At 71.0% G+C, this 56,475-nt stretch carries 57 protein-coding genes and 1 pseudogene (2 of these 58 running past the window's edge); 40 read left to right on the forward strand and 18 right to left on the reverse strand.

Annotated elements, in window-relative coordinates; all coding sequences use genetic code 11:
* The 9 genes from ACFY3C_RS20960 to ACFY3C_RS21000 form a co-directional block, all read left to right on the forward strand.
* A protein-coding gene (locus ACFY3C_RS20960) for a hypothetical protein (protein WP_390771828.1) crosses the window boundary here: on the forward strand, positions 1-495 show its 3' end. 807 nt of this gene lie to the left of the window's left edge; the window shows 495 of its 1,302 coding nt (coding positions 808-1,302); the start codon falls outside the window, past its left edge; it ends in the stop codon at positions 493-495.
* Between the two features lie 115 nt (positions 496-610).
* A complete protein-coding gene (locus tag ACFY3C_RS20965; protein WP_390771829.1) occupies positions 611-1,201 on the forward strand; it encodes a TlpA family protein disulfide reductase in 591 nt (196 codons plus the stop codon).
* Between the two features lies 1 nt (position 1,202).
* The gene (locus tag ACFY3C_RS20970) at positions 1,203-1,967 is read left to right on the forward strand and encodes a cytochrome c biogenesis CcdA family protein (RefSeq protein WP_386577057.1); all 765 of its coding nucleotides are present in this window, start codon (positions 1,203-1,205) and stop codon (positions 1,965-1,967) included.
* Positions 1,968-1,970: 3 nt separating this feature from the next.
* A complete protein-coding gene (locus ACFY3C_RS20975) occupies positions 1,971-3,662 on the forward strand; it encodes a cytochrome c biogenesis protein ResB (RefSeq protein WP_390771830.1) in 1,692 nt (563 codons plus the stop codon).
* Positions 3,659-4,741 carry a c-type cytochrome biogenesis protein CcsB gene (gene ccsB, locus ACFY3C_RS20980; RefSeq protein ID WP_386577059.1) on the forward strand — a complete coding sequence of 361 codons (1,083 nt, stop codon included), beginning with the start codon at positions 3,659-3,661 and terminating at the stop codon, positions 4,739-4,741. The genes ACFY3C_RS20975 and ccsB overlap by 4 nt, the downstream gene beginning before the upstream one ends.
* Before the next feature lie 75 nt (positions 4,742-4,816).
* Positions 4,817-5,458: an RNA polymerase sigma factor gene (locus ACFY3C_RS20985; protein ID WP_390771831.1), complete on the forward strand. Its 642-nt coding sequence runs from the start codon at positions 4,817-4,819 to the stop codon at positions 5,456-5,458.
* On the forward strand, positions 5,455-6,072 hold the full coding sequence (locus tag ACFY3C_RS20990) for a hypothetical protein (protein ID WP_390771832.1): 618 nt from the start codon (positions 5,455-5,457) through the stop codon (positions 6,070-6,072). The genes ACFY3C_RS20985 and ACFY3C_RS20990 overlap by 4 nt, the downstream gene beginning before the upstream one ends.
* Positions 5,988-6,383, forward strand: a complete 396-nt coding sequence (locus ACFY3C_RS20995; protein WP_390771833.1) for a CU044_5270 family protein — start codon at positions 5,988-5,990, stop codon at positions 6,381-6,383. Before ACFY3C_RS20990 ends, ACFY3C_RS20995 begins: the two co-directional genes overlap by 85 nt.
* A 38-nt stretch (positions 6,384-6,421) precedes the next feature.
* Complete coding sequence (locus tag ACFY3C_RS21000) at positions 6,422-6,826, forward strand: hypothetical protein (protein ID WP_390771834.1); 405 nt, start codon at positions 6,422-6,424, stop codon at positions 6,824-6,826.
* 493 nt (positions 6,827-7,319) lie between these two features.
* Here the strand turns inward: ACFY3C_RS21000 and ACFY3C_RS21005 are convergent, their stop codons facing one another.
* From ACFY3C_RS21005 to ACFY3C_RS21020, 4 genes are all read right to left on the reverse strand, one after another.
* Complete coding sequence (locus ACFY3C_RS21005; RefSeq protein WP_390771835.1) at positions 7,320-8,867, reverse strand: hypothetical protein; 1,548 nt, start codon at positions 8,865-8,867, stop codon at positions 7,320-7,322.
* A complete protein-coding gene (locus ACFY3C_RS21010; protein ID WP_390771836.1) occupies positions 8,867-10,963 on the reverse strand; it encodes a hypothetical protein in 2,097 nt (698 codons plus the stop codon). The genes ACFY3C_RS21005 and ACFY3C_RS21010 overlap by 1 nt, the downstream gene beginning before the upstream one ends.
* Before the next feature lie 71 nt (positions 10,964-11,034).
* On the reverse strand, positions 11,035-12,438 hold the full coding sequence (locus tag ACFY3C_RS21015) for a condensation domain-containing protein (protein ID WP_390771837.1): 1,404 nt from the start codon (positions 12,436-12,438) through the stop codon (positions 11,035-11,037).
* A gap of 154 nt (positions 12,439-12,592) precedes the next feature.
* Positions 12,593-13,387 carry an RNA-guided endonuclease InsQ/TnpB family protein gene (locus tag ACFY3C_RS21020; RefSeq protein WP_390771992.1) on the reverse strand — a complete coding sequence of 265 codons (795 nt, stop codon included), beginning with the start codon at positions 13,385-13,387 and terminating at the stop codon, positions 12,593-12,595.
* Positions 13,388-13,635: 248 nt separating this feature from the next.
* Here ACFY3C_RS21020 and ACFY3C_RS21025 point away from each other — a divergent pair, with 248 nt between their 5' ends.
* The 5 genes from ACFY3C_RS21025 (at position 13,636) to ACFY3C_RS21045 (ending at position 18,650) form a co-directional block, all read left to right on the forward strand.
* The gene (locus tag ACFY3C_RS21025) at positions 13,636-14,085 is read left to right on the forward strand and encodes a nucleoside deaminase (RefSeq protein ID WP_390771838.1); all 450 of its coding nucleotides are present in this window, start codon (positions 13,636-13,638) and stop codon (positions 14,083-14,085) included.
* Positions 14,078-15,043, forward strand: a complete 966-nt coding sequence (locus ACFY3C_RS21030) for an isopenicillin N synthase family dioxygenase (RefSeq protein ID WP_386577066.1) — start codon at positions 14,078-14,080, stop codon at positions 15,041-15,043. Before ACFY3C_RS21025 ends, ACFY3C_RS21030 begins: the two co-directional genes overlap by 8 nt.
* 93 nt (positions 15,044-15,136) lie before the next feature.
* Positions 15,137-15,904, forward strand: a complete 768-nt coding sequence (locus tag ACFY3C_RS21035) for a CDP-alcohol phosphatidyltransferase family protein (protein WP_386577067.1) — start codon at positions 15,137-15,139, stop codon at positions 15,902-15,904.
* A gap of 185 nt (positions 15,905-16,089) precedes the next feature.
* Positions 16,090-16,536 (forward strand): RICIN domain-containing protein, encoded by a 447-nt coding sequence (locus tag ACFY3C_RS21040; RefSeq protein WP_386577068.1) that lies wholly within the window; start codon positions 16,090-16,092, stop codon positions 16,534-16,536.
* A gap of 263 nt (positions 16,537-16,799) precedes the next feature.
* Complete coding sequence (locus ACFY3C_RS21045; protein ID WP_390771839.1) at positions 16,800-18,650, forward strand: protein kinase; 1,851 nt, start codon at positions 16,800-16,802, stop codon at positions 18,648-18,650.
* 10 nt (positions 18,651-18,660) lie between these two features.
* Here the strand turns inward: ACFY3C_RS21045 and ACFY3C_RS21050 are convergent, their stop codons facing one another.
* Entirely contained in the window at positions 18,661-19,635 is a 975-nt protein-coding gene (locus tag ACFY3C_RS21050; protein WP_390771840.1) for a zinc-binding alcohol dehydrogenase family protein, read from the reverse strand.
* Positions 19,636-19,742: 107 nt separating this feature from the next.
* On the opposite strand from ACFY3C_RS21050, the gene ACFY3C_RS21055 reads away from it, so the two are divergent.
* Positions 19,743-20,066 carry an ArsR/SmtB family transcription factor gene (locus tag ACFY3C_RS21055; protein ID WP_390771841.1) on the forward strand — a complete coding sequence of 108 codons (324 nt, stop codon included), beginning with the start codon at positions 19,743-19,745 and terminating at the stop codon, positions 20,064-20,066.
* Between the two features lie 60 nt (positions 20,067-20,126).
* On the opposite strand, the gene ACFY3C_RS21060 is transcribed toward ACFY3C_RS21055, so the two are convergent.
* Both ACFY3C_RS21060 and ACFY3C_RS21065 read right to left on the reverse strand, forming a co-directional pair.
* On the reverse strand, positions 20,127-21,239 hold the full coding sequence (locus tag ACFY3C_RS21060; protein ID WP_386577072.1) for a helix-turn-helix domain-containing protein: 1,113 nt from the start codon (positions 21,237-21,239) through the stop codon (positions 20,127-20,129).
* Positions 21,240-21,611: 372 nt separating this feature from the next.
* A complete protein-coding gene (locus ACFY3C_RS21065; protein ID WP_386577073.1) occupies positions 21,612-21,842 on the reverse strand; it encodes a hypothetical protein in 231 nt (76 codons plus the stop codon).
* Positions 21,843-22,303: 461 nt separating this feature from the next.
* Here ACFY3C_RS21065 and ACFY3C_RS21070 point away from each other — a divergent pair, with 461 nt between their 5' ends.
* Positions 22,304-23,251 (forward strand): DMT family transporter, encoded by a 948-nt coding sequence (locus ACFY3C_RS21070; protein ID WP_390771842.1) that lies wholly within the window; start codon positions 22,304-22,306, stop codon positions 23,249-23,251.
* Here ACFY3C_RS21070 and ACFY3C_RS21075 read toward each other — a convergent pair.
* Positions 23,148-24,029 carry a LysR family transcriptional regulator gene (locus ACFY3C_RS21075; RefSeq protein WP_390771843.1) on the reverse strand — a complete coding sequence of 294 codons (882 nt, stop codon included), beginning with the start codon at positions 24,027-24,029 and terminating at the stop codon, positions 23,148-23,150. The genes ACFY3C_RS21070 and ACFY3C_RS21075 overlap by 104 nt on opposite strands.
* Positions 24,030-24,035: 6 nt before the next feature.
* Positions 24,036-24,341: pseudogene (locus ACFY3C_RS21080) on the reverse strand (PLD nuclease N-terminal domain-containing protein); the annotation flags it as partial.
* Positions 24,342-24,417: 76 nt separating this feature from the next.
* On the opposite strand from ACFY3C_RS21080, the gene ACFY3C_RS21085 reads away from it, so the two are divergent.
* From ACFY3C_RS21085 to ACFY3C_RS21125, 9 genes are all read left to right on the forward strand, one after another.
* Positions 24,418-25,869, forward strand: a complete 1,452-nt coding sequence (locus ACFY3C_RS21085; protein WP_389187312.1) for a menaquinone biosynthesis decarboxylase — start codon at positions 24,418-24,420, stop codon at positions 25,867-25,869.
* Complete coding sequence (mqnP, locus tag ACFY3C_RS21090; RefSeq protein WP_390771844.1) at positions 25,866-26,768, forward strand: menaquinone biosynthesis prenyltransferase MqnP; 903 nt, start codon at positions 25,866-25,868, stop codon at positions 26,766-26,768. The genes ACFY3C_RS21085 and mqnP overlap by 4 nt, the downstream gene beginning before the upstream one ends.
* A gap of 44 nt (positions 26,769-26,812) precedes the next feature.
* Positions 26,813-27,385, forward strand: coding sequence for a Uma2 family endonuclease (locus ACFY3C_RS21095; protein WP_390771845.1), 573 nt, complete (start codon positions 26,813-26,815; stop codon positions 27,383-27,385).
* A 31-nt stretch (positions 27,386-27,416) separates the two neighbouring features.
* Positions 27,417-28,091 carry a UbiX family flavin prenyltransferase gene (locus ACFY3C_RS21100; RefSeq protein WP_390771846.1) on the forward strand — a complete coding sequence of 225 codons (675 nt, stop codon included), beginning with the start codon at positions 27,417-27,419 and terminating at the stop codon, positions 28,089-28,091.
* A 70-nt stretch (positions 28,092-28,161) separates the two neighbouring features.
* Positions 28,162-28,617, forward strand: a complete 456-nt coding sequence (locus tag ACFY3C_RS21105) for an Lrp/AsnC family transcriptional regulator (protein ID WP_097253023.1) — start codon at positions 28,162-28,164, stop codon at positions 28,615-28,617.
* Between the two features lie 84 nt (positions 28,618-28,701).
* The gene (mqnE, locus tag ACFY3C_RS21110) at positions 28,702-29,865 is read left to right on the forward strand and encodes an aminofutalosine synthase MqnE (protein WP_390771847.1); all 1,164 of its coding nucleotides are present in this window, start codon (positions 28,702-28,704) and stop codon (positions 29,863-29,865) included.
* Positions 29,866-29,869: 4 nt separating this feature from the next.
* Positions 29,870-30,394, forward strand: a complete 525-nt coding sequence (locus ACFY3C_RS21115) for a GNAT family N-acetyltransferase (protein WP_386577082.1) — start codon at positions 29,870-29,872, stop codon at positions 30,392-30,394.
* A 75-nt stretch (positions 30,395-30,469) separates the two neighbouring features.
* Positions 30,470-30,778, forward strand: a complete 309-nt coding sequence (locus tag ACFY3C_RS21120) for a DUF4229 domain-containing protein (protein ID WP_386577083.1) — start codon at positions 30,470-30,472, stop codon at positions 30,776-30,778.
* 9 nt (positions 30,779-30,787) lie between these two features.
* The gene (locus ACFY3C_RS21125) at positions 30,788-31,432 is read left to right on the forward strand and encodes a TetR/AcrR family transcriptional regulator (RefSeq protein ID WP_386577086.1); all 645 of its coding nucleotides are present in this window, start codon (positions 30,788-30,790) and stop codon (positions 31,430-31,432) included.
* A 234-nt stretch (positions 31,433-31,666) separates the two neighbouring features.
* Here the strand turns inward: ACFY3C_RS21125 and ACFY3C_RS21130 are convergent, their stop codons facing one another.
* Entirely contained in the window at positions 31,667-32,527 is an 861-nt protein-coding gene (locus tag ACFY3C_RS21130; protein ID WP_386577087.1) for a MaoC family dehydratase, read from the reverse strand.
* 293 nt (positions 32,528-32,820) lie between these two features.
* On the opposite strand from ACFY3C_RS21130, the gene ACFY3C_RS21135 reads away from it, so the two are divergent.
* From ACFY3C_RS21135 to ACFY3C_RS21155, 5 genes are all read left to right on the forward strand, one after another.
* A complete protein-coding gene (locus ACFY3C_RS21135; RefSeq protein ID WP_386577088.1) occupies positions 32,821-34,806 on the forward strand; it encodes an AMP-dependent synthetase/ligase in 1,986 nt (661 codons plus the stop codon).
* A gap of 169 nt (positions 34,807-34,975) precedes the next feature.
* Positions 34,976-35,920: a LysR family transcriptional regulator gene (locus tag ACFY3C_RS21140; RefSeq protein ID WP_390771848.1), complete on the forward strand. Its 945-nt coding sequence runs from the start codon at positions 34,976-34,978 to the stop codon at positions 35,918-35,920.
* Positions 35,921-36,126: 206 nt separating this feature from the next.
* Complete coding sequence (locus tag ACFY3C_RS21145; protein ID WP_390771849.1) at positions 36,127-36,945, forward strand: hypothetical protein; 819 nt, start codon at positions 36,127-36,129, stop codon at positions 36,943-36,945.
* Positions 36,946-37,057: 112 nt separating this feature from the next.
* Positions 37,058-37,852, forward strand: coding sequence for a BTAD domain-containing putative transcriptional regulator (locus tag ACFY3C_RS21150; RefSeq protein ID WP_386577091.1), 795 nt, complete (start codon positions 37,058-37,060; stop codon positions 37,850-37,852).
* 168 nt (positions 37,853-38,020) lie between these two features.
* Complete coding sequence (locus ACFY3C_RS21155; RefSeq protein WP_390771850.1) at positions 38,021-41,038, forward strand: BTAD domain-containing putative transcriptional regulator; 3,018 nt, start codon at positions 38,021-38,023, stop codon at positions 41,036-41,038.
* Positions 41,039-41,154: 116 nt separating this feature from the next.
* Here the strand turns inward: ACFY3C_RS21155 and ACFY3C_RS21160 are convergent, their stop codons facing one another.
* From ACFY3C_RS21160 to ACFY3C_RS21175, 4 genes are all read right to left on the reverse strand, one after another.
* Positions 41,155-41,358, reverse strand: coding sequence for a hypothetical protein (locus ACFY3C_RS21160; RefSeq protein WP_386577093.1), 204 nt, complete (start codon positions 41,356-41,358; stop codon positions 41,155-41,157).
* 141 nt (positions 41,359-41,499) lie between these two features.
* Complete coding sequence (locus ACFY3C_RS21165) at positions 41,500-42,171, reverse strand: class I SAM-dependent DNA methyltransferase (protein WP_390771851.1); 672 nt, start codon at positions 42,169-42,171, stop codon at positions 41,500-41,502.
* A 54-nt stretch (positions 42,172-42,225) separates the two neighbouring features.
* A complete protein-coding gene (locus ACFY3C_RS21170; protein ID WP_390771852.1) occupies positions 42,226-42,540 on the reverse strand; it encodes an AzlD domain-containing protein in 315 nt (104 codons plus the stop codon).
* On the reverse strand, positions 42,537-43,283 hold the full coding sequence (locus ACFY3C_RS21175) for an AzlC family ABC transporter permease (protein ID WP_390771853.1): 747 nt from the start codon (positions 43,281-43,283) through the stop codon (positions 42,537-42,539). The genes ACFY3C_RS21170 and ACFY3C_RS21175 overlap by 4 nt, the downstream gene beginning before the upstream one ends.
* Positions 43,284-43,351: 68 nt before the next feature.
* Between ACFY3C_RS21175 and ACFY3C_RS21180 the strand changes: the two genes are divergently transcribed.
* Positions 43,352-43,927 carry a helix-turn-helix domain-containing protein gene (locus tag ACFY3C_RS21180; protein WP_386577097.1) on the forward strand — a complete coding sequence of 192 codons (576 nt, stop codon included), beginning with the start codon at positions 43,352-43,354 and terminating at the stop codon, positions 43,925-43,927.
* Between the two features lie 91 nt (positions 43,928-44,018).
* Here ACFY3C_RS21180 and ACFY3C_RS21185 read toward each other — a convergent pair whose 3' ends face one another.
* Positions 44,019-44,222, reverse strand: a complete 204-nt coding sequence (locus tag ACFY3C_RS21185) for a cold-shock protein (RefSeq protein WP_003992177.1) — start codon at positions 44,220-44,222, stop codon at positions 44,019-44,021.
* A 286-nt stretch (positions 44,223-44,508) separates the two neighbouring features.
* Between ACFY3C_RS21185 and ACFY3C_RS21190 the strand changes: the two genes are divergently transcribed.
* From ACFY3C_RS21190 to ACFY3C_RS21220, 7 genes are all read left to right on the forward strand, one after another.
* Positions 44,509-45,357 (forward strand): menaquinone biosynthetic enzyme MqnA/MqnD family protein, encoded by an 849-nt coding sequence (locus ACFY3C_RS21190; protein WP_386577098.1) that lies wholly within the window; start codon positions 44,509-44,511, stop codon positions 45,355-45,357.
* A gap of 77 nt (positions 45,358-45,434) precedes the next feature.
* Positions 45,435-47,147 (forward strand): protein kinase, encoded by a 1,713-nt coding sequence (locus ACFY3C_RS21195; RefSeq protein WP_390771854.1) that lies wholly within the window; start codon positions 45,435-45,437, stop codon positions 47,145-47,147.
* 174 nt (positions 47,148-47,321) lie between these two features.
* Positions 47,322-49,676: a PQQ-binding-like beta-propeller repeat protein gene (locus tag ACFY3C_RS21200; RefSeq protein ID WP_386577100.1), complete on the forward strand. Its 2,355-nt coding sequence runs from the start codon at positions 47,322-47,324 to the stop codon at positions 49,674-49,676.
* 41 nt (positions 49,677-49,717) lie between these two features.
* Positions 49,718-50,443, forward strand: coding sequence for a prepilin peptidase (locus ACFY3C_RS21205; protein ID WP_386577101.1), 726 nt, complete (start codon positions 49,718-49,720; stop codon positions 50,441-50,443).
* A 71-nt stretch (positions 50,444-50,514) separates the two neighbouring features.
* Complete coding sequence (gene mqnC / locus ACFY3C_RS21210; RefSeq protein WP_386577102.1) at positions 50,515-51,714, forward strand: cyclic dehypoxanthinyl futalosine synthase; 1,200 nt, start codon at positions 50,515-50,517, stop codon at positions 51,712-51,714.
* A 27-nt stretch (positions 51,715-51,741) separates the two neighbouring features.
* Positions 51,742-52,341, forward strand: a complete 600-nt coding sequence (locus ACFY3C_RS21215) for a hypothetical protein (protein WP_389187375.1) — start codon at positions 51,742-51,744, stop codon at positions 52,339-52,341.
* 55 nt (positions 52,342-52,396) lie between these two features.
* Positions 52,397-53,092 (forward strand): demethylmenaquinone methyltransferase, encoded by a 696-nt coding sequence (locus ACFY3C_RS21220; protein ID WP_386577104.1) that lies wholly within the window; start codon positions 52,397-52,399, stop codon positions 53,090-53,092.
* Between the two features lie 24 nt (positions 53,093-53,116).
* On the opposite strand, the gene ACFY3C_RS21225 is transcribed toward ACFY3C_RS21220, so the two are convergent.
* Both ACFY3C_RS21225 and ACFY3C_RS21230 read right to left on the reverse strand, forming a co-directional pair.
* Positions 53,117-53,425, reverse strand: a complete 309-nt coding sequence (locus ACFY3C_RS21225) for a PASTA domain-containing protein (protein ID WP_386577105.1) — start codon at positions 53,423-53,425, stop codon at positions 53,117-53,119.
* A 119-nt stretch (positions 53,426-53,544) separates the two neighbouring features.
* Positions 53,545-54,051, reverse strand: coding sequence for a GNAT family N-acetyltransferase (locus ACFY3C_RS21230; protein WP_390771855.1), 507 nt, complete (start codon positions 54,049-54,051; stop codon positions 53,545-53,547).
* A 98-nt stretch (positions 54,052-54,149) separates the two neighbouring features.
* Between ACFY3C_RS21230 and ACFY3C_RS21235 the strand changes: the two genes are divergently transcribed.
* Positions 54,150-55,433: a geranylgeranyl reductase family protein gene (locus tag ACFY3C_RS21235; RefSeq protein ID WP_390771856.1), complete on the forward strand. Its 1,284-nt coding sequence runs from the start codon at positions 54,150-54,152 to the stop codon at positions 55,431-55,433.
* Here ACFY3C_RS21235 and def read toward each other — a convergent pair whose 3' ends face one another.
* Positions 55,434-56,057 (reverse strand): peptide deformylase, encoded by a 624-nt coding sequence (def, locus tag ACFY3C_RS21240; protein ID WP_390771857.1) that lies wholly within the window; start codon positions 56,055-56,057, stop codon positions 55,434-55,436. It abuts the gene before it with no gap.
* 199 nt (positions 56,058-56,256) lie between these two features.
* Here def and ACFY3C_RS21245 point away from each other — a divergent pair, with 199 nt between their 5' ends.
* On the forward strand, positions 56,257-56,475 hold the 5' portion of the coding sequence (locus ACFY3C_RS21245) for a hypothetical protein (protein WP_390771858.1). Its footprint extends 156 nt past the window's final position; 219 of the gene's 375 nt are visible here — the first part of the coding sequence; it begins with the start codon at positions 56,257-56,259; its stop codon lies off the right edge, out of view.

Genomic DNA, 56,475 nt, shown 5'->3' on the forward strand with positions numbered 1-56,475 from the left:
GTGTGGCCGGGGAAGAAGCTGGGGATCTGGGACCTGCCGTTGCAGCAGATACCTTTCCCGGGGCGTTCCTTCGAGGTCCTGTCCATGGACTACAACATGCTCGCCAACCAGTCGGTCAACACGACCAAGGCGCCCGCCTACAACTACCCGGGCTGGCGCAAGCAGTCCGCCGGGGCGTACATCGCGGGCTTCGAGCGGGCATACAAGACAAACCGGGCGCCGCTCTTCATCGGCAACCACTTCGAGCAGTGGAACGGCGGCATCTACATGGACTCCGTCGAGGAGGCCTTCAAGCACATCGCGCGCGAGAAGGAGAAGGGTGCGGACGTGCGCCTGGTCTCCTTCCGGCAGTTCGTGGACTGGATGGACGTCCAGAAGCCCGAGGTGCTCGCCAAGCTGCGCACGCTGGAGGTCGGGCAGCAGCCGGCCGGGGGCTGGAAGGGCTTCCTGCGGGACGCCGGGGGTGCCAAGTCGGCCTCCTCGGACGCCACCTGAGAGACTGCCCGGCATTGCGCCTGAAATGTCCGGAGTAAATACCTCCTGAAATGCGGTTTTCTGCCCGCCGGGGGGGTGCGCGAAATCCCCGGAACAGGCATGCGAAACTTTTCACATGAGTACCCGTAGCCGCGCCGCCCTCCTTGGCGCCATGGCCGCCGCGGCGGCCCTGACCCTGTCCGCGTGCGGCAACGGCGGCACCTCCGGCGGGGGCGGCAACACCGGCTTCGTCACCGGCAACAACGGCATCAGCACCGTCCCGCAGGGCAAGCGGGCCACCGCGCCCGACCTGTCCGGCAAGACCATCGACGGCAAGACCCTGGACGTCGCCGACTACAAGGGCAAGGTCGTCGTGATCAACGTCTGGGGCTCCTGGTGCGGACCGTGCCGGGAGGAGGCCAAGTACTTCTCCAAGGTCTCCCAGGCGTACGAGGGCAAGGGCCTCCAGTTCGTCGGCATCAACACCCGGGACACCAGCACCACCCCCGCGGTCGCCTTCGAGAAGGAGCACGGGATCAGCTACCCGAGCCTGTACGACCCCACGGGCAAGCTGATGCTCCGCTTCAAGAAGGGCACGCTCAACCCGCAGCTGATCCCGTCCACGCTCGTCATCGACAAGGACGGGAAGGTCGCCGCGCGGGCGCTGGAGGCGCTCGACGAGACCACCCTGCTGAAGATGGTCAAGCCGGTCCTCGCGGAGAAGTGACGTGAGCGCACTCGTCACACTGGCCGCGCAGAACCAGACCGTCCTCCACGGGGCCCTGCTGGTCGCCCTGCCGATCGCCCTGCTCGGCGGCCTCGTCTCCTTCTTCTCGCCCTGCGTGCTCCCGCTCGTCCCCGGGTACCTCTCCTACGTCACCGGGGTCGCCGGCACCGACCTGGCCGAGGCCAGACGCGGGCGCATGGTCGCCGGAGCCTCCCTGTTCGTCCTCGGGTTCAGCGCCGTGTTCATCTCCGGCGGGGCGCTGTTCGGCTCCTTCGGCTGGACCCTCCAGGAGCACAAGGCCGTGCTGGCCAAGGTGCTCGGCGTGCTCATGATCCTCATGGGCGTGTTCTTCATGGGGCTGATGCCCTGGTTCACCCAGCGCGAGTTCCGCTTCCACCGCCGGCCCACGACCGGTCTGGTGGGCGCACCGCTGCTCGGCGCACTGTTCGGCATCGGCTGGACCCCCTGTCTGGGTCCGACCCTGTCGTCCGTGAACCTCCTCGCCATGGAACAGTCGAGCGCCGGGCGCGGAGCACTACTGATGGTCGCCTACTGCCTGGGCCTCGGCGTGCCCTTCGTGCTCGCCGCGGTCGGCTTCCGCAAGGCGCTCGGTGCCTTCGGCTGGGTCAAGCGCCACTATGTCTGGGTGATGCGCATCGGCGGCACGATGATGATCGTGACCGGTGTGCTGCTGCTGACCGGGGCCTGGGACCGCCTGGTGCAGGAGATGCAGACCTGGTCCGACGGCTTCACTGTGGGGATCTGATCGATGAGCAAGACTGAAACCGCGGGCGGCCAGGAGCAGGAGGACCTGGGGGCGGCCGGCTCCCAGCTGTCCACCGCCCCGCAGGAGGAGACCGCCGCCGTACCGGGCCTCGGCGTCATCGGCTGGACCCGCTGGTTCTGGCGGCAGCTCACCTCCATGCGGGTCGCGCTGCTGCTGCTCCTGCTGCTGTCGCTCGGCGCGATCCCCGGCTCGCTGATCCCGCAGACCGGCGCCGACGCCTCCAAGGTCGAGGACTTCCGCCAGGCGCACAAGACGCTCGCGCCGGTCTACGACAAGCTCGGCCTGTTCCACGTCTACAGCTCGGTGTGGTTCTCCGCGATCTACATCCTGCTGTTCGTCTCCCTCATCGGCTGCATCGTCCCGCGCACCTGGCAGTTCGTCGGCCAGCTGCGCGGCCGCCCGCCGGGCGCCCCCAAGCGGCTGGACCGGCTGCCCGCCTACACCACCTGGCGCACCACCGCCGAGCCGGAGCAGGTCCGCGAGGCCGCGCTCGCGCTGCTGAAGAAGCGCCGCTTCCGTGCCCACCTCGCCGGTGACGCCGTCGCCGCCGAGAAGGGGTACGCCCGGGAGCTGGGCAACCTGGTCTTCCACGTCGCGCTGATCGTGCTGCTGACCGCGTTCGCCTCGGGCCAGATGTTCAAGTCGGACGGCACCAAGCTGATGGTGGAGGGCGACGGCTTCTCCAACGCGCTGCCGATGTACGACGACTTCAAGTCCGGCAGCCTGTTCAGCACCGACGAACTGGTGCCGTTCAGCTTCGACCTGAAGGACTTCGAGGGCACCTACGAGCTGACCGGCCCCAACCGCGGCACCCCGCGCACCTTCCAGGCGAAGATCGCCTACAGCGAGGGCGCGTACGGCAAGGAGAAGCCGGCCACCGTCAAGGTCAACCAGCCGCTGGAGATCGGCGACTCCAAGGTCTACCTGGTCAGCCACGGCTACGCGCCCGTGATCACCGTCCGCGACGGCAAGGGCAAGGTCGTCTACCAGGACGCCGTACCGCTGCTGCCGCTCGACGGGAACGTCACCTCGCAGGGCGTCATCAAGGTCATGGACGGCTACCGCAACGCCCAGGGGCAGAAGGAGCAGCTCGGCGTCCGGGCCTTCTTCCTGCCGACCTACGGCGGCGGCGCCTCGGTGCTCTCGCAGTTCCCCGCGCTGCTGAACCCGGTGCTGAACCTGGAGCCGTACCACGGCGACCTCGGTGTCGACTCGGGCCTTCCGCAGAGCGTGTACCAGCTCGACAAGAGCCACATGAAGGGGTTCAAGGACGCCAAGGGCCTGCAGCTGCGCGGGAACCTCAAGCCCGGGCAGACCCTGAAGCTGCCGAACGGCGCCGGCTCGATCACCCTTGAGAAGGACATCAAGGAGTGGGCCGGCTTCGAGATCGTCCAGGAGCCGGGCAGCGGCTGGGCGCTCGGCGGTGCCCTCGCCGCGATCTTCGGTCTGGCCGCGTCCCTGTTCATCCAGCGCCGCCGCGTGTGGGTGCGGGCGGTGCGCGGCGCCGACGGCGTGACGGTCGTCGAGATGGCCGGGCTCGGCCGCAGCGAGTCGGCCAAGGTGCCCGAGGAGCTGGGCGATCTCGCCGGAACCCTCTATGACCAGGCGCCGGGGGCACCCGACCGCGACTCCAACGAATCCGACGTCGTACCTGCCGAAGGGGCTGAGCAGTGACTCTCGCCGCCGCCACCAACGAACACCTGGCCGGCATCAGCAACACGCTGATCTACTCGTCCATGGCCGTCTACACCCTGGCTTTCTTCGCGCACATCGCCGAGTGGCTCTTCGGCAGCCGCAGCAAGGTGGCCCGTACGGCCGCGGCGCTGACCGCCGCCGGCGAGCAGAAGGCGAGCGGGCCCGCCGTCACCGTCAAGCAGGCCGGGGGTACCGCCGTACTGGAGCGGCCCAAGGTCGTCGTGCGCTCCGCGTCCGGCGCGCGGGACGTGCCGGACGGGCCCGGTGCGCACGGCGGGGACGAGCAGGGCGACCTCTACGGGCGGATCGCCATCTCCCTCACCGTGCTCGCGTTCCTGGTGGAGCTGGGCGGGGTCGTCGCCCGTGCGGCCTCCGTGGAGCGGGCGCCGTGGGGCAACATGTACGAGTTCAACATCACCTTCTCCACGGTCGCGGTCGGGGTGTACCTCGGGCTGCTGGCGCTGAAGAAGAACGTGCGCTGGCTCGGCCTGTTCCTGGTCACCACGGTCCTGCTCGACCTCGGTCTGGCCGTCACGGTCCTGTACACCGCGAGCGACCAGCTCGTCCCGGCCCTGCACTCGTACTGGCTGTACATCCACGTCTCCACCGCGATCTTCTGCGGTGCGGTGTTCTACGTCGGCGCGGTCGCCACGATCCTGTACCTGTTCAAGGACTCGTACGAGAACAAGCTGCAGACCGGCGGCGAGCCCGGCAGGTTCGCGACCTCGGTGCTGGAGCGGCTGCCCGCCTCCGCCTCGCTCGACAAGTTCGCCTACCGGGTCAACGCGGCGGTCTTCCCGCTCTGGACCTTCACGATCATCGCGGGCGCGATCTGGGCGGGCGACGCCTGGGGCCGCTACTGGAACTGGGACCCCAAGGAGACCTGGTCCTTCATCACCTGGATCGCCTACGCCTGCTACCTGCACGCCCGGGCCACGGCCGGCTGGAAGGGCCGCAAAGCCGCCTACCTGGCGATGATCGCCTTCGCCTGCTGGCTGTTCAACTACTACGGCGTCAACATCTTCGTGAGCGGCAAGCACTCCTACGCGGGCGTGTAGACCTCCTGACACGAAGGCCGGTTCCCGTGACGTGGATCACGGGAACCGGCCTTCGTCGTACGACAGGCAAGTGTCGTGGACACGAATCTGCGAAGGCGCATCCGCGCGGGGGACCACGGAGCCTTCGGCGACCTCTTCGACGCGTACGCACGCGCCGTCTACAACCATGCCTACCGGCTGACGGGGGAGTGGGCGACCGCCGAGGACGTCGTCTCGCTGACCTTCCTGGAGGCGTGGCGGCTGCGCGCGCGGCTCGACGAGGAGGGCGGGTCCCTGCGGCCCTGGGTGCTCGGCATCGCCACCAACGTCAACCTCCCCCACTCTCGGCTTCGCTCGAGCGGGGGCACCCCCATCACCCGCCGCGCGGCGCGAAGACACGCGGCCGCGGTCGCCAGGCTGCCCCGCGACGAGGCGGTGCGGGACTTCGCCGACGAGGTCGCCGGGCGCCTGGACGACGCCGGCCGGCTGGCGCTCGTGCGCACCGCACTGGCGCAGCTGCGGCGGCCCGAGCGCGAGGTGCTGGCGCTGTGCGTGTGGTCCGGCCTCGACTACACGGCCGCCGCCGAGGCGCTCGGCGTGCCCGTGGGCACCGTGCGCTCACGGCTCTCCCGCGCCCGGAAAAAACTCGCGAAACATATGGAACTCCCCCGAACCCGCGAACAGATGAGAGGTGACCGCACCACCGCGGTCGGGCCCCTGAGGGAGGGAAACCGATGAGCACGCTGCCCGAGAGAGACCTTCCGCCGGCCCGTCACCGACTCCTCAAGGAGCATCTGTTGACCGAGATCCGGCGTGAACCGCAGAAGTCCGCACGCACCAGGTGGCTGCGGCCCGCGCTCGCCGCGGCCGCCGTGGCGACGGCCGCCGCCGTCACCGTCGTACTCCTGCCGTCGTCGCACGGCGGCACGACCGTCGCGCGGCCCCCGGCCACCGCCACGGCCCTGCTGGAGGACATCGCGCTGGCGGCCGAGCACGCGGACACCTACGGCGACATCAAGGACGGCCAGTACGTGTACGTGGACAGCAAGGTTTCCGACGCGTCGCAGGAGGAGGGCAAGCCGATCGACATCCCGCCGCCGCACCGCCGGGAGCAGTGGACCCCGGTGGACGGCAGCCGCAAGGGGCTGATCCGTGAGGCGGGCCGGGGCCAGTGGACGACCGACCCCGACCCGAAGCAGGGAGCGGAGGGGTACGAGGTCTCCACCAACTACCGGCACCTGTCCACCTGCCCACCGACCCGGACAAGATGTACGACTGGCTGCGCGAGACCGCCCCGAAGTACAGCGGACAGGAGCCGAATCAGGCCATGTTCGTGCTGGTCGGCGACCTGATCCGGGACGCGATGGTGCCGCCCGGGCAGAGCGCGGCGCTCTACCGGGCGGTCGCCCGGATCCCCGGCGTGCGGGTCGTGAAGAACGCGGTGGACGGCGCCGGGCGGCACGGGGTCGGGATCGCGCGCCAGGACCCCGGCAACCCCACCATGGAGGAGTGGATCTTCGACGCGAAGACCCACGCGTTCCTGGGCGAGCGCGAGGTGGCCACGGGGGACCTGCCGAAGGCCGGGATCAAGAAGGGCATGGTCCTGGGCAGTGCGTCGGTGCTGCGCCGGGACGTCGTCGACAGCGCAGGTCAGCGCCCGTAACGGGTGCGGATCCGCGGGGCCGGGGTCACGCTGGTGTCATGAGCGGTTCCATCGAACAGGGCACCAGCCGGACGCACGGGAACACGCACATACTCCACTTCCTGGTGCGTGTCCCGCGGCGCATGGAGGAGGTCTGGGTGGCGGTGGCCACCCCGGCGGGGCTCGCCTCCTGGTTCACCGCCGCCGAAGCCCTGGAACCCAGACTCGGCGGCACGGTCACCCTGCGTGACGTGGGTTCCGGGCGCGTCACCGCGTGGGACGTCGACCGGGTGGCGGAGTACACGGTGGAGGGCGGCGGCCGGATCCGGTTCCATCTGGAGCGGGACGGCGAGGACGCGAGCGTGCTCCGCTTCACCCGCGAGTTCCAGGGCGAGGGCGAGCCGGAACCCCGCTGGCGGGCCCGCTTCGAGCGATTGATCGAGGTGCTGGGGGGCGTCGACTGAGGTAGGCCTCGAAGTCGTACTCGGCCTCGGACACGACGACGAGGGAGTCCAGGGTCCCCGACAGGAACATCCACGGCTGCTCGAGCGTGTCCCGCAACCGCGCCGTCCAGCCGTGCTCCGGGACCCGGCACTCCAGCCAGGGAAGGATCCCGAGGTGGCTCGCCACGTAGACGCGGCTGGTGATGCCGTTCGCGGCCAGCAGTCCTTCGATCCACGCGTCGAGCTCCCCCGGCGATGTGTCGTCGGGGACCGACTCAGTCGGGTCCGTGTGGATGTCCCAGATCCGCCAGAGCGCCTCCCGACCCACTCCGGCACGGCGCCGGGCTCCAGGGCGCCTTCCGTCCGCAGATCGCCGAGCCCGGCCTCGATGCCTTCCAGGGCGGCCTTCTCCCGCCGCTCCCGGAGCTTGTGCTGCAACCCACTTTCCAAGGCAACGTTCCTGTTCGCACTCCAGTGGGCCGGGGCGGGACGTGCCCGGACACGACAGCCACGTCTACGACGGCGGCAGGCACTCCTTCGTCGGTGGTCTGCCCTCCGGCCAGGCGATCCTGACGAAGCGGGAGTCGCCCTCGGGGGTCAGTTCCACGATCGGGACGGCCTTGTCGTACGGGTTGCCGTGCACGTCCAGGCAGATCCAGCCGCTCGCACCGCTCACCCGGAGCGATCCCTTGACCTGCGGCCACTGGAGGCCGACGTCCGCGAGGGCCGGGACCTTCCTGCCGTCGGGTACCGCCTCGCGGATGCCGTGGACCGCCAGCTGCAGGGCGTCGTAGCCGATGATCAGCTGGCCGTCGTCCAGGGCGACCGGACCGATCGGCCCGGACGGCCCCCGTTCGGCGGCGGCCAGCAGCCGCTGCAGCACCCCGAAGTCCGCCGCCGAGCCGCCGGTCTTCGCCGGGTCCCTGGGCCAGGCGTCCGGGTGGGCGAGGGAGGTGTAGCGGACGGAGAGGTGGTGGCGCAGGGCGTCGCGGTCCAGGTCGCTCTCGTGCGTCAGGTACGACGCCTCGTCACCGGTCAGGACCGTGAACCTGCGGTCCTGGCAGCCGCGTCCGCCGAGCGCGTTGATGAACTGCCGCAGCTGGGTGTGGCGTCCCGCGAACAGGATGGTGTCGGTCTCCCGGGAGGTGTCGCACACCAGGTGCGTGATCTGCCGGAAGGTGTTCGCCGTCGTCCCCTCCTTGCTGCGGTCGGCCGGCGGGGTGAACGGCTGCGGCTCGTACGGCGAGCCCTTGATCAGCGCCGCGAACGACTCCTGCAGCGTCCGGGTGTACGGGTCGCCCGGCTTGTCGTACACCAGCAGCGCCTTGCCCGCGCTCACCTTGGCGAAGGACGCCAGCGCGCGGGCCTCGTCGGTGTTGGTCGGCGACACCCGGGCAAGGCCGGGGTAGGGGTCCGTGCCGCCCTGCCCGTTGGCCAGGTCGTCGGCGGTGATCGAGGACCCGACCACCGGGATCCCGAGCCGGGTCAGCGCCTGGACGGCCTTCTTGTTGTTGTCGGTGCTCTGCCCGATCCCCGCCACGGCCCGCAGCCGGTCCGCGCCGGTCGTCATCCGCTTCAGCTGGTCCACCGTCTGCTGCCAGTGGTCCCCGGTCGCACCCGGGTTGGCCAGCACCAGCCGGATCGCGGGCGCCTGCCCGTTGGACTCGTGGTTGGCCTGGTACTGCGCCAGATAGGCGCCCTGCAGCTGGTGCTGGATGTCGTTCAGGTTGGTCGCGGAGGCGGAGCTGTACGGGAGCATCAGCGCCACCGTCACGTAACTGCCGGGCTTGAGGCGGTCGTTCTCCCGCGCGACCGCCCGTACGACGTCCTTCAGCCGCGCGTGCCCGAAGTCGTACGAGCCCGTCGCCACGCCCACGCACTCGTCGCTGTCCTGCGGCCGGGACACCCCGGGCGCACAGGACCGGTCCTCGTGCAGGAGCGCCCGGCCCGCGAACACCAGCCCCGTCACCAGGGCCGCCGTCACCAGCAGCGCCAGATAGCGACGCAGCGGGATCTCCCACACGCTCTCGCGCACCCACGTGCCCACGCCTCTGCGCGCCATCACGCCTCCCCGCTGCGGTCGTCCGGGCCGTCGTCCGTGTCGTCGGGGTCGTCGGGTTCGGTCATCGGGCGCCCGGCGAGCGCCGCCGCCGGCCAGTCCCGGGATGCCCGCCACAGCAGCGCGTTGGCCGCCGGCCGCAGGTTGGACAGCTGCTCCAGCTCGAAGCGGAGCCGGTCGCACACCTTCGGATCGGGCGGCACCAGCGGATCGCCCAGCTGCCACACCGCGTGCAGCAACCGCCGTATCCGCAGGTGCAGTACGGCGTCCGCGCCCTCGGGCGGCTCCTGCCCGGCGTCCGTGCGGCCGAGCGCGATCGCGGCCCGCCGGTCGCCGTGGCCCGTGAAGTCGCGGCCGTCGGCGTCGTGCGCGTGGAAGTAGGGCGCCGACGCCACGAAGCGCAGGGCGCGCAGCCAGCTCCGGATGTCCGCGGTGTGGAAGGTGTCGCGCAGATGGGCGACCGCCGACTCCGAGGTGCCCAGGGCGAGTTCGTGATGGAGCCGGTAGCGGGCCTGCTCGGGGTCCGGGTAGTGCGCGATCAGCGTCTCGTGCGCCGTACGCCACGACGCGTGGTCGGCGTCCCGCAGATGCAGCCTCAGCAGCAGCAGGGTGCGCACGAAGGGATCGCCGACGAACCGGCCGGGCTCGGCCGGCAGCCCCTCCTCGGCCAGCCGGGTCCGCAGCGCCCGTACGTCCGCCGGGCCGAAGGTGTCCGGCAGCAGGGCCGCGGCCAGCGCGCAGGCCGAGTCGTGGTCGTGGGCGGCGGCCAGCACGGTCAGCTCGTCCAGGTGCTCGGCGGGCACCAGCCGGTCCAGCAGCGCCTGGTAGGCGGGGGCGGTCTCCTGGTCCTCGTCCAGCCGTACGCCGGCGGTGAGCAACTCGCCCAGCGAGACAGCCTGGTTCTGCGCGGCGGACTCGGCGAGCAGGACGATGCCCAGTGGATTTCCGCCGGTCAACCGGTGGGTCGCGTGCGGGAGTTGGGGCGGGACCGGGATGTCGTCGCAGACGGCGCCGACGATGTGCAGGGTGTCGTCCGGGCTCAGCGGGGGAAGCGCGACGAGCAGCGCCCGCGAGGAGGGGGCCGCGTCCGGGGTCCAGCCGCTGCGCCGGGCCACCTCGGGCAGCTCCCGCCGGACCGCGCTGCGCAACTCCTCGCGGCCCTCGCCGCGCCGGGCCGCGACGAACGCCACCTGGTCCGCGATGCCCTCGGCGCGGTCGCGCAGCACGGCCTCCACGAGCCCGGGCCCCGGCGCGGTCTGCGCGTCGTCGATCAGCACCAGCGGCCGCCCGAGCCGCTGCATGCGCGGCAGCACCCCCGCGTACGCCTCCGTCAGGTCGGCCAGCAGCGCCCGCACCAGATACCGCTCGGCGTGCTCCCGGGAGGTGCCGCCCGCCCGGAAGTGCCCCGACAGCAGGATGAGCCCGCGCTGGGCGTGCCCGCCCGCGTTCGGGTACGTCCGGTACCAGACCGACGCCTTCTGGTGCCGCCGGCTGGTGAAGCCCTCGGCGACGGACTCCAGGGTCGCCTCGATCGCCCCGGACAGCAACGGCCCGGTGCCGGTGGCCGCGGCGACCACCTTGGCCGCCACCTTCCCGGCCCAGCGGCCGGCCAGACCGCTGATCCACGAGCCGCTCTCGTTCAGCAGCAGGATCCGCTCGACCTCCCGGCGGATCCGCTCCGAGTCGGCGTCGCCCCAGCCGCTCGCGGCCACCGCCACCAGGCCCGACATCAGCCGCGGAAAGGTGATCCGCCCGGCGCCCGTCACCGGCGCCGCCAGCTGCTCGGCGATCACCAGCAGGCCCTGCGCCACCGGCGACCACGACTCGGCGGGCCGCTCCGCGGGCGGCCTCGCGAACTGCTCCTCCGCGCAGTCGATCAACGCGACCGGCGTATGGCCCTTGTAGGCGTCCCGTAACTCGGCCAGCACCGCGCTCTTGCCCAGCCCGCGGGCGCCCGTGAGCACCACGAAGGGCAGCTCGCCCGGGTGCTCGAACGGATGGCCGCGGTGCTGGTGGGGGCGCAGGCCCACGAGCCGGGGCGCGAGACCGGCCGGATCGACATCGAACAGCGCTCCGCGCCCGTGCAACCGTCTGTGCACCGCATTCCCCCCTCAACAGAAGTGTAGAAAGGGGAAGTTGTCACTGACCAGAGTCAGTGATGTCCGTTGGGTTACGAAAATCGACCGGGTCGCGACGCCGTCGCCGTGACCAGATCCCGCAGCCGCTCGACGTACAGCCGCATGTTCTTGGCCGCCACGTCGGTGTCCGGGTAGCGGCTCGCCACCCACAGACCGTCGTGCAGCCGGCTGACCCACACGCACACCTGGTCGCCGTACGACACCCGCAGCAGCCCGTACGCCTTCTGCTCGGCCCACCGCGCGGCGCCCGGGATGCCGCGGGCGTCCAGGAACGAGACGATCGAGTACAGGTCGGGGGAGGTCGGCCGGAAGTCCGCGCCGAGCAGCTTCAGCACCCGGGCGAGCGGCATGCGCGCGAGCGACCGGTTGGCCTGCAGCTCGGCCCGCACGGCTTGCAGCGTGCTGGGCAGATCGGGAGTGCCGGCCAACGGCACCTCGATCGGGGCGCCGCCCACGAACCAGCCCACCGAGTCGCTCCAACGGGACCTCACCCGGGTGTGGAACGGCACCACCGTCCGGTACACGGACTGCCCGCCGAGTTCGTGCACGATCAGACCGGTGGCCGCCAGCAGTCCGACCAGGCTGCCGCCGTGGGGCCGGCAGTACGCCTCGAACGCGACGGCCGAGTCCGCGTCCGCGAGCGGCTCGCAGATCATCTTCTGCGGAGGCAGCGGACCGCCCGGTTCCAGGCCGAGGTCGACGGGGAAGCCCGGCAGCGTTCCGTCGCACCGCCGGACGAACTCCCGCCAGCGCGTGACGATCTCGTGGCCGCCGTCGACGCGGTCTGCGTCCGCCCGCTCCAGCTCGCAGAAGTCGACGTAACTCGCGGCCGGCGTCCGCACCACGGGTCCGCGCCCCCGCAGGCCCGCCGCGTACAGCTCGTGGATCTCGGCGGGGATGCCGTGCAGGGAGTAGGCGTCCACGTTGCTGTGGTCGAAGGCCATGTACACGCTGGTCGAGTCGTCCCGGACGACCGCCGTGTAGATGAGGTTCGGCCAGCGCAGGGCGTCCGCGACGGCGTCGAAGCGGCCCTGGAGATGCCGGGCCAGGGCGCCCGCGTCGCCGAAGTCCCCGACCGTCTCGCGCCACAGGGACACGTCACCGGCGTCCAGCGTGAACCGGCGCAGCCGGTCGTCCGCCCAGCGAAATCCGCTGCGCAGCGTCTCGTGCCGCAGCGTCCAGGCCCGCAGGGACTCCTGCAGCACGTCGAGGTCGACCCGGCCCGGCAGGTCGAAGGCCGTACCGAGCCAGGTCGGCACGAACAGCCCGCCGTCCCGGACGGACCTGGCGGTTCTGATGTGCGACTCCTGGATGTAGGCCGGCGGCCGGGAGTCCTCCGGCAGCCCCTTCGCCGTGGCGACGGTGTCCGGACTCAGCGTCCACTCGACGAGCCGTCCCGGCCGGACCTCGCAGCGCTGGATGTCAGTGATTCGCACGCGTCTCCGATCGCAGAAGGGGGCCCTGTGATGTGGGCCCCCTTCAAGGGAATGCCGTCGGACGGGGCCGGGACATGCCCGACCGGGGCATTTCAGTGGAACGGGTGGCGGGGCGAACGTGGAAGTGAATAACCGACAGTGATCAGGTACCAGGTCAACGACCCGCTCCTCTTCGGGGTGGGCTTGCAGCTACAGTCGCCACTGGCGGTGACGATTGCGCCGCATGAGGGCGGTTGACGGCGCCCCAGATGACTTTGGCGAGACTCGCGATGTTGCGGGCCGCGTTGTGATCGGCGTGCGCAACGATGCCGCACGACCAGCAGATGAAGAGTTCCTGGGAGGGTCTGTTCGCCTTGTCGATGTGGCCGCACCACGAGCAACGCTGGCTTGTGTACGCAGGGTCGACGTGGATGACCGGAATGCCGGCGCGCTTCGCCTTGTAGGCGATAAAGCGGCCGAGCTGAGCAAAAGACCAGGAGTGGTATGTGGCCCGTTGAGGCTTCCTCAGCCGTGCCCGTTCGCGGATGCCGGTAAGTTTCTCCAGCGCGATCCCGCGCCCGGTGCGTTGAGCCTCGGCCACGATGCTCTTCGCGATCTTGTGATTGACCTGGGCGGCATGCCGAGCCTCTCGTCCGGCACGCTGCTTCAGCTTGCGTTTGGCTGACTTCGTTCCGGTGGCTTGCAGCTCCGCACGAGTACGCAGAGCGCTGGCCCGATACCTGTTCAGTTCCTCCCCGGCGAACGGTGTGCCCTCGTCGCTCGTCGTGGCGATGTTCGCGATTCCGAGATCAACCCCCAGCCAGCCTGCGGGATGCCCGTTTGGTGCGGCCTCCGGCGTCTCGCATGTGGCGAGTAGGTACCACTTGCCGTTGCGGTGTACGAGATCGCTTTCGCCTCGCCGATTTTCCCGTAGTTGCCTGCCCTCAGGTTTGCCTTGAGTGCGGCGTATGCTCCTGCGACTTTACGGATCGCGTGGATCGCAGGCTGGGCTGACAGGCCGTAATCGCATTTCACCTGTGCGTAGGCGAGGCGCTGGAGTTCCGTCTTTTCCGTCACGCAGTGGCGGTGGGCCAGCCGAGAGATCCAGTTGGCCGGGATTCGATTGTGCGTTGTTACTCAATTCGAGTGAACGGGAAGCGCCGATAGCTGTTGGGTGCGCGCTGGCGGTCCGTCGGGCTGGTACGGGAGAGTGGAGGCATGTGCAAGGAACAGGCCCGCGCTTGGCTCGCCACCGCCTTCGCCGAGGCTCGCGCCGGGCTTGCCGAGGGCGGCATCCCGATCGGCGCTGCCCTTTACGGCCCCGACGGGACCCTCCTGGGTCGCGGCCACAACCGCCGAGTCCAGGACGACGACCCCTCCATGCACGCGGAAACGGCCGCATTTCGTGCGGCGGGACGACAACGTACCTACCGCGGCTCGACCATGGTGACCACCCTTTCGCCGTGCTGGTACTGCAGCGGTCTGGTGCGGCAGTTCGGCATCTCACGGGTCGTGATCGGCGAGGCCAGCACGTTTCACGGCGGGCACGACTGGCTCGCCGAGCAAGGTGTGGAGATCGTGATCCTGGAGGACCCCGCTTGCATCGCGCTGATGCGCGACTTCATCAAGGACAACCCGGCTCTATGGAACGAGGACATCGGTGAGTGAATCACCCATCCCGACCATCGGCCTTCGTCCCTGGACCGACGGCGATGCCGAGGCCCGCACGATCCTCGCCCGGACCGTCGACCAGGCCCTGCAGGGCGCCGGTTTCCTACTGGTCACAGGGCACGGAGTGGATCCCGGGCTGCGTGGTGCCATCCGGGAGGCCGCGCGGAGGTTCTTCGTGCTGCCTGCCGAGGCCAAACGGGCCTACGAGGCGAAGGTCGGCGGGCGCGGGTGGCTGGGGCCAGGGGCCGAGGCCAATGGGTATGCGGAGGGCACCGAGACTCCGCCCGACCTGAAGGAGTCGCTGACCTTCGCCACGCACGAGCCGTTCGAGGACCCGGCCGTCAATGCCGAGTGGTATGCGCCGAACGTGTGGCCCGCTGAGGTCCCGGAGCTTCAGCCGCTGTGCGAGGAGTACCTCCGGGCGATGGCCTGGCTGGAGAAAGAGCTACTGGCCCTGCTCGGGTACGCGCTCGGCCTGTCGCCAGACTTCTTCAGCCGACACATGGACCATCCCACGTACGGCTTTAACATCAACTGGTATCCGGGCACGGAGGTTGTCGGAGCGCCTGCGCCCGGGCAGTTCCGTATTGGGCCGCACACCGACTTTGGCACGGTCACCATCCTCGACCGGCAGGCGGGGAAGGGTGGGTTGCAGGTCTACACCGATGCGGGCGGGTGGGAAGACGCTCCCTACAATCCTCAGGCGTTCACCATCAACATCGGGGATCTGATGGCCCGTTGGACCGGTGACCGGTGGCGGTCGGGTCGGCATCGGGTGCTGCCGCCGCCTGCCGACGAGCCCGCCGAGGAGCTGATGTCCCTCGTCTACTTCGGCGAGTGCACCCCCGGGACGCTGGTGGAGTCCGTGTCGGCGCCGGTGGGACGGGTGGCGTACCCGCCCATCGACTCACATGTCTACCTACGGGAGAAACTCGACTCGATCACAGTCGGTTGAGCGTCGGCCTGCCTGGGGGCCCGGGGGTATTCGAGGCGGCGTCCCAGCGCCTCTGTACCCTGGCCCGATCACACCGCGCGGGAGGGAACGCCCATGGTTGCTGCCCCGGTTCTGGAGGAGCTGCGGGAGGTCTGTCAGCCGTACGCCAAGCTGGCGAGCCGCAACGGGGAGCACTGGGCGGGACGGCTGTACATGCGCAGGGTTTCGCTGCGGTTCACCCGGCAGCTGGTGCGTACCCCGGTCACCCCGGACCAGCTGACCTGGACCATGGTGGTGTGCGGGGTCGCCTCCGGCGCGGCTCTGCTGATCCCCGGCCTCACCGGTGCCGTACTGGCCGTCGTCCTCATGCAGCTGTTCCTCCTGTTCGACTGCGTGGACGGCGAGGTCGCCCGCTGGAAGGGGCAGAACAGCGCGACCGGCATCTACGTGGACCGGCTCGGGGCGTACCTCGCGGATGCGGCGCTGATGGTGGGGATCGGGTTCCGGGCGGCGGAGAACGGCCTCGGCGGCTGGCTCTCGCTCGGCATCGCCACCGCGCTCGGGGTGGTGCTGCTGAAGGCCTCGACCGACCTGGTGGACGTGGCCCGGGCCCGGCGCGGGCTCGGGGTGGCCGATGACGAGTCGACCCGGCCGCGGTCGCAGGGCGTGGCCACGGTGCGGCGGCTGGCGGCGGCCTTCAAGATCCACCGGGTGACCAACGGCATCGAGGCGTCCCTGGTCCTGCTGGCGGCGGCACTCGGGGATCTGGCCACGGGCGGTGTCGAGGTGACGCGTTGGGCCCTCATCGCGCTTGCCGCGATCACCTGGCTGATGGTCCCGGCCCACCTGCTGTCGATCCTGGCGTCGTCGCGGCTGCGCTAACGCGTTGCCCGGGATGATCGCGTCGGAGTAGCGTGACACCGACCGCAATGATCGATTCGGCACGTCGGCCGCCGTCACCCTCGGGTGGACGCAGCGCACTCGCCGCTCAATGATCGTATGCCCGCAGGTGAGGCAGCCGTTGTCGCCGGACACGACATTCGACCTGTGAACGGGGAACGGAACTCATGAAGAAGCGTTTGGTGGGCAAGTTCGTCGCGGCGGCATTCCTCGCCCCGGCGTTGGCCTTTGCGGGTACGGGGGAGGCGTTCGCGGCCAGCCACGCCGTCACCTGGAAGAACAAGAAGAACGGCGAGTACCTGGCCTACTTCAACGGCAGGGTGCGTACGACCTCTGCCACCGGGGCGAGCATGAAGTGGGACGAGAACAAGCAGTCCGACGGCTCCTACACCATGAAGCACCACCTCACCGGGAAGTGCCTCGACAGCAACCGCAACGGCGCCGTCTACGTGGGCGCGTGCAACGGCGGCAACTACCAGAAGTGGTACGAGAGCAAGGACTCCTCGGGCTGGCGGCTGAAGAACAAGGCCACCGGGCGCACCCTCGGGCTGTCGTCCAGGGGGACCGTCGTCACCTCTTCCGACACGGGCTCCTCGCGCCAGCGTTGGAGCTGATTCGAGGGTAGTTCGGTCGAGCAGGTCGAGCCGGTTCGCATCCGTTCGAGGCGGGTGCGGACCGGCCCGGCTTTCATGTGCGCCTGGACGGCGCTCAATTCGGCTCCGCGCCGACCGAAGTGGTGGTGGAGGCTGCCCGGGCTGGCCCCGCTCGCCTTGGTGACGGCACCGACCGTCAGGGTGCACCGTCCTCACACCAGGAGTCGCCGGTCTGGTCGCTGAAGTAGGTTGCTGAAAGCCAAGTGACCTACAAGGGGGGCGACTTGAACGGGGAACAGAACGGGGTCGAGCCGCTGGAGGACGACGATCCTCGGCGGATCGGACCGATCCCGCTGCTCGGCCGGCTCGGGGCCGGCGGCATGGGGCGGGTCTACCTGGGCGTGCACGAGGGCCGGTACGCGGCCGTCAAACAGGTGCTGCCCTCGGTGGTGGGCGAGGACCAGGACTTCGTACGGCGCTTCGGGCACGAGCTGGACAACCTCTCCCGGCTGCCCGCAGGGGCCACGGCGCCGCTGCTCGCGGGTGACCGGGCCGCCCGGCCGCCGTGGTTCGCCACCGCGTACGTGCCGGGGCTGACCCTGCGCGAGGCCGTGGAGGTGCACGGCGGGCCGCTGCCGTCCGGGGCGCTGTGGCTGCTGCTGCGGGAGGCCGCGGCGGGGCTGGCGGCGGTGCACGAGCTGGACATGGTGCACCGGGACGTCAAGCCGTCGAACGTCATGCTCACCCTGGAGGGTGTCACCCTCATCGACTTCGGTGTGGCCCGGGCCGCCGACCAGAGCCAGCTGACCCGAACCGGCATGGTGGTGGGCACTCCCGCCTACATGTCCCCCGAACAGGCATCGGGGGCACGGCGGTTGACCGGCGCGGTGGACATCTTCGCGCTGGGTTCGGTGATCGCGTTCGCGGGCAGCGGCCGACCGCCCTTCGGCGACGAGTCCGGGCACGGCGTGCTGTACCGGATCGTGCACGAGCAGCCCGACCTGGAGGAACTGCGTGAGACCGACGCGGGGTTGGCCGCCGTCGTCGCGTCCTGCCTGGACAAGGATCCCGAGGGCCGGCCCACCGCCGCCGAACTCGTCGAACTGACCGCCGGGCGGGGCCGGTCCGAGCCCCCGCTGTGGCCCGCGTCCATCACCGAACGGCTGACCGCCCGGACGGCGTTCGCGGCACAGGTGCCGGAGGTGACGGCGGCGCAACCAGAACCCGAGCCGGAACCGGAGGCCGAGTCGGAGCCCGAGGTGGTCGTACGGCCCGGCGAGAAGCAGCGGCCGGCCGAGCGGCCCCGCGATCGGCGCCGTACGCGCCTCCTGTTGGCCGTCGTACCGGTTGTGGTCGTCGTCGGTACAGGGACGCTGGCCTTACAACTCCTGCCGTACGGCGCCGACTCCGGGCGGAAGGGCACTGCGGGCGCCCCCGAGGCCTCCGTCTCCGCGTCGGCCGATCCGGCGCCCGGCCAGTCCTCCGCGAGCCCGTCGGGCAGCGGGAAGCCGGGCCGGAAGGGGTCGGCTTCTCCCGCGGGCAAGCAGAAGCCGGGCAAGGGAGATTCGGGCGGCGGCACGGAAGGCTCGGGTGCCTCGGGCGGCTCCGGTGGCTCGGGCTCGGCGGGCGGTGCAAGCGGAACCACCGGAGGTACCTCGGGATCCGGCTCGGGCGGCTCCTCGTCCGGCGGCTCCAGCAGCTCCGGCGGTTCTTCGGGCGGCTCCTCGTCCGGCGGCTCCTCCTCCGGAGGGACCTCCACGACCAGCCCTGGCACGGGCTCCTTCCGGCTCAAGAACGGCGAGAACGGCAAGTGCCTGATCCAGGTCTACGGCTCCACGGGCCTCGGTGACTGCTCGGACTCGTCCGCCAAGTGGACCTTCCGCAGTGCCTCCGGCGGCAGCGTCAAGGTCATCAACGTGTCGAGCGGCGCGTGCCTGAGCGCGAACGGCAACGGCCAGGCCGTCTTCGTCGGCGACTGCTCCCAGAGCAGCAGCGTCCGCCTGTGGAAGACGGGCTCCGGCAACTCCCTGCGCACCGTCTACGACGGTGGCTGCCTCGACCTCGCCTTCGGCGGCGGGGTGGCCGAGGCGACCTGCCAGTCGGGGGCCGCCTCCCAGAGCTGGGCGAGGACGTGAGGCGGGGCGCCTAGGCGTTCACGCGGAGCAGCAGCTTCCCCGTGCTCGTCCGGCTGCCCATCAACCGGTGCGCCTCCGCCGCCTCCTCCAGCGCGAACTCGGCCGTGACCGGCAGGGACACCGTGCCGTCGACCGCCTTGGCGAAGGCCTGCTCGGACAGGCGGCGCAGCTCGGCCGGGGCCGTCCTCGCGAGGGTCAGGATGGAGAAGCCGGAGACCGAGATGCCGAGTGGGTACAGCTCGGGCTGGCCCACGGTCCACGGCTCGGCGGAGCCTGCGTTGCCGAAGGAGACCAGGCGGCCGAAGGGGGCGAGGGAGGCGAGGCCCGCGCGCAGGGTGTCGCCGCCGACGGGGTCCAGGACCAGGTCGACGCCCCGGCCGCCGGTGGCGTGCCGCACCGGGTCCTGGAAGGCGCCGGCGAACACCTCGTCGTAGCCGTGCTCCTTGGCGTAGGCCGCCTTCGCCGCCGAGGACACCACGCCGTACACCGTCCCGGCGCCCGCCGCCCGGGCCAGCTGACCGGCCACAGTGCCGACTCCGCCCGCCGCTCCCTGGACGAGGACGCTCTCGCCGGGCTGGAGCCGGCCGACCGTGTGGATCAGGGCGTAGGCCGTCGGCAGGACCGTCGGGAGGGTGGCCGCCGTGCGCAGGTCCACGCCCGCGGGGAGCGGGAAGACGGTGGTCGTGTCGGCCACGGCCACCTCGGCGTACGCCCCGCCCTCGGTCAGCGCCGCCACCTCCTGGCCGACGGCCAGGCCGGTGACGCCCGCGCCGAGTGCGCGGATCCGGCCGGAGACCTCGAGGCCGGGGACGTACGGCAGCCGCGGCACCCGGTAGCCCTCCGCGCGGGCCTTCAGGTCGGCGAAGTTCACGCCCGTGTAGGCCACGTCGATGCTCACTTGGCCGGGGCCGGGCTCGGGCGCCTCGGCCGTCACCGCCTTCAGGACCTCGGGACCGCCGTACTGCTGGAACTCGACCGCGCGCATGCCGTACCTCCGACTCGGGGAGAGTGTTCAATGAAAAGCGAACACTCGCGAGTGTATGGTTTTCATCGAACACTGGGCAACGGGAACGCGGGAGTGGGGAGGCCGGCATGGCAGTCAGTGGTCATCGCGCCGCCCCCGAGCACGTCCACCCCGATGAGGTGCCGGTCGAGGCCGCCCTGGCCGCCCTGGCCGACCCTGTCCGCCTCACCCTGGTCAGGCAGCTGGCCGCATCAGCCGACTGGTCCCGCAGCTGCGGCAGTTTCGACGTGCCCGTCGGCAAGGCGGCCCTCAGCCACCACTTCACGGTGTTGCGCGGGGCGGGGCTGGTCGAGCAGCGTGACGAAGGGCCCAAGCGTGTCAACCGGCTCAGGAGGGCCGAGTTCGACGCCCGCTTCCCGGGGCTGCTCGACCTGGTGCTCAGGGGCGACTGAAGCGGCGGAGGTACGGAGGGCGTACGGCGGACGTACGCGGCGATGCGAGTCCCCGGTGGCTCAGGTCGGTTCCTGGGCGGGTCGTCCTGCGGGGCGCATGACGATCTTGGGGTGCCGGCGCTGCTCCCAGTAGTGGCTCAGCCCTGGGACCGGCACCCGGGGATACAGGTGGCCGTAGCGGGCGTAGTTGTTCCGGACCGTGGTGAGGCCGTTCTGGGTGGGCACGGCGTACGTCTGCTCGCCGCGTTGGACGACTGTGGCCTGCTGGCGTATCTGGAGGGCTCGGAGGTCGTCGGCGGAGGCGTAACGGGTCGTGCTGGACAGGGCGATGCCGTCGAGTCCGGCATTGGCGAGGGCGACCATGAGGCGCCACTGGCGGACATTCACGGCCTCGGACAGGAACCTGCTCAGGGCCTTGGCGGCGGTCGGCGCGGCGTCCTCGATCCGCGTCTCCAGCCAGGTGCGGCGCCTGCGGGCCTTGGCGGCGGCGGCAGCCGTCTGCGCGAAGGCCTCGTCGACCTTCATGCGGGCGTGTTCCCGCAACAGCTCGCGGTAGGCGTCGAGTTCGGCGTTGACGAGGCGGCAGGCCACGCGGGCCGGTCGCTGCAGGAGCGACGCGATGTGCTGGAGCAGCACGTCTTCGGTGTCGATGACGGCGGGTGTGTGCTCCTGGTGGGCACGCCGGAAGACGACACGCAACTGCTCGGCCAGTTCGGTCTGGCGCGCCTCGGCCGCCGGGTGGCGCAGCAGGGCACGGTCGATGACCGCGGGGGAGACGCCGAAGACGCGGGCCAGGTTCATCCGCACGGTTCCGTCGTCCCGCACGGGCAGCAGGGCCTGCCGCTCGATGTTCGTGTAACTGCCGCGGCTGATGCCGGCCAGCGCGGCCGCCTCGGCGATGGTCAGGCCGCTCTGGCAGCGAAGGCCGTGGATGTCGGCCAGCGCGCGCTTGGTGCGCAGTTCGCGTGCCGGAATGTTGAACAGGTCGCTGAGCTGGGCGATGCGCTTGGGGTCCGGCTTGGAGACGTTGTTCTCGTAGGCCAGGATGCGGCTCTTGGAGGTGCCCAGGAGTCTGGCCACGGCCTCGGCGCTGAGCAGCCTGCCGTCGACCGGGCGGGTCAGGCGGGCCATGCGCAGGGCGTCGCCGTCGAAGTTCGCCGTTCCACGAGCCACTGTCGCCGACCCCTCTCGTCGGTCCGTTAGTACTTCAACTAGCCCTGCTAATCACGGTCGGTACCGTTCAGGACCAGCTTCGTGCAGAGCGATTCATCCTGGCGAGTGCTCGGGGAACTTTTTGCAGCTCAGTCGCTATATCATGGTACCGTTTAGAACTGCTTTGGGTTTCCGGGCGGCGGCACAGCCACCAGGATTAGCGCGCAAGCGGGGGTGGATTTCTCGGGGGTCCCTACAGTGGGAGTGTCCCTGGAGCGTGCTGCTCCCCTGACGACTTACCGAAAAGTGACCGTGGGCCCGTGTCCGGCGGGAACCTGAGCACGGGCCCACGTACCGGCTATTCGGTAACTGACGGCGGATGAGGTCCCAACCTCATCCGCCGTTGTCGTACAGGTCGAGCATCAGCCGGACGAGCCAGTACAGGCACTCGCCGACCACGCGTACCCGACGTGCGCGCGACGCGTCACCGAGGTCCGGCTCTGGGCAGCTGCGCGGGGGACCGGCGCTCTCCCGGCCCGCCGTCACCGGTACCGGAGGGTCCGGGTCCCGCGGATCAGGGGGGACTGCGTCGTCCCGGTCGCTTGGCTGGTCAGAGCTAGCCACGGACCTGCTCCTCTCTGTTGGGTAACCGGGCCTGTCGAACCCGTACGGCGCCCACAGGCACCGGTGCAGAGAAGAGCTAGGGAGGAGACTACCGGGTGTCGGGGCCGGAACCCGTATCACTCGTGTGGGTCAATCGGGCGCCACTGAGGGCCATGTGAGACCGCGTGGCCGGCGCGCCGCGAGTGTTCGAATAGACGAGTCGACATTCTTGTGTACCTGTCAGTTCACACCTTGTATATGAAGGGGTCGTTCGAGTGAATGCCTTCATTGTGAAGGCGGTTATTACTCTCGGGTAGTTAGAAAAAAGTTGTGCAACTTCCTTTGATAACCCGCCTGTTGCCCGTCGCTTTTCGGCCCTGATGTACCATCACTCGCTCAATCGGCAGGGCCGATGGGTCCATCGGGAGGACGCCCCACTGGCTCGTGGACCGGCGATGACGCTCGTCCGTAACTTCGACGGCATGACCCAAGAACACAAGGGCACGGCCCAGCTGACCACCGCGATGATGCTGTCCGGCACCCTCGGCGTCTTCGTCGTCGAATCGGGCGCCTCGCCCTTCAATGTCGTCTTCTTCCGCGTCCTGTTCGGCGCCCTCGCCCTCGGCGGCTACGTCGTCGCACGCGGCTGGCTGCGCGACCACGGCTTCACCCCGCGCACCCTCGGACTCGCCGTCCTGGGCGGGGTGTTCATCGTCTTCAACTGGGTGCTGCTGTTCCAGTCGTACGAGAACACGTCCATCTCCGTGGCCACCGTGGTCTACCACACGCAGCCCTTCTACGTGGTCCTCCTCGGCGCCCTCCTCTTCCGGGAACGGCTCACCGCCGCCCGCGTCGGCTGGGTCGCCGTCGCCTTCGCGGGCCTGATCCTGGTCTCCGGCGTGACCCCCGCCGACTTCACCGGCGGCGGCGCCTACCTCACCGGCATCGGCCAGGCGTTGCTCGCCGCCCTCCTCTACGGCCTGTCCACCCTGGTCACCAAGCGGATCACCGGCGTGCGCCCGCATCTGATCGCCCTCGTCCAGGTCCTGGTCGGCATCCCGCTGCTGCTCCCGTTCGCCGACTTCGGCGCGATGCGCGGGACGGGCTGGGACTGGGGCTGGCTGATCGGGCTCGGCTTCATCCACACCGGCGTGATGTACGTCCTCATGTACGCCGCCTACGCCCAGCTGCCCACCGCGAAGATCGCCGTACTCGCCTTCGTCTACCCGGCCGTGGCGATGGTGATGGACTGGGCGGTGTACGGCCACCACATCGGCCTCGTCCAGGCGCTGGGCGTCCCGCTGATCGTGACGGCGAGCCTGAAGGTCACCCTTGCTCGGCCACGAGCCGCCGCGCCTGCTCCACGAACAGCCGCGCATGAGCCGGAAGCCGCTTCCCGGACCGCCACGCCAGCTGCGTGCGAAGCGTGAACGGAGGCTCCCAGCCGAGCCGTACCAGCGAGCCCTCCGCGAGTTCGGCGGCGACCGTCACCTCGGGCAGCAGCGCCGTCCCGAGGCCGGCCGCCGCCGCGCGTTTGGTGGCCTCGATCGTGCCGAACTCCATGAACTCCACCGGCTTCAGCGCCGTCAGCTCCCGCTCGAACAGGTCCCGGTAGGCGCAGCCGGGCTCGGTGGCGAGCAGAGGCTGCCCGGTCAGGTCGGCAGTCGTGACCGGCCGTCCGGCCAGCGGGTGTCCGGGCGCCGCGACCAGCGCCAGCGGTTCCACCGCCAGCACCGCGCTCTCCAGACCCGGATGCGCGGTCTCCTCCTCCATCAGGAATCCGACGTCGTACGTCCCCTGCCGCAGCGCCTGCCGGGTCTCGTCGCCGATGGTGGTGCGCAGGGCGAGCCGCACCTTCGGGTGGCGGTGGTGGAAGTACTCCAGGAGCGGGGGCAGCCGGTAGGAGGTCAGGGACTCCATGGTGCCGACGGTGAGGGTGCCGGACGGCTCCTCGGCTCCGGTGACGGCCGCCCGGGCCTCCTCGGAAAGCTCGATGATCTGCCGGGCGTAGGGCAGCAGCCGCTCGCCCGCCTCGGTGAGCCGGATGCGGCTGCCGAGCCGGTCGAACAGCTCCACGCCCAGGTCGGACTCCAGGGTGCGGATCTGGCTCGTCACGCTGGACTGCGCGTACGACAGTTCGGCCGCCGCACGGGTGAAGCTCAGGACCGTGGCGACCTTCTCGAAGGTGACGAGCAGCCGGAGTTCCATGGGTCAGTCGCTCTTCGGGTCGTCCTTGTCGAGGGACTTGAGGAACTCGGGATTGTCGTCGGGGGCGACCCAGGTGGCGGCGGTGTTGCGATGCCACTCGCTCGGAGTGGAGCCCGTCTCGGGGGCGCGCCGCACCTTGCCCGTGACCAGCCAGGCGACCGGGCCCACCAGGACCTCGCCGAAGAGCAGGACGATGATCACCCACACCACCTTCGGCAGGTGGCGCACCTCGTCCTCGGGGGTGTTCAGGCAGTCCACGAAGGCGTAGATCCACAACGCCAGGACCAGCAGGAACGGCAGATACCTGAGCATCGGTGTGCGCTCTTTCCGAGATGTGAGTGGGCCCCGGTGACGGGCCCAGGTTAGCGGGTGACAGATACTGGGACACATGGCTTACGACGATCTTCGCTCCCTGCTCAGGGCGCTGGAGCGCGAGGGAGACCTCAAGCGCATCAAGGCCGAGGTCGACCCGTATCTGGAGGTCGGGGAGATCGTCGACCGGGTGCAGAAGTCCGGAGGACCGGCGCTGCTCTTCGAGAACGTGAAGGGCTCGGCGATGCCCCTCGCGATGAACGTCTTCGGGACCGACCGGCGGCTGCTGAAGGCGCTGGGCCTGAAGTCGTACGGCGAGATCTCCGAGAAGATCGGCGGGCTGCTGCGGCCCGAGCTGCCGCACGGGTTCGTGGGCGTGCGCGAGGCGTTCGGGAAGCTGGGCGCGATGGCGCACGTGCCGCCGAAGAAGGTGAAGGAAGCGCCCGCACAGGAAGTCGTCCTCACCGGCGACGACGTGGACCTCGACCGGCTCCCGGCCCTGTTCACCTGGCCGAAGGACGGCGGCTCCTTCTTCAACCTGGGGCTCACCCACACCAAGGACCCGGAGACCGGGATCCGCAACCTCGGGCTCTACCGCCTCCAGCGCCACGACAAGCGCACCATCGGCATGCACTGGCAGATCCACAAGGACAGCCGGAACCACTACCAGGTGGCGGCCCGGCGCGGTGAACGCCTCCCGGTGGCGATCGCCTTCGGCTGCCCCCCGGCCGTCACCTACGCCTCCACCGCGCCCCTTCCCGGCGACATCGACGAGTACCTCTTCGCGGGGTTCATCGCCGGCAAGCGCATCGAGATGGTCGACTGCAAGACGGTCCCGCTCCAGGTCCCCGCGAACGCCGAGGTCGTCCTGGAGGGCTGGCTGGAGCCCGGCGAGATGCTCCCGGAGGGCCCCTTCGGCGACCACACCGGCTTCTACACCCCGCAGGAGCCGTTCCCGGCGCTGAAGATCGACTGCGTGACGATGCGGAAGCGCCCGCTGCTCCAGTCCATCGTGGTGGGCAGGCCCCCCACGGAGGACGGCCCGCTCGGCCGCGCCACGGAACGCTTCTTCCTGCCCCTGCTGAAGATCATCGTCCCGGACATCGTGGACTACCACCTGCCCGAGGCCGGCGGCTTCCACAACTGCGCGATCGTCTCGATCGACAAGAAGTACCCGAAGCACGCGCAGAAGGTCATGCACGCGATCTGGGGGGCCCACATGATGTCCCTCACCAAGCTGATCGTGGTCGTCGACTCCGACTGCGACGTGCACGACCTGCACGAGGTCGCCTGGCGGGCCCTCGGCAACACGGACTACGCCCGCGACCTGACCGTCGCGGAAGGCCCCGTCGACCACCTCGACCACGCCTCCTACCAGCAGTTCTGGGGCGGCAAGGCGGGCATCGACGCGACGAAGAAGTGGCCCGAGGAGGGCTACACGCGCGACGGCGGATGGCCGGACATGGTGGAGTCCGACCCGGATACGGCGGCCCTGGTGGACCGCCGCTGGAAGGAGTACGGCCTGTGAGCAGCGCCTCCGCGGCACTCCCGCAGCCGGGACGCACCAAGGCGTTCCTGCGCCTGGTGATGATCGAGCACTCGGTCTTCGCGCTCCCCTTCGCCTACATCGCCACCCTGACCGCGATGTACCAGTGGGACGAGAACATCCACTGGGGACGGCTCCTCCTCGTCACCGTCTGCATGGTCGGCCTGCGCACCTTCGCCATGGCCGTCAACCGGATCATCGACCGCGAGATCGACGCCCGGAACCCCCGGACGGCCCACCGCGAACTCGTGACCGGCGCGATGTCGGTGAAGCACGCCTGGACCGGCGCCCTGATCGCCCTGGTGGTCTTCCTGGGCGCGGCCGCCCTGCTGAACCCGCTCTGCCTGGCCCTGGCCCCCATCGCGGTGATCCCGATGGTGGTCTATCCGTACGGGAAACGCTTCACGAACTTCCCGCAGGCCATCCTCGGCCTCGCCCAGGCGATGGGCCCGGTCGGCGGCTGGCTCGCGATCACCGGCGAGTGGTCCTGGGACGCGGTGATCCTGGGCCTCGCCGTCGGCATCTGGATCGGCGGCTTCGACCTGATCTACGCCTGCCAGGACGTCGAGACCGACCGCGAGATCGGCGTCATGTCGGTCCCGGCCCGCTTCGGCATCCCGGCGGCGGTCTGGGGCGCACGGGCGTGCCACGCCGTCACCACGGCCCTGTTCGTCTGGTACGCCCTGGCCACCCACGCCGGTGCCTTCTTCTGGCTGGGCCTGGTGATCGTCGCGGCCGCCTTCGGCTACGAGCACCGCATCGTCCGCCCGCATGACCTGTCCCGCTTGAACAGGGCGTTCTTCAGCGTCAACGGGTTCATCGGGATTGCCCTGTTCGTGTGCGCCTTGCTGGATCTCCTGGTTCGAGGTCTGACCGTCTGAATACGTTGCGGCCTACCATCGAGTGCAGAGAGAGGGAGGCCGACGTGACCGTCTCGGACAGCGACCGCCTGCACTCGCAGCTCGCCCGGTACGAGGACATGTTCCGCGGGTACCGGATGGAGATTGTCGAGGGCAACATCGTGATGAGTCCGCTCAGGCCGTTCCACAACGAAACCATCATGAGGTTGTGGACGCAGCTCGAACCTCAGCTGAGCCCGGAGTGGGGCTTCATCAGCGACGTGGCGATCCCGTTCAGCGACGACTTCGAGTTCTGCCCCGATCTCGCGGTCATCCCCGAAGCCGAGAAGAACCGCAATCTCACCTCCTACCCGGCCGACCTGGTGGAGCTGGCGATCGAGGTGGTCTCTCCGAGCAGCGTCCGCAACGACTACGAGGTCAAGAACAAGCAGTACGCGGCCCGTGGAATCCCGAACTACCTGATCTTCGACCCCCGCACGGGGCACCTTGCCACGCTGTGGAATCCCGGCCCGGACGGATACCTCGGGCGGGACACGCTTCCGTACGGGGGCAAGCTGACCGTCGAGACGAAGCTCGGAAGCCTCACGGTTGACACCTCCCGTCTCCCCGTCGACCCCAAGGCCCCCCACCCGGCCTGAGCGCGCCCCGACCCGCCGGTACGCTCAAGGTGTGAACGCAGGAGAAACGCAGCGCGCGCCTTGGATCGTGGGGGTGTCCGGAGCTTCCGGGACGCCGTATGCGGCTGCCGTGCTGCGGGCTCTGCTGGACGCCGGGGAGGCGGTCGACCTGGTGGTCAGCCGGGCCTCGCGGCTGACGCTGCTGGACGAGACGGGTATCTCGTTCCGGGACGCGCACTGGCAGGAGGACCTGCGGGAATGGCTGGCCCGGGGCGCCGACGGCAAGCCCGGGACCTTCGATGTGGACGTCAGCGCGGTGCGGCACTGGAGCGCGGGGGATCTCGCGGCCGGGCCGTCCTCGGGGTCGTACCCCGCGAAGGGGATGCTCATCGTGCCCGCCTCGACCGCCTGTGTCGCCGGTGTCGCCCTCGGGCTGTCCAAGGACCTGCTGCAGCGCACGGCCAGCGTCACACTGAAGGAGCGCCGGCCGCTGGTCGTGGCCGTACGGGAGACCCCCTTGAACGGCCAGACCCTGCGGCACCTGGTCGCACTCGACGACGCGGGGGCGAGCGTGGTGCCGGCCTCGCCCGCCTTCTACGCGGGCGCGACCCACATCCAGGATCTGGTGGACTTCGTCGCCGGGCGGGTGCTGGACGCGGCGGGCGTCGGGCACGGTCTGTACCGGCGCTGGAAGGGCGAACTGGGCGGCGGCCCAGCGGTCCGGTAGTCGAGCAAGTCGCAGTACCTCTCATCACTTCAGAACGTTCAGAACATTTCCAGGGGAAGGCTTCGATCGCATGGACGCGGTGGACAGGCAGCTCATCCAGGCCCTGAGGGAGAACGGCCGGGCCTCCTACGCGGAGCTGGGACGCCTCGTCGGCCTGTCGGGACCCAGCGTCACCGACCGCATCAACCGGCTGGAGGCGGCCGGTGTCATCACCGGTTACCGCGCCACCGTGAACGCGGCCTCCCTCGGCCTCGGCGTGACCGCCCTGATCGGCATCTCGCTGTCCGACGCCGCCGACCACGAGGACGTGGCCCAGCGGCTGAAGGAACTCCCCGAGATCGAGGACTGCTGGTTCATCGCCGGCGACGACTCCTACATGCTCAAGGTGCGGGCGACCGACGTGGACGGGCTGGAAAGGATCATCCGGCGGCTCAGCGGGACCAAGGGCGTGTCCCGCACCCGTACCACGATCGTGCTGTCCACGAAGTGGGAGAACCGGGTCGGGGAACTTCCCGAAGAGGTGTAGGCGCGTTCAGCGCCGTATGGGGGTACCGCCCGCCCGAAGGGTGGGGGAGTACGGTTGGTCGGGCTGTCGAGGAAAGGTGTTGGCATGGACGTCGGGCTCAAGCGCGAGCTGGAGGAGAAGGTCCGCTCCGGTGAGCGGCTGACCCGCGAGGACGGCATCGCGCTGTACGAGTCGGACGACCTGGCCTGGCTCGGCGGCCTGGCCCACGAGGTGCGGACGCGCAAGAACGGCGACGTCGTGCACTTCAACGTCAACCGGCACCTCAACATGACCAACGTGTGCACGGCCTCCTGCGCCTACTGCTCGTTCCAGCGCAAGCCGGGCGAGAAGGACGCGTACACGATGCGCATCGAGGAGGCCGTCAAGCTCGCCAAGGCGATGGAGTCGGAGAACCTCACCGAGCTGCACATCGTCAACGGCCTGCACCCGAACCTGCCGTGGCGCTACTACCCGCGCTCGCTGCGGGAGCTGAAGGCCGCCCTGCCGAACGTCTCGCTGAAGGCGTTCACGGCGACCGAGATCCACCACTTCGAGACCATTTCCGGGCTGTCCGCCTCCGAGATCCTCGACGAGCTGATCGACGCCGGTCTGGAGTCCCTCACCGGCGGCGGCGCGGAGATCTTCGACTGGGAGGTCCGCCAGCACATCGTGGATCACAGGACCCACTGGGAGGACTGGTCCCGCATCCACCGCCTGGCGCACGAGAAGGGTCTGAAGACCCCGTGCACCATGCTGTACGGTCACATCGAGGAGCCCCGCCACCGGGTCGACCACGTCCTGCGCCTGCGTGAGCTGCAGGACGAGACGAACGGCTTCCAGGTCTTCATCCCGCTGCGCTACCAGCACGACTTCGTGGACATGAAGGACGGCAAGGTACGCAACCGGCTGCAGGCGCGCACCCAGATGGCGACCGGTGCCGAGGCCCTGAAGACCTTCGCGGTCTCCCGTCTCCTCTTCGACAACGTGCCGCACGTCAAGGTCTTCTGGGTCATGCACGGCGTCCAGACCGCCCAGCTCGCCCTCCAGCACGGCGCCGACGACATGGACGGCTCGGTGGTCGAGTACAAGATCACGCACGACGCGGACAACTACGGCACCCCGAACAAGCTGACCCGCGAGGACCTGCTGGACCTGATCCGCGACGCCGGCTTCCGTCCGGTGGAGCGCAACACGCGGTACGAGATCATCCGCGAGTACGACGGCCCGGACCCGCTGCGCCGCGAGTCGCCGCAGCCCATGCGGGTGTGAGCCGGTGACGCTGTCGTTCGAGCTGGACCCGCCGGTCTCTCGCGCCCTCAGGGACGAGGTGCTCACGCTGTGGGCGGACGTGTCGAACGCGGGCGGCTCGGTCGGCTTCGTCCCTCCGGTGACCGTGGACGAGATACGCCCCGAGCTGGTCAGGCACCTCGTCGCGATGGCCGAGGGCCGCACCCGGCTGCTGGTGGGCCGGGACGGGACGGGCGCGGTCGTGGCGACCGCGTTCCTCACGTACAACACGCACCGGCTGATGCGGCACTGGGTGTGGCTGTACACGGTGATGGTCCACCCCCGGCACCAGGGCAAGGGCTACGGCCGCGACCTCCTGGAGGCCGCCGCCGACGCCGCCCGTGGCCTCGACGGCATCGAGGCCATCCGGCTCACCTGCCGGGGCGGCCTCGGCCTGGAGCGGTTCTACGGCTCCTGCGGCTACAAGGAGGTCGGCCGGATACCCGGCGCGATCCGGGTCGCGCCCGACGACGACCGGGACGACATCTTCATGCTGCTGCCGCTGCCCTGACCCCGCTGCAAGATCGGGTCCGCACCGTGCTTCACTGGACGGTGCCCCTATTTGGAATCGGAAGAGTGGATTGAGATGCTCCGCTACACGCTGATGCGCCTCGGCATCTTCGCCGGCTGCTTCGTGGTCGTCTGGGGAGCCGTCTACTCCGGGATCTTCCCGCGCGGCTTCGGCGACTCCAACTTCCTGTGGGTCATGCTGCTCGCGCTGGTGCTCTCGGCGCCGATCAGCTTCGTGGTGCTGCGCAAGGAGCGGGACCGGGCCTCCGTGCAGATCGTGAACCGGGTCGACCGGATGAAGGCCAACCTGGACGCCAACCGCAACCAGGAGGACGTGTCGGACGACTCCGCACGGACGCAGGGCGGGGCAGCCGCGCCCAACTAGGCTTGTCCTATGGGTGCCGTGAAGACCAAACGGATGCCGAGGGCGGTTCGGGAGCAGCAGATGCTCGATGCCGCCGTGCGGATCTTCGGCCAACGTGGCTACATGGCCGCCTCGATGGACGAGATAGCCGAGCTCGCCGGCGTGTCCAAGCCGCTGGTCTACCTGTACCTGAACTCGAAGGAAGACCTCTTCACCGCCTGCATCCGCCGCGAGGCCGGTGCCCTCACCCAGGCCGTCCGCGCCGGGGTCCGTGCGGGGCTGCCCGCCGACCGCCAGCTGTGGGACGGGCTCCAGGCGTTCTTCGCGCACACCGCCGAGCACCCCGACGGCTGGTCCGTGCTGCACCTCCAGGCCCGCACCCACGGCGAGAGCTTCGCCGCCGAGGTCAGCGCGATGCGCGAGGAGATCGTCGCGTTCGTGACCCAGCTGATCGCGGAGGCGGCCCGTGCGGCCCACCAGGACCCCGACCTCCCCGAGCGCGAGGTCGCGGGTCTGGCCGAGGCTCTGGTCGGCGCCGCCGAATCCCTCGCGGCCTGGGCGAACGCCACGGACGGCGTCACCGCCAGGCAGGCCGCGTCCACCTTGATGAACTTCGCTTGGGCGGGCTTGGGCAACCTGATGCGGGGGCGTCCCTGGGTTCCGCCGCAGGGCTAGGTGCCGTTGGGGTGCATCGTCGATTCCGGGTGCGGGTAGTGCGTGGCTGATCGCTCCCCCAAGTTCTCGGCTTCGCTCGAACAGGGGGCACCCCCACCGCGGCGGAGCCGCACATCGGTACAGCCCCGCGCCCCTCAGGTAGGCAAGCTGCAGCTTGCTCGAAGGAGCGCGGGGAACTGCGCGAACAACCCCCATGCACCCGCACCCGGCAACGGCGATGCACCTGTACGGCGCCTAGCTCACCTCCCCGGTCAGGTGCAGTCGGCCCCCGGCGCTGCGCAGCTCGAAACGGCCCTCGCCGTCCGCGCCGTACCTCACCGTCCCCGGCAGTAGTACCGGCGCCCGGAACTCGGCCCGGACCACGGTTGAGCCGCTCGTGCCGTGGGCGGCCAGGCTGCGGGCGACCGTCCACATGCCGTGCGCGACGGCCCGGGGGAAGCCGAAGAGGCGGGCGGTGAGGGGGTGCAGGTGGATGGGGTTGCGGTCACCTGAGGCGGCGCCGTAGCGGCGGCCGACGTCCCCGGCGAGCCGCCACTCGGCCAGGACGGGCAGCGGGGCCGGGTGCTCGTCCCGGGATCCGTCGGGCCGGCCGGGCGTCCGGTGCCGGGCGAGGTAGGTGCTCCGCGACTCCCACACGGCGTCCCCGCCGGCCGCCAGCTCGGTGACCACCGTGGCCTGCGTGCCGCGCCGGTGCGGGGTCAACCCCTCGATGTGGACGGCGAGTTCGTACTCGCGGGTGGCCGGCAGGGCGGTGCGGCGGACGATCTCGATCGAGGTGTGGACCAGGCCGAGCAGCGGCAGCGGGAAGTCCCGGCCGCTCATCAGGCGCATGGCCAGCGGGAAGCCCAGGACGTGCGGATAGGTGACGGGCAGCGCGTCCGTGCCGTCGGCCGAGCCGGTCGCGAAACCGCACACCCGCTCGTAGGCGGCCAGCCGGGCCAGGTCGACGCGCAGGCCGGGCAGCACCAGGCGGGTGCGCGGGAAGTCCGCTTCCGGGGACGGGCGCTTGAAGGGGGAGCGCAGGGCGCCCCGGGCCAGCAGCGGGGGCAGTGCGGGTGCGGCGGGCAAGGTGAAGCTCAGGCGGCGGTCGGCCATGTCCAACTCCGCGCGACTCGGTCCGAAGTTCTTACTCTGGAGTAAGGTTACCGGGGGTAAGTCTATGTCATGGGTGAGGGGGGAGGTCGAGACGCGTCCCGGGCGGGCAGCGGGCGGGCAGGGAAGTTGACGCCTCCTCACGTACCCCCCGACGCTGCACACCCCCGGCTCCGGACCACCCCCGAACCCGCACGAGTCCCCCACAGAGGCCTCGTACGATCACCTGCCTAACTGGCGGTAACCCCTGTTTATGGGCCGCCGGTGAACGCCTCGCCGCAAGAGGTACGTACGTCATGCAGCAAGCAGTTCGCCGCTGCACGCCCGAGGAGCCGCCCGTGTCCACGCCGTACCCGAACACCCCCGTCTCCTCCGGCGTGACCGTTTCGGCCACCGACTACGACGGCCTCCCGGTCCTCGTGGAGCCCGAGACCCGGCGGCTGGACGGTGCCGTACGGGAGGCGTACGTCCCTCCTTTCGCGCCGCCGGTGAAGCACGGCTCGCTCGCGGACCTGCCGTTCGACAACGCCGAGGCGGCCCCCGGCGCGATCGTGCTCAGCCGCAGGCTCGCCGACGGCGGCTGGACGGACGTGACCGCGGCGGAGTTCGCCGGGCAGGTGCTCGCGGTGGCGAAGGGGCTGATCGCGGAGGGGTTGGTGCCGGGCGACCGGATCGCCGTCATGGCCCGCACCACGTACGAGTGGACGCTGCTCGACTTCGCCGCCTGGTCGGCCGGCCTGGTCACCGTCCCCGTCTACCCCACCTCCTCCGTCTTCCAGACCCGCTGGATCCTGCACGACTCCGGCGCGAAGGCCCTGGTCACGGAGAGCGCAGGCCAGGCCGCGGCCATCGCCCCCGAACTGGAGCGCATACCGGACCTGCGGCACCTGTGGGTGATCGAGAAGGGGCACGTGGAACGGCTGGCGGAGCTGGGCGACCAGGTGCCGGACGGCGAAGTGGGCGTCCGCAGAGGGATGCTGGGACCCGACACGCTCGCCACGCTCATCTACACGTCCGGCACCACCGGCCGGCCCAAGGGCTGCGCCCTCTCGCACGGCAACTTCTTCGCCGAGGTCGACAACGCCATCGAACTCCTCTACCCGATCTTCAAGGCGAAGTCGGGTGAGGAGGTGTCGGTGCTGCTGTTCCTGCCAATGTCCCACGTCTTCGGGCGGATGGTGGCGATCGCCTGCGTCCGGGCCCGGGTACGGCTCGGGCACGCGCCCAGCCTGAAGGCCGAGGACCTCCTGCCGGACCTGGCCGCCTTCCGGCCGACCTGTCTGCTGACCATCCCGTACATGCTGGAGAAGATCTACAACTCCGCGCGGGCCAAGGCGGAGACGGGCGGCCGGGTGACCACCTTCGACCGCGCGTCCGCGGTGGCGGTGCGCTACGGGGAGGCGCTGGAGGCCCGCCAGACCGGCACCGGCGGCGGCCCGGGCCGGACCCTGAAGACGGCCCGTTCCTTCTACGACCCGCTAGTCTACCGGCGCATCCGCAACGCCATGGGCGGCAAGGTCAGGCACGCCATCTGCGGCGGCTCACCCCTCGGCCGCCGCCTGGCCGCCTTCTACGCCGGGGCCGGCATCGAGATCTTCGAGGGCTACGGCCTCACCGAGACCACCGGCGCCTCGACGGTGACCCCACCGCTCAAGCCCCGCCTGGGCACGGTCGGCTGGCCGCTGCCCGGCACCCGGGTGCGGATCGCGGCGGACGGCGAGATCCTGCTCGCGGGCGACCACGTCCTGCGCGGCTACTGGGACCCGCAGGCGGGCGGAGTCGTCCCCGCGACCCGGGACGGCTGGCTGCCCACCGGCGACCTCGGCGAGCTGGACGACGAGGGCTATCTGACCATCACCGGCCGCAAGAAGGAGCTGCTGATCACGGCCGGCGGCAAGTCGGTGGCACCGGCGCCGCTGGAGAACTGGCTGCGCCAGCACCCGCTGATCTCCCAGTGCATGCTAGTCGGCGACGCCCGCCCCTACGTCGCCGCCCTCATCACCCTGGACCCCGACGGCATCACGCACTGGCGCCAGATGAACGGCAAGCACCCGGTGCCGCCGGAACTCCTGGTCGGCGACCCGGAGTTGGAAGCCGTCCTGCAGCGGGCGCTGGACGAGGCCAACAAACTGGTGTCCCGGCCCGAGTCGATCCGCAGGTTCACCGTGCTGCCCGTGGACTTCACCGAGGCGGCGGGCCATCTGACCCCCTCGATGAAGCTGCGGCGGCAGCAGATCATGCAGGACTTCACGGCCGAGGTGGAGAGCCTCTACACCCGCTGAAACGGTCGGCACCCGCTCCCGCCGGCCCCGCCTCGGTCCGGACTCGGCGAGGAGCGTGGAGCGGGTTGCCGCCTGGGTCGGTCGCGGCCCGGCATCGATCCTCGTACGGCCGCCGGAGCCAGTCAATCCTAAGGTTTTCTCCGTAAACCCCAGTGTTAGCTTGGGTGTTGTGACCCTCGACGATCTTCGTGCGTTCGTGGCGGTGTGCCGGGCCGGGAGCCTCAGCGCCGTCGCACGGGAGCTGGGCTGCACCCAGTCCGCCGTCAGCCAGCACGTCAAACGCCTGGAGCGGGAGACCGGAGTGGCCCTGCTGGAGCGGCAGCCGCGCGGGGTCGTGCCCACCCGGGCCGGCCGGATCCTCGAAGCGGCGGCCGCCGAGGGGATCTCGGGCCTCGACCTGGCGGTCCGGCAGCTGCGCGACCTGCTCGACGGGCACAGCGGACACGTCCGCGTGGCCACCGGTGCCACCACCGTCCGGCACTTCATGTCCGACGCCGTCGTCACCTTCCGGCGCCGCCACCCGCAGGTCAACCTGGAGTTCCGAACGGTCAGTTCCGGCCGCGGCAGCTTCGACGCGCTCACCGACGGCACCCTGGACCTGGCCTGGATCACCCTCGGCCCCCCGGTGCGCGGCATCGAGCAGCGCGCCGTGGTCGAGCTGCCCTGGGTGCTCGCCGTCCCCGCCGACGACCCGCTGGCCACGCGCACCCGCCTGGATCCGGCCGACCTGGCCGACGTACGGCTCATCCGGCTGCCGCCGAATTCCGCCTCCGCCGCCCATCTGGAGGACGCCTGCGCCCAATGGGGCGTCCGGCTCGGCCACGACACCAGCGTCGCCGACTGGGACACCGCGCTGCTGCTGGCCGAGCTGGGGGCGGGACGGGCCGTCGTCCCCGCCGTACCGGGGCTGCCGGTGCCCGGCGAGGGCGCGCTCCGGCTCGTGCCGCTGCCGGGTCTGCGGCCGCTGCCGGTCGGCTGGGCGGTCCGCCGCTGGGACGCGCTCAGCCCGCCCGCAAGGGCTTTCGCGGACACGGTCGTCGAACGCTGCGGCACACCGGCTGTGCCTGAAATGGCCGGACAGCGCGGTAAACCGGCTGTTCTGTTTTTGCCGTGAATCCGCCCCCGGCAAGTGCCGAGGAGCGGGTAGCGTAGGAGGGATGCACGCGTTTCCCCGGTGTGTCGTCAACTGGTCAACCACACAGAAGAAGTGAGCGTCTTGGGCCCACGCACCACCTCGGGAACCGGCCGGGATCGGATCGGTAACGCCCGCTCGTAGCCTGCCTTTCCACCCTCGCCGACTCCGTCACCACGAGCAGAGGCATGAAAGAAGACAACGACGTCCGCCGGATCTTCCTGCTGAACCCTGACCAGCGCCTCGTCCGCGAGGCCGCGCACGCGGGTGTCCAAGTGCGCTCCATCCGGGTCGACGCAACGGACGAGGCGGCCCTGCGCGCACCGCTCGCGGAGGCCGCCGAGGCCGGGCTGTGCGTCAACCCGGCCCGCGCCCTCAGGGTGCTCTCGGACCCGGCGGCCGTACAGCGCCTGGTCCGCGACAACCGGCTCTCCCCGGGCGGCACCGAGGTCGCGCCCGGCGATCTGCGGCTGACCGTGGAGACGCTGAGCGTGCACGGCATGCACCAGGCCGTCGGGATCACCGCCCGCACCCCCTACGGCCTGCTCCACCCCGCCCCGCTCACCGATGACACCGCAGCCGAGGTGCGCGCGGTGGTGACCGCCCTGCTGGACCTGACCGGGTACCAGTACGGGCCGGCCCACATCAGCGTCGCTTTCACCCCGCGCGGGCCGGTGATCACCGGCTGCCGGGCGGGACTCGGGGACGACCCGGTGCCCGAACTGGTCAAGGTGGCCGGCGGGTTCGACCTGGCGGCCGGCGCCATCGAGGTGCTGGCCGGTCAGCTGGTCGACGCGGTGCGGCCGAACCGGTTCGCGGCCGCGGCCCTGCTGAGCCCGCCGTGGCGGCTGCAGACCACCGAGGTCGGGATACTGCCGCACGTCCGGCACGTCTCGCCGCCCGAGGCGCTGCGCCCCGGACACCTCGTCGTGCACGCCGAATCGCCCGAGCTGGCCGCCCGCCGGGTCGCCTCCCTCACCGCCCTGGTCGTCGGCGACGGCGGCTGACCGGCGACCGGGAACGGATCGGGAACGATCCGGTACGGGTCGACCGCACTGTTGATACGTCGCCGGAAGAAGGACGACGACGCCAGCGACATCAACGGGAGGCGGAGTCAGGATGCTGAAGTTCTCGATCCTCGGGGCACTGCAGATCCGTACCGTGTCCGGCCCGGCGGAGATCTCCGGCGACCTGCAGCGCACCCTGGTGCAGACCCTGCTGGTCAGCGAGGGCCAGTCGGTGTCCGGGGAGAGCCTGGTCGAGGAGCTGTGGGGGGACGCCGTCCCCGACAACCAGGCCAACGCCCTCCAGGCCCATGTCAGCCGGCTGCGCCGCAGACTGCGCAGCCTGGAGCCCGGCCGGTCCGGATCCCGGGTGACCATCCACCCCTCCGGCTACCGGCTCCTGGTGACCGAGGGCGAGCTGGACGCCGCTGAGTTCGTGCGTACGGTACGGCAGGCCGAGTCGGCGTCCCCGCAGGACGCGGAGCGCACCGCGCGGCTGCTCGGCGGCGCCCTCGCGCAGTGGCGCGGCCCCGTCTTCGGCGGGTTCGCCGGCGGGACGCTGTGCCAGCTGGCCGGTGCCCGCTACGAGGAGTACCGGATGCGGGCCATGGAGCTGCGCTTCGACGCCGAGCTGCGGCTGGGCCGGCATGCCGCCGTGCTCGCGGAGCTGACCGAGGCGCACACCAACCACCCCTTGCGGGAGCGCTTCTGCGAGCAGCTGATGATCGCCCTGTACGGCTCGGGGCGGCAGGCCGACGCCCTCGACGTCTTCCGCCGGATGCGCCGCCACCTCGACGACGAACTCGGCATCCAGCCCTCCCCGGCCCTGCGTCAGGTGGAGAGCGCGATCCTCTGCCATGACCCGGCTTTGGCCGGTGATATGCGATCCTCTCTCCTTCAACTTGCATAAAGGGTTAGCTTTGGCTCGGCCGAGACGCGTCGCACGGTAACGTGAAGTCGCCTTCCAGCGTGGCCTGTTCGGGTACAAACTAGGATTGTCCCGAACATCTCGGGCCGGGCAACGCGATGGGGCGGGGGGGACGGGTTCGTGGAGTCGGCGGTATCCGCTCGGCCTGTCGTGCGTTTCAACATCCTCGGCCCTTTGGAGGGCTGGCACGGCGACCGCCGGCTGAGACTCGGCAGCCCGACCCAGGAACGTGTTCTGGTCACGCTCTTACTGGAGCCGGGGCGCATGGTGCCGGTACCCCGGCTGGTCGCCGCAGCCTGGGACGACGAGCCGCCACAGACCGCCGGCCACCAGATCCGCAAGGCCGTCGCGGCGCTGCGCACCCGGATCCCTGGCGGCGCCGGGCTGATCGTCACCGACGGCGCCGGATACCGGGCCGTCATCGACGAGGACCAGCTCGACCTGCACGAGTTCGCCCGCCACTCGGCCGAGGCCCGGCAGGCGGTTGCCGCCGGGCAGCCCGCCGAGGCCGTCGGACATCTGCGAGCCTGTCTGGATCTGTGGCGGGGCCCGGTCATGGCCGGAACGGGCGGTTCGGTGATCTCCGCGGCCTCCGCCGCGCTCGAGGAACGGCACATGGCGGTCGCCGAGCAGTACTTCGAACTACAGCTGGAACTCGGCCAGTCGGCCGAACTCATCGGGCCTCTACGCGAGTTGGTGACCGCGCACCCGCTGCGGGAGACCCTGCGCGGCCGGCTGATGCTCGCCCTGTACCGGGGCGGCCGGCAGGCCGAGGCGCTGGAGGAGTTCGGCCGGGTGCGCGAACTGCTCGTCGAGGAGCTGGGCATCGACCCGGGCGCCGAACTGACAAGGCTGTACGAAGCCATTCTGCGCGACAGCCCCGAGGTGGCGCCCCGGGTGCCGCAGTCCGTGGCCGACCGCGCGGCCCACCTCGTACCGGCCCCCCTCGACCGGCCGTCCGGATCCGAGCCCGCGCCCTGCACCCTGCCCTACGACCTGCCGGACTTCACCGGCCGCGACGAGGAGCTGGCCCGGCTGCTGGAAGTGGGCCGGGCCCCGGCCGGCGGGTGCGCCCGGATCGTCGGTGTGGACGGCATGGGCGGCAGCGGCAAGACCACCCTGGCCGTGCACGCCGCCCACCTGCTCGCGCCGGACTACCCCGACGGGCAGCTCTTCGTCGACCTGCGCGGATTCAGCCCCGGCGAGAAGGCGCAGGAGCCGGGTGCGGTCCTGCACTCCCTGCTGCGCACCGTCGGCATCCCGGACGACCGGATACCGGACGACCTGGAGCGGCGCACCACCCTGTGGAGAACCGTTTCCGCCCAGCGGAAGCTGCTGCTCCTCCTCGACAACGCCGCCGACGCCGCCCAGGTACGGCCCCTGCTGCCCACCTCCGAGGACTGCCTGGCCATCCTCACCGGCCGGGTGCGCATGCTCGAACTCGACGGCGCCGAGTGGCTCCCGCTCGGCCTGCTCTCGGCCGACGACAGCACCACCCTGCTCACCCGGATGCTCGGCGCCGACCGCACCGCCGCCGAACCCCAGGCCGTCGACCAGCTCGCCCGGCTGTGCTGCGGCCTGCCCCTCGCCCTGCGCATCACCACCGCCCGGCTGCGCAACCGCCCCCGCTGGACCGTCCAGTACCTGGTCGACCGGCTCGCCGACGAGACCCGGCGGCTGCGCGAGATGAGCGCCGGGGAACGCAGCGTCGAGGCCACGCTCCGGCTGTCGTACCAGGCGATGGAGGAGGACCGGCGCGTCGCGTTCCGGCTGCTCGGCCTGCACCCCGGCAGCGCGATCGACGTCCACTCGGCCGCGGCGCTGCTCGGCACCGACGTCCACGAGGCCGAGGACGTCCTGGAGCACCTGCTCGACGCGCATCTGCTGGAACAGCACGAGGCGGGGCTGTACGGGTTCCATGATCTGGTGCGGACGTATGCGATGAGTGTGCGGGAGGCGGAGGACGACGAGGGGGCCGCGGTCGAGCGGCTGGTGGGGTACTACACGCTGGCCACCGAGCAGGCCTGCAATATGCTCTTCCCCGGTCGTGACCGCTTCGGCAACCCGTCCGAGCCGAGCGCGCCTGAACTGCCCCGGCTGGACGGCGACGAGCAAGTTCTGGCCTGGTTCGACCGGGAACACGAGGCGCTGCTCGCGGTCGTCGCACAGGCGGGCGCCCGATGCCTGCACCGCTCCGCCACGCTGCTCGCCCGCGACCTGCTCTTCTACCTGGACCTGCGGGGCCACTACGAGGAGTTCCGGGTGGTCGGCCGCATCGGTGTCGATGCCTGCCGGCAGCTTGGCGACTCGGCGCTGCTCAGCGTCTGCCTGGGCAACCTGGCCGTGGCCCACTGGTGGCTGGGCGACTTCCAGGACGGGATCACCACCGCCCAGGAGGCCCTGGAGCTGGCTGCCACCGACGATCGCCGTGGCGAGGCGATGTGCATCGACGTGCTCGGCATGCTGCACGGCGCGATAGGCAACTTCGACGAGGCGCGCAAGTACCTGGACCAAGGCATCGCCTTGCACCGGGAGTTGGGCTCGCCTCGGGCCGAGGCTGTGGCGCTGGCCAACCTCAGCACCGTGGAGACATGGGCGGGCCATTACGCCGAGGCCGCCCGGCATGCGGCCAGGGCCACCGAGCTGAACCGGCGCCTGGGTGCGCGCAGCAACGAGATCTCCTCGCTGACCTGGCTGGCGCTGGCCCACCTCGGCACCGGCGAGGACGAGCGGGCGAGGGCCTGCCTCGCCCAAGCTCTCGAACTGTGTGACGAGTCCCGGAAACCCGCGAACGTAGCTGTCGTCCTCGCCCAGTGGGCGCGGGTCTGTCAGCGCCTCGGCGACATGCATTCGGTCGCCGAACACGCCGAGCGTGCCCTGGACCTGGTCTCCGCCGAGGGCACGGCCCTGCGCCAGGCGACCGTGGCCAACGTGGTGGGCCTGGTCCACCTGCGCAGCGGCGCACCCGAGCAGGCGATGGAACTGCATCGTCACGCCCACGATTTGGCCTCCCGCCTGGGCTACCGTTACGAAACCGCCCGCGCCCTGCACGGCATGGCGGAGGCGGCGCAGGCGCTGGGCGACGAACCGTTGGCACGTCAGCACCGGGGCGCGGCGGAGGTGCTGTACGACGCGATGCGAGTGACGGACGCGGGGCGGCGTCTCTAGGCAACGACCTGGTGGACGGCGGAAACTACCGGGGCGGCTCGCATGAAGAACGGCACCGACGGGGCGTGAGCCCGGCCGGTGCCGTCGATGCCGCAGTGCGCGGTTCGCGAAGGCCGTCAGTACTGGACGAGGCCGGGCGGGCGCTCGTCCGCCAGGGTCGGCCCGGACTGCGCCTGGTGGCCGGTCAGACCGGAGGCGATGTGCACCAGGGCATGCTCCACGCCGGTCGCCGGAACGGCCGCAGCGGTGCCGAGTGCCAGGACGCCGGCCCCGGTGAGCGCGGTCAGAACCGTCTTCGTACGCAGTGCGATGGCGCGCATAGGTTGAACCCCCAGGAAGAGACGGATCGTGATCCGGTCGCCGGGCCTCTCCCCGACGCCGCAACCGATGCTCGGGGCGAGCGATCCCCATGCCGTCCCCGCCGGTTCCCGGCACGGGGCGGGCTCCCGGTACTCCTGGTTTCAACTGCGCTTAGGGCCTGTCCAGGCGGGCTTCCGGGCGAACAGGAAGGCCTGGGGGACCGGTTCGCCGAGGGCGGTGTCGGCTTCGCGGACCGTGCGGGAGCCGAGCGCGAAACCGGCGTCCGTGAGCAGTTCCGCCAGGTGCTCGGGGCGGCGCCGGTGGAAGTCCAGCGCCACCGGGTGGCCCCAGGGGCGGTCGTGGCGGCGGGTGTGCTCCCCGGCCTGGAAGGCGAGCAGCAGGTGGCCGCCGGGGGACAGGATGCGGTGGAACTCGGCGAACAGGGCAGGGAGTTCGGCCACCGGTGTGTGGATCGTCGAGTACCAGGCGACGACACCGGCCAGCGCGCCGTCCCCGAGGGGGAGGTCCAGCATGGAGCCCTGCTCGAAGCGCAGCCCGGGGTTCTCGCGGCGGGCGATCGCGAGCATGGACTCGGACAGGTCGAGTCCGAAGACGTTCAGGCCGAGGGCGGCGAGGTGCGCGGTGACCAGCCCGGGGCCGCAGCCGAGGTCGGCCACCGGCCCGCCGGAGCCGACGAGTTCGGCGTACGCGGCGAGCAGGGCCCGGTCGAGGGGCCTGCCCGCGTACGCGTCCCGGAACTGCTCGGCGTAGTCCTCGGCGACGGTGTCGTAGAACGTGCGAGTGGCGGTGAGGAAGTCGTGGGAGTCGGTCATGGGGAGGGACCGTAGCCAGGGGCACTGACAGTGGGGGCTTGCTGCAGCCCCGGCCTACGCCACCCCCGCCAGCCGCAGCAGCGCCGCCGTCGCCGCCGCGCCCAGGATCACCACCGCGAACGGCGCCCGGTGCCAGGCCAGGACGCCTCCGACCAGCACCCCGGCCGGGCGGGCCCAGCCCGCGAAGCCTCCGCTCTCGGTCAGGGCGCCCGTGGCCAGCAGGGCGACGAGCAGGACGACGGCGCCCGCCGACGCCAGCTCCTGCACCCGGGCCGGGACCGTCGCCCGGCCGTGCAGCAGCGGGCCCACCAGGCGGAAGGCATACGTGCCGACGGCCAGGGCCAGGATCATGGCGACGGTGGCGTTCATACGGCGGCCCCGGCGGGGCGGCGGTGCAGGAACAGCCCGGCCAGTGCGAGCAGCACCGGCACCCCTGCCGGTACCGCGGGCGTCGCGGCCAGGGCCAGGGCGGCGCCGAACAGGGCGCAGCGCCGTACGGTCGCGTCGGCGCGCAGGGTCGGCAGGACCAGGGCCACGAGGACGGCGGGGAAGGCCGCGTCGAGGCCGAAGCGGGCGGTGTCGCCCAGGGCCCGGCCTGCGAGGGCCCCCGCCAGCACGCCGGTGTTCCACGCGGCGAACAGGCCGAGCCCGGAGATCCAGAACGCCCGGCGCCGCCGCCGTTGGTCGGGCTGGGCGAGGGCGAAGGCGACCGTCTCGTCGGTGACGAGATGCGCGCCGAGGAAACGGGTCGCGCGACCGGTACCAAGGGTCTCGGCCACCGCCAGGCTGAAGGCGGCCGTACGCGTGTTGAGCAGCAGGCCGGTGGCCGCGGCGGCCAGCGGACCGCCCCCGGCGAGGAGCACCCCGACGGCGCTGAACTGGGCCGATCCCGCGTACACCACCAGAGACATCAGCACCGGGACCCACACCGGCAGCCCGCCCGCGACGGAGACCGCGCCGAAGGAGGCGCCGATGATGCCGCCGGCCAGCCAGACCAGGGAGCTGTCCCGGACCAGCGAGCCGGTCTCCGTTGCGCCGAGACCTGTTCGGCGGAGTGGGCTTGGGCGGAGTGAGCTTCGGCGGAGTGAGCGTGTTCGGAGAAGCGAACGCATGTTTTCTACAATGAACAACGAATGCCCCGTCCGTCAAGGCGAACGATCGTACCGATGGAGCGAACGACATGTCCGAGGCACCGTCCGGGCCGCCCGCCCGGCTCCCGATGGAGTGGATCGCCGCGTCCCTCAGGCGCGAGCGCACCCGCACCGGGCTGTCCCTGTCCGAGCTGGCCAAGCGCGCCGGGATCGCGAAGTCCACGCTGTCCCAGCTGGAGGCGGCGAGCGGGAATCCGAGCATGGAGACGATCTGGGCGCTGGCCGTGGCCCTCGGGGTGCCCTTCAGTGCCCTCGTGGAGCCGCCCACGCCCGCGGTCCAGGTGATCCGGGCCGGCGCGGGACCCATCGTGCACTCCGAGCAGTCCAGCTATCTGGCGACGCTGTTGTCGGCGAGCCCGCCGGGTGCGCGCAGGGATATCTATTACGTCTGGCTGGAGCCCGGGACCGTACGGGATTCCGAACCGCACATTCCCGGGACCACGGAGCACATCGTGGTCACAGGGGGAGGCGTCAAGGCCGGGCCGCGCGGGGAGGCGGTCGAACTGGCGCCCGGGGACTACATGTCCTACCGCGGTGATGTGCCGCACGCATACGAAGCGCTCACCACCGGGACGAAGTTCGTACTGATCATGCAGCACATGTGAACCGGAAATGAACGGGAAAGGCAGGAGCCCCGTCGCCTTGCGGCGCGGGGCTCCTTGGGTACTGCACTCAGGTTCTGCGATCAGGCAGAGATCAGACGGGGGTGACGTTCTCCGCCTGCGGACCCTTCGGGCCCTGCGTCACGTCGAAGCTCACCTGCTGGTTCTCCTCGAGGGAGCGGAAGCCGGAGGCGTTGATCGCGGAGTAGTGAACGAAGACGTCGGGGCCGCCGCCCTCCTGGGCGATGAAGCCAAAGCCCTTTTCGGCGTTGAACCACTTCACGGTTCCGGTAGCCATAAGCCCTCCTTGGGCTCAAAAGGGTTGCCCTGCTCCAGAACCTGCAAGTGCGAAACTGTGCTGCACAACGCATTCGTCTGAAAACGACGAGAGCCCGCGGTCACATGCTCCGCAGGCTCTGTACTGCAAGGGAAACCAAACTGCAACTTGCGGCGAGCCTAGCACGCGGGCAGCCGAAAGCAATAGGGGCCAAGATCACGTCACCCGAATGTTTGAACCGCCAGGCGGGTGGGTTGACGGTGGGGCCGGTCTCAGCACGGTACAGCACGGGGTCTAGTCTCGCGATGTGGACAATTCTCGCACCCGGCCGCGCGTCGGCCACATCCAGTTCCTGAACTGCCTGCCCCTCTACTGGGGGCTCGCGAGAACCGGCACGCTCCTCGACTTCGAGCTGACCAAGGACACCCCGGAGAAGCTCAGTGAGCAGCTCGTGCGCGGCGACCTCGACATCGGGCCCGTCACCCTCGTCGAGTTCCTGCGCAACGCCGACGATCTGGTCGCCTTCCCGGACATCGCCGTCGGCTGCGACGGCCCGGTGATGTCCTGCGTGATCGTCTCGCAGGTCCCGCTCGACCGGCTGGACGGCGCCCGGGTCGCCCTCGGCTCGACCTCCCGCACCTCGGTCCGCCTCGCCCAGCTCCTGCTGGCCGAGCGGTACGGCGTGCGGCCCGACTACTACACCTGCCCGCCCGACCTCGGCCTGATGATGCAGGAGGCGGAGGCCGCCGTCCTCATCGGCGACGCGGCCCTGCGCGCCAACCTGCACTACGGGCCCAAGCTCGGCCTGGACGTGCACGACCTCGGGGCCATGTGGAAGGAGTGGACCGGCCTGCCGTTCGTCTTCGCGGTCTGGGCGGCCCGGCGCGACTACCTGGAGCGCGAGCCGACCCTCACCCGCCAGGTCCACGAGGCCTTCCTCGCCTCCCGCAACCTCTCCCTGGAGGAGGTCGGCAAGGTCGCCGAACAGGCCTCGCGCTGGGAGGCCTTCGACGAGGCGACCCTGGAGCAGTACTTCACCACCCTCGACTTCAGCTTCGGCGAGCCGCAGCTGGCCGCGGTCACCGAGTTCGCCCGCCGGGTGGGTCCGACGACCGGCTTCCCGGCCAACGTGAAGGTGGACCTGCTTCAGCCGTAATCGCCACGGCACTACGCTGCGGGCAGTGAGGCGTACCGGGGGAGAGGCGGGACGCCCCGGGGGAAGAGGGGGACGCCATGCAGCCGCTCGCAGCGGACGAACCGGCCGCCGTCGGGCCCTACCGGCTGCTCGGCCGGCTCGGCTCCGGCGGCATGGGCCGGGTCTACCTGGGCCGCAGCGCGGGCGGCCGTACGGTCGCCGTGAAGATCGTGCATCCGCACTTCGCGCTGGACGAGGAGTTCCGGGCCCGCTTCCGGCGCGAGGTGGAGGCCGCCCGCCGGGTCGGCGGCGCCTGGACCGCGCCCGTGCTCGACGCGGACCCGGAGGCCGCCGTGCCCTGGGTCGCCACCGCCTACGCGGCCGGTCCCTCCCTCGCCGCGGCCGTCCGGGACGGCGGCGCACTGCCCGCGCACACCGTACGGGCGCTGGGCGCGGGCCTCGCCGAGGCGCTGGCGGCGGTGCACGAACTGGGCCTCGTCCACCGGGACGTGAAGCCCTCCAACGTCCTGCTGACCCTGGACGGCCCGCTGCTGATCGACTTCGGCATCGCGCGCGCCACGGACGGGACGGCGTCCCTGACCTCGACCGGCGTCTCCGTCGGCTCGCCGGGCTACATGTCCCCCGAGCAGATCCTCGGCAAGGGGGTCACGGGCGCGGCGGACGTCTTCTCCCTCGGCGCGGTGCTGGCGTACGCGGCGACCGGTGAGCCGCCCTTCCCCGGCGACTCCTCGGCCGCGCTGCTCTACAAGGTCGTCCACGAGGAGCCGGAACTCGGTGACCTGACCGGTGAGTTGCGCCAGGCCGCTGCCGCCTGCCTGGCGAAGGACCCGACCGCCCGCCCGACCCCGGCCGAACTGGCCCGCCGGCTCGCCCCCGAGGGTGCCGCCCGCCTGGTCGCCGGCGGCTGGCTGCCGGGCCCGCTGGTCGAACAGGTCAGCCGCAGCGCCGTACACCTGCTGAACCTGGAGACGACCGAGCCGGCGCCGTCGGGGCCGGTGCGGTTCAGCAGTCCTTCGATGGGCGGGGAATCCGGTGTGGTCCCGCGTGAGCCGGCTCTGGTCGCGGGGGAGTTCGGACCGGCTCCCGTGATGACTCCCCCCGTGCCGACCCAGGCTCCGGCCGTGCCGTCGGGGGCGCCGTCGGGGGCTCAGCCGCAGGACGCGGTGCCGGCTCCCGGGAAGGTCAGCGTCAGCGTGGCGGCGGCCTCCGGGCCGGGGGAGAGCGGGCGCGGGCGGCGGGTCAGCTGCACCGTCGCGCTGGCCGTGGCGGGGGCGCTGGCCGCGACCGCCGTGGGGCTCGGGGCACTGCTGCGGCCGTGGGCCGAAGGAGGGCACGACACGGTAGGCAGCGCGCCGCCCGCCTCCGACTCCTCCTCCGCCTCCCCCTCGGACTCGTCACCCGCCAACGGCTCCTCGCAGGAGCCCAGTGCCGCGCCGGGCGCGATCCCGGCCCGCTACCTCGGCACCTGGGAGGGCCGGGCCACCGGACTCGGCGGCAAGCTCGACATGGGCACCTTCCGGCTCACCGTCCACCAGGCGGCCGTCGGCAAGGAGCTGGGCCGGCTCAAGCAGACCGATCAGATCGGCGGCGTCTGCACCGACATCCTCACCCTCAAGCTGGTGACGAAGACCCGGATCTGGGCGACCTCGGTGGGCGCCAAGGGCAACCACGGCGGCTGCGATCCCGCGCCGCACCCGGTGGAGTTGACGCCGGTCGGCGACGACCTGCGCTACACCGCGGAGAGCGCGGCCGAGGGCGACCCGGTGTCGCGGATGTCGAAGGTGGGCTAGCGCCGGCCTGCCGCACGCCCCCATCGGCCCGCCCTCCCCGGCTGTCACTACTGTGTCTGCGTTGGCGAACGCCAACGGCGCGCCACCGCACCGGTCTTGGTCGGGACAACGCGTCACAACGCGCAGCGCAGCGGTGCAAAGCATCGCAACGGGGAAGGACGGGGAGCGCCCGCCATGGAGACACTGCAGCCGGACGACCCACGGGAGTTGGGCAGCTACCGCATGCTGCGCCGGCTCGGAGCCGGCGGCATGGGCCGGGTCTACCTGGCCCGTTCGCCCGGTGGCCGCACCGTCGCCGTGAAGGTCGTACGCCCCGACCTCGCCGCCGACGCCGACTTCCGCCGGCGCTTCCGGCACGAGGTGGAGATCGCCCAGGCGGTCTCCGGCCACTACACCGCCTCGGTCGTGGACGCCGACCCGGAGGCACCGCTGCCGTGGCTGGCGACCTCGTACGTGCTCGGTCCGGACCTGACGGACGTCGTGGACGCGCACGGCGCGCTGCCCGAGCACACCGTGCGCGCGCTGGGCGCCGGTCTCGCGGCCGCCCTCCAGGAGATCCACGCGGCCGGTCTCATCCACCGCGACCTCAAGCCCTCGAACGTCCTCCTGGCCGCCGACGGCCCCCGCGTCATCGACTTCGGCATCGCGCGGGCGGTGGACGGCAACCGGATGACCCAGACCGGCGTCGTGGTCGGCTCGCCCGGCTACATGCCCCCGGAGCAGGCCCTGGGCCAGGACGTCGGCCCGGCCGGCGACGTCTTCTCGCTGGGCGCCGTCCTCGCCTTCGCCGCCACCGGCCGCAACGTCTTCGGCGACGGCGCCGCCTCGCACGCCGCGATGCTCTATCAGGTCGTCCACGGCGAACCGGATCTGACGGACGTACCGCAGTCCCTGCTCGGTCTGGTGCGGGCCTGTCTGCTGAAGGACCCGGCCGCCCGGCCCGGCCCCGCCGAGATCGTGGCGGCGCTGGCGCCGCAGGGCGTCGAGGTCGTACTGAGCGACTGGCTGCCCTCGGCGGTGGCGTCCACCATCGCCACCCACGCGGCGGGGATCCTGGACCTCGACCTGGAGGTACCGGAGCAGCCGGCCGCGACACCCTCTTTCGGTCCGGCACCGACGATGCCGGCCGCCGCGGTGCCGTCGTCGGGTACCCCGGCGGCGGGATACGGCTACCCGCCGGCGGGTACGCCCGCGGCCGGGTACGGCTACCCGCCGGCCGGCGCGCCCGCGCCCGCCTACGGCACGCCCGCCCCGGGCCACGACACCCCGCAGCCCGGCACCGTCCGGCTCGGCGCCACGGACGCCTCCGCCCCGGCCCCCACCCGCCGCCGCGCCCTCTCCTACGCCCTCGGCGGGGCCGGCGTCGCCGTCGTCGGCGGGGGTGCGGCCTGGTGGCTGTCCCGCAAGGACGGCGACACCGGCACGTCCGACGGCCCGCGCAGCCACGGCAGTTCCGGCGAGCCGGCCGCCGAGACCTTCACCACCCCGCCTCCCGGGGTGGCCCCGCAGCCGCTGTGGCACAAGAGCGCCGCCGAGGACAGCACCGCGACCTCCGTACCGCTCGTCACCTACGACGGACTGCTCCTGGTCAGCGGCGACCCGCTGGTGGCGTACGACGTGAAGACCGGCAAGCCGCGCTGGTCCAGGAAGGACATCTGCCGCTCGGGAGCCCCGCTGCTCTTCCACGGCGGCAAGGTGTTCCTGGCCGACGGCGACTTCGACGGCGTCCTGGTCGCCTACGACGTACGGACCGGCGACGAGGCCTGGCGCAGCCGCCTCGGCAAGAAGCTGCAGATCGAGCGGACGATCGCCATCGACGACAAGAACGTCTACGTCACGCTGACCGACTACGGCCAGGCGAAGAGCGCCACCAAGTACCGCACGGCCGTCGCCGCGGTCAGCCACAGCACCGGCCGGACCACATGGCTGCAGCGACGCGACTGGGGCACCAAGGACTACGACGTCGAGGGCACCGTCTCCGGCAAGTACCTCGTCTACGCCGACTCCAACTACAACCTCACCGTGCGCGACACCGCCACGGGCGGGCAACTGTGGACCAAGAAGATCGGCGACGACTGGAGCTGGCAGCCCACGGCCGCCGACGGGCTGGTGTTCCTGCCGGGCGAGGAGCTGACCGCCGTGGACATCGAGACCGGCAGGACACGCTGGACGCTCTCGTCGAACGGCCGTCGCGGCTTCAACAACCCCACCGTCATCGACGGCGTCCTCTACGCCACCGACTACGACCGCGGCATCTGGGCCGTCGACGTCAAGGACGCCAAGCGGATCTGGCTCTGCGAAGAGGGCAACCGCGTGCCCAGGGAGACGTTCCTGAAGGCCGGGACGACGCTGTACGCGGCCGCCGGCGCGCTGGGCGGCGGCATCATCTCCCTGGATGCCAGGACCGGCAAGGTCCGCTGGACCTGGGTCGACAACACCGACGCCACCGACTACTGGCAGATCGCCCGGTCGGGCAGCCGGCTGCTGGTGACCGGCGGCCAGGAGGTCTACGCGATGCCGGCTGTCTGAGACCGGCCACCCCGACCGGCCGCACTCCCTAGGATCTCCCCGTGAGCACGGACGCGTTGGCCCTCGTCGGGGCGCTGTGGGGAGCGGTCGCGGGCGCGCTGCTGCCGCGGGCCGCCTACCGGTTCGCCGCCCCGGACGAGGAGCCGTGGCGCAAGCTGTGCCCGGACGGCCACCCGATCCGCGGGTGGCTCGGCTGGGCACGGTGCGGCGAGTGCGCGCGGACGCCGGACGACGCGTCCGCCGCCCTGGCCACCCTCACCGCCCTCATCTGCGCCGCCCTCGCCGCCGCGACCGGCACCCGGCCCGAGTTGGGGGTCTGGCTGCTGCTCGCGCCGGTGTGGGTGCTGCTGGCAGAGGTCGACCTGCGAGTGCGGCGGCTGCCCGACCCGCTGACCCTGCCGCTCGCGGCCGCCGGGCTCGCCCTGCTCGGCCTCGTCGCGCTGCTGCCCGAGCACGCCGGTCACTGGCTCACCGCGCTGTACGGCGCCCTCGCGCTCGGCGGCGGCTACTACGTGCTGTACCTGATCAACCCGGCCGGCATGGGCTTCGGCGACGTGAAACTCGCCCTCGGCATGGGCGCCGTCCTCGGCTGGTACGGCTGGCCGGCCGTCCTGCTCGGCACCTTCGCCGGCTTCCTGTTCGGGGCGTTGTACGGCGGTGGCCTGGTCGTCGCGCGACGAGCGGGCCGCAAGACGGCGATCCCGTTCGGGCCCTTCCTCATCATCGGAGCCCTCGCCGGGCTGCTGATCGGCGCGTACGCGGCCTGAGCGCGGACGGCCGAAACCCCTGGCGTAGGCTGGATCAGTCCGTCCACAACCCTTGACGAAAGGGACCTCAGGTGACCGAGAAGGCCGACCTCCAGTCTGTCCTCGACCGTGCCGCCGCCGGTGGGCGGATCACCCCGGAAGAGGCGCTCGTCCTCTACCGCGACGCCCCGCTGCACGCGCTGGGCGCCGCCGCCGACGCCGTACGCCGCCGCAAGTACGCGGGCGTCGAGCACATCGCGACGTACATCATCGAGCGCAACATCAACTACACGAACGTGTGCGTCACGGCGTGCAAGTTCTGTGCCTTCTACGCGGCCCCCAAGGACACCGCCAAGGGCTGGACCCGCGACCTCGACGACATCCTGCGCCGCTGCGCGGAGACCGTGGAGCTGGGCGGCACCCAGATCATGTTCCAGGGCGGCCACCACCCGGACTACGGCGTCGAGTACTACGAGAAGCACTTCAAGGCCATCAAGGACGCCTTCCCGCAGCTGGTGATCCACTCGCTGGGCGCCTCCGAGGTCGAGCACATGGCCCGGATCTCCGGGGTGTCGGTCGAGGAGGCCATCACCCGGATCCACGAGGCGGGCCTCGACTCCTTCGCGGGCGCCGGCGCCGAACTGCTGCCCGCCCGCCCCCGCAAGGCCATCGCGCCCCTCAAGGAGAGCGGCGAGCGCTGGCTGGAGATCATGGAGGCCGCGCACCGGCTGGGCGTGGAGTCCACGTCCACCATGCTCATGGGCACGGGCGAGACGAACGCCGAGCGCATCGAGCACCTGCGCATGATCCGGGACGTACAGGACCGCACGGGCGGCTTCCGCGCCTTCATCCCGTACACCTACCAGCCCGAGAACAACCACCTGAAGGGCCGCACCCAGGCGACCCTGTTCGAGTACCTGCGGATGATCGCGATCGCCCGCCTCTTCCTGGACAACGTCCAGCACATCCAGGGCTCGTGGCTGACCACCGGCAAGGAGGTCGGCCAGCTGTCCCTGCACTACGGCGCGGACGACCTCGGCTCGATCATGCTGGAGGAGAACGTGGTCTCCTCGGCCGGCGCCAAGCACCGCTCCAACCGGCTGGAGATCATCGACCTCATCCGCAAGGCGGGCCGCGTCCCGGCGCAGCGCGCCACGACCTACGAGCACCTCGTCGTGCACGACGACCCGGCGAACGACCCCGTCGACGAGCGGGTGATGTCGCACATCTCGTCCACGGCGATCGAGGGCGGCACGGCTCACCCCGAGCTGAAGCTGCTGGCGTCCAACTAGAGCCGACCAGAGCCGACCAGAGCTTCCGTGCTGACACTTCACGTCGCCGAACAGTCGCCCGAGACGGCGGTCGTGGTCGACGGGGCGTCCGTCGCCGCCGTCGGCCCGTACCAGCAACTGGCCGCCGCCCACCCGCGGGCGAGGGTGCGGCGCTGGCCCGGCATCCTGACGCCGGGGCTGCTGAACCCGTACGGCCCGGAGCTGCTGGAGGCCACGTACCATCCCGACCCGCGCGAGGCCGATGCCCTCGGTACCGAGCCCATCGGCGGGGAACGGGCGCGGGAGATCCTCCGCAGCGACCCCGCGCGCCTCGGCGCGAGCGCGCGGCGCGGGGTGCAGCGGATGCTGGCGCACGGCACGGTGGCGGTGGCCGGGGAGCTGCGGACGCGGGCCGCGGTCGACGCGGTGCGCAGAGCCGGGCTCGCGGTGGGACAGCGGCCGGACCGTCTCCCGGGGCCGGTGGCGCTGTCCCCGACCCCGCTGATCCTGCTGCCGCGGCTGGTGCCGGGCGGTCCCGCCCGGTTCGCCGTGTTCGATGTCGCGGACCGCGCCGAACTGGTCCGGCGCGGCGCCGGGACCTGCGTGGCGACCGTGATCGGCGGGCGGCTGGTGTACCGCGGCCGCTGATCACGGCTCGTATCCCCGCAACTGACCCGGGAGGCCGTGCTGCAAGAATGGGCGGGTGACCCGCGCTTCCCTGAACAAGCAGCCGCACGAAGTCGCCTCGATGTTCGACGACGTGGCGGAACGGTACGACCTGACGAACGACGTGCTGTCGCTCGGCCAGGACCGGCGCTGGCGCAAGGAGGTGGCGACGGCGGTCGACGCGCGCCCCGCGCAGAAGATCCTCGACCTGGCGGCCGGTACGGCGACCTCCTCGCTGCCCTTCGCGCAGACGGGCGCGTACGTGGTTCCCTGCGACTTCTCGCTGGGGATGCTCCAGGTGGGCAAGAAGAAGCACACCTGGCTGCCGTTCACGGCGGGCGACGCGACGAGGCTGCCGTTCAAGGACGACACCTTCGACGCCGTCACGATCTCCTTCGGGCTGCGCAACGTGCAGGATACGGACGCGGCGCTGCGTGAGATGTACCGGGTGACCCGGCCCGGCGGGCGGGTGGTGATCTGCGAGTTCTCGCACCCGACGTGGGCGCCGTTCCGGACCGTCTACACCGAGTACCTGATGCGGGCCCTGCCGCCGGTCGCGCGCGCGGTGTCCTCGAACCCGGACGCGTACGTCTACCTCGCCGAGTCCATCCGCGCCTGGCCCGACCAGCCCGCGCTCGCCGAGAGGCTGCGCAAGGCGGGCTGGTCGAAGGTGGCCTGGCGCAACCTGACCGGCGGTGTGGTCGCGCTGCACCGGGGCTTCAAGGAGAGCTGAGCCCCGGCGGCGGGTGCCGGCGTCTCACCGGTCGATCATTTCGAAGGCGTCGCCGGGCTCGCCCAGTTCGCGTTGCATTCCGCCTCTGGGCGGCCGGGGGATGCGTGGCTCGCGCACGCCTCCGCCGCCCTCACCCTCACCGAAGTCGAACCACACGTACACCATGGAGTCCCGCGGCACCTCGGCGCCGGGCTGCGGGTACTGCCGTACGACGTAGTCGACGACCGTCAGGTGGAAGTCCGGGCGGTCCGGCGCGTTCAGGAACAGACCCCGCGCCTGGGCCGTCTCGCGCGCGTCCACGGCCATGAGGCCGACCAGACGAGGAACGCGCACTTCGGGTGTTTTGGGTGTTATGCGCACAGATGTCACCCCCAGCGGTACTGGCAGGGTAACCCGGGCGCGTGCCGCCCGGAAGCATCATGTGGCTTTCTGTAACAGTTAGTTACTCTGAGTCACAGGTCAAGTCGGTAGCAGCGCCCCTCGCGTTCCGAGGACGGGGTCACGAACGTCTCCGCGAGCCGCATGCCGAGGCGCCGGGTGACCGCGATGGAGCGCTCGTTGCGCACGTCGACCATCGCCACCACGTGCGGCACCCCCAGCGCCCGCAGCCGCTCCAGGGTCGCCCCGGCGGCCGCCGAGGCGTATCCCCGGCCCCAGTGCGCCCGGCCGAGCCGCCAGCCGATCTCGATCTCGCCCGACGGCCCCCACTTGTGCGGCCACGGCTGGGCCCCGGTGAAACCGACGACGTCACCGGAGTCGTCCAGCACCGACCACAGACAGAACCCCCGCTCCGCGTCGTGCCGGCGCTGGCGCGCGGTCAGCTCCTCGTAGACCGAGAGTTCGGCGGACCTGCCGCCGTGGAACTCCATGACCTCGGGGTCGTCGAAGACCCGGTGCCAGGCGAACGCGTCCTCGTCGGTGGGCACTCGCAGCTGTACTGCGGGGAGAGCTCGGTTCACGGGGCAGCCCTTCAGCCGGGTGATCAATTCTGCTGAATAGACTGCCCATGTCCAGTGCCGGTCGGCACGCAGATTTCTAACCTTGGGGAGATCCCGCCGTGACCGAGCCCCTCTCCGACAACACCGCCGATGTGATCGTCGTGGGCGCGGGGCCAGCCGGCTCCACCACCGCGTACCACCTCGCCAAGGCCGGACTCGACGTTCTCCTGCTGGAGAAGACCGAGTTCCCCCGGGAGAAGGTCTGCGGCGACGGCCTCACCCCGCGCGCGGTCAAGCAACTCGTGGCCATGGGCATCGACATCTCCGAAGAGGCCGGCTGGCTGCGCAACAAGGGCCTGCGCATCATCGGCGGCGGCTCGCGACTCCAGCTGGACTGGCCGGATCTCGCCGCCTACCCGAACTACGGTCTCGTCCGCAAGCGCGACGACTTCGACGAGCAACTCGCCCGCCAGGCCCAGAAGGCGGGAGCGCGGCTCTTCGAGCTGTGCAACGTCAGCGGTCCGGTCATCGACGACCGCACGGGCCGCATCACCGGCGTCACCGCAAAGCTCGGCGAGGAGAAGCGCGAGGTCACCTTCCGCGCGCCGCTCGTCGTCGCCGCCGACGGCAACTCCACCCGCCTGTCCCTGGCGATGGGCCTGCACCGCCGCGAGGACCGCCCGATGGGCGTAGCGGTGCGCACGTACTTCACCTCGCCACGCCACGAGGACGACTACCTGGAGTCCTGGCTGGAACTGTGGGACCGCCGCGGCTCCCAGGACCGTCTGCTGCCCGGCTACGGCTGGATCTTCGGCATGGGCGACGGCACCTCCAACGTGGGCCTCGGCGTGCTCAACACCTCCGCCTCCTTCAAGGAACTGGACTGGCGCGAGGTCCTCAAGGCCTGGTGCGCGTCCATGCCCAAGGAGTGGGGCTACACCCCCGAGAACATGACCGGCCCCATCCGCGGCGCCGCCCTCCCCATGGCCTTCAACCGCCAGCCGCACTACACCAAGGGCCTGCTGCTCGTCGGCGACGCCGGCGGCCTGGTGAACCCCTTCAACGGCGAGGGCATCGCCTACGCCATGGAGTCCGGCCAGATCGCCGCCGACGTCATCGTCCAGGCCCACGCGCGGGCCACGCCCGCCCAGCGCGAGATCGCCCTGCAGCGCTACCCGCGCGTCCTCAAGGACACCTACGGCGGCTACTACACGCTCGGCCGCGCCTTCGTGAAGCTCATCGGCAACCCGAAGGTCATGCAGATCGCCGCCCAGCGCGGTCTCACCCACCCGCAGCTGATGAAGTTCACCCTGAAGCTCCTCGCGAACCTCACCGACCCGACGGGCGGCGACGCGATGGACCGCATCATCAACGGCCTGAGCAAGGTGGCCCCGAAGGCGTGATCAGGTGCTGAGAGCCGCCGCGTTGGCGGTCCGGCGGGCGTACACCTCGTCCCGCCGGTCCGCCATCTGCTGCAGCGCGTCCTTTTTCTCCCGCTTGGAGAGCCGGTCCAGGTAGATGTACCCGTTGGTGTGGTCGGTCTCGTGGGCGAGACAGCGCGCGAAGTACCCCGTGCCCTCGATGACCACGGGTTCGCCGTCCTTGTCCTGCCCGCGCACGACGGCCCGGTCCGGCCGCGGTACGGCCAGGACGGCGCCCGGCACCGACAGGCACCCCTCGCCCTCGTCCAGCAGCCGCCGGCCGTTCAGGTGCGTCTCCAGCACGGGATTGACGATGTGGCCGACATGCCGGACTCCGTCGTCATCGGGGCAGTCGTACACGAACAGGCGCAGATCGACCCCGACCTGATTCGCCGCCAGCCCCGCCCCCTCGGCGACATACATGGTGAGGAACATGTCGTCGATGAGCGCGGCGAGGTCGGGTCCGAACTCCGTGACATCCCGGCAGGGCTTGTGCAGCACCTCCTCGCCGACCTCGGTGATGCGGCGCACCGCACCGCGCCCGGCCTCGGGGGCGTGACGCGGGTAGTGGTCGGCCGGGTTGCCCTGGACGAAAACGCGTGGCATCGCTGTGTCTCCCTGTGTTTGTGAGGATGCTGTGGGTGACAGGGCAGCGGGCTTCCGGCCTCCGGCGCCCCTCCCTGCCCTCCGGGACTCATGACAACAGAACACGCGCAGCAGTCACAGGGGCTCGCCGGACACGTCGGCACCTTCCGGAGGAGCTTCCTGACGGCGGCCGGGGGAGCGGTTGCAGGGGGTGTGGTCGGTGCTCAGGGACGAGGACCGGCTCGGCTGGTTCATGGACCCCGCGGTGACCGGCCTGGGCGGCCCCGACCCGCAGAACCGGGAACTCCTCATCCACCCCACGGGGGCGCTCTACAGCCGTCCGTCGGCGCAGACGGCGGTGCCCGACTTCTTCCTCGCCGGCGACTACGTCCGCACGGATGTGGACCTGGCGACGACGGAGGGCGCCCACGAGGCCGCG

The sequence above is a fragment of the Streptomyces sp. NPDC001410 genome (assembly GCF_042895235.1).
GTDB lineage: Bacteria > Actinomycetota > Actinomycetes > Streptomycetales > Streptomycetaceae > Streptomyces.

Coding starts and splice junctions, on each gene's coding strand:
- ACFY3C_RS21150 (WP_386577091.1), top strand. CDS start 37,058: ATGCTGAAGTTCTCGATCCTCGGGGCACTGCAGATCCGTACCGTGTCC.
- ACFY3C_RS21005 (WP_390771835.1), bottom strand. CDS start 8,867: ATGGCGCGCAGAGGCGTGGGCACGTGGGTGCGCGAGAGCGTGTGGGAG.
- ACFY3C_RS21120 (WP_386577083.1), top strand. CDS start 30,470: ATGCTCCGCTACACGCTGATGCGCCTCGGCATCTTCGCCGGCTGCTTC.
- ACFY3C_RS21165 (WP_390771851.1), bottom strand. CDS start 42,171: ATGACCGACTCCCACGACTTCCTCACCGCCACTCGCACGTTCTACGAC.
- ACFY3C_RS21160 (WP_386577093.1), bottom strand. CDS start 41,358: ATGCGCGCCATCGCACTGCGTACGAAGACGGTTCTGACCGCGCTCACC.
- ACFY3C_RS20995 (WP_390771833.1), top strand. CDS start 5,988: ATGTACGACTGGCTGCGCGAGACCGCCCCGAAGTACAGCGGACAGGAG.
- ACFY3C_RS21070 (WP_390771842.1), top strand. CDS start 22,304: ATGACCCAAGAACACAAGGGCACGGCCCAGCTGACCACCGCGATGATG.
- ACFY3C_RS20965 (WP_390771829.1), top strand. CDS start 611: ATGAGTACCCGTAGCCGCGCCGCCCTCCTTGGCGCCATGGCCGCCGCG.
- ACFY3C_RS21135 (WP_386577088.1), top strand. CDS start 32,821: ATGCAGCAAGCAGTTCGCCGCTGCACGCCCGAGGAGCCGCCCGTGTCC.
- ACFY3C_RS21025 (WP_390771838.1), top strand. CDS start 13,636: ATGTGCAAGGAACAGGCCCGCGCTTGGCTCGCCACCGCCTTCGCCGAG.
- ACFY3C_RS21055 (WP_390771841.1), top strand. CDS start 19,743: ATGGCAGTCAGTGGTCATCGCGCCGCCCCCGAGCACGTCCACCCCGAT.
- mqnE (WP_390771847.1), top strand. CDS start 28,702: ATGGACGTCGGGCTCAAGCGCGAGCTGGAGGAGAAGGTCCGCTCCGGT.
- ACFY3C_RS21180 (WP_386577097.1), top strand. CDS start 43,352: ATGTCCGAGGCACCGTCCGGGCCGCCCGCCCGGCTCCCGATGGAGTGG.
- ACFY3C_RS21195 (WP_390771854.1), top strand. CDS start 45,435: ATGCAGCCGCTCGCAGCGGACGAACCGGCCGCCGTCGGGCCCTACCGG.
- ACFY3C_RS20975 (WP_390771830.1), top strand. CDS start 1,971: ATGAGCAAGACTGAAACCGCGGGCGGCCAGGAGCAGGAGGACCTGGGG.
- ACFY3C_RS21185 (WP_003992177.1), bottom strand. CDS start 44,222: ATGGCTACCGGAACCGTGAAGTGGTTCAACGCCGAAAAGGGCTTTGGC.
- ACFY3C_RS21085 (WP_389187312.1), top strand. CDS start 24,418: ATGGCTTACGACGATCTTCGCTCCCTGCTCAGGGCGCTGGAGCGCGAG.
- ACFY3C_RS21175 (WP_390771853.1), bottom strand. CDS start 43,283: ATGCGTTCGCTTCTCCGAACACGCTCACTCCGCCGAAGCTCACTCCGC.
- ACFY3C_RS21040 (WP_386577068.1), top strand. CDS start 16,090: ATGAAGAAGCGTTTGGTGGGCAAGTTCGTCGCGGCGGCATTCCTCGCC.
- ACFY3C_RS21035 (WP_386577067.1), top strand. CDS start 15,137: ATGGTTGCTGCCCCGGTTCTGGAGGAGCTGCGGGAGGTCTGTCAGCCG.
- ACFY3C_RS21050 (WP_390771840.1), bottom strand. CDS start 19,635: ATGCGCGCGGTCGAGTTCCAGCAGTACGGCGGTCCCGAGGTCCTGAAG.
- ACFY3C_RS21000 (WP_390771834.1), top strand. CDS start 6,422: ATGAGCGGTTCCATCGAACAGGGCACCAGCCGGACGCACGGGAACACG.
- def (WP_390771857.1), bottom strand. CDS start 56,057: ATGCCACGCGTTTTCGTCCAGGGCAACCCGGCCGACCACTACCCGCGT.
- ACFY3C_RS21105 (WP_097253023.1), top strand. CDS start 28,162: ATGGACGCGGTGGACAGGCAGCTCATCCAGGCCCTGAGGGAGAACGGC.
- ACFY3C_RS21125 (WP_386577086.1), top strand. CDS start 30,788: ATGGGTGCCGTGAAGACCAAACGGATGCCGAGGGCGGTTCGGGAGCAG.
- ACFY3C_RS21130 (WP_386577087.1), bottom strand. CDS start 32,527: ATGGCCGACCGCCGCCTGAGCTTCACCTTGCCCGCCGCACCCGCACTG.
- ACFY3C_RS20990 (WP_390771832.1), top strand. CDS start 5,455: ATGAGCACGCTGCCCGAGAGAGACCTTCCGCCGGCCCGTCACCGACTC.
- ACFY3C_RS21075 (WP_390771843.1), bottom strand. CDS start 24,029: ATGGAACTCCGGCTGCTCGTCACCTTCGAGAAGGTCGCCACGGTCCTG.
- ACFY3C_RS21145 (WP_390771849.1), top strand. CDS start 36,127: ATGAAAGAAGACAACGACGTCCGCCGGATCTTCCTGCTGAACCCTGAC.
- ACFY3C_RS21170 (WP_390771852.1), bottom strand. CDS start 42,540: ATGAACGCCACCGTCGCCATGATCCTGGCCCTGGCCGTCGGCACGTAT.
- ACFY3C_RS21200 (WP_386577100.1), top strand. CDS start 47,322: ATGGAGACACTGCAGCCGGACGACCCACGGGAGTTGGGCAGCTACCGC.